We start from the raw sequence: 57,427 nt of genomic DNA, 5'->3' as shown, positions 1-57,427 counted from the left end.
CCGTTGCAAGGCAGAGTCTTGTCGTTGTTGCCGGAAATCGGTGCTTGGCCGGTCGTCCGGGGGATCGGCAAGGGCGCGGCCGCTTGCCGACGTATCCGATGGCGGCCGGGCTTACTTCTTGATGTCGGCCTCGACCACCACTTCATGGCCGGACTCGCGTAGATGATCCTGGAGCGCCTGCAGGGCGGCCAGACCGGCCTGGGTATCCTGCTCGCCGTTGCCGCCGCTCAGGCCCACACCGCCGATCACCTCGCCATCGACGACGATGGGAAAGCCGCCGACGAATACCGCGAACTTGCCCTCGAAGCTCCACTGGATGCCGAAGGCCTCGTTGCCAGGCAGTGCCGGGCCGTTGGGAGCGGTGTTGAACAGGTGGGTCGAGCGCTTGTGGCCGGCAGCAGTGAATGCCTTGTTCCAGGCGATCTGCGGGCCAGTGACACGGGCGCCGTTCATACGCTCGAGTGCCAGCGGGTAGCCGCCGTCATCCACCACGCAGATGGTTTCCAGCACGCCGATCTCCTCGGAGCGCTTCTTGGCGGCCTCCACCATCAGCTTGGCTTCTTCCAGTTCCAGTCGGAAAACCTGTTTCATGGGTGTCACCTTGTCGTCAGGGTTGTCGTTGTAAATGCCGCGCTCAGCGGCCGAGGTAGACGGTCTTGGTCTGGGTGAAGAAATCCAGCCCGGCGCGTCCCGATTCACGGAACGTGGAAGTGCTCGACTGCTTCAGTCCGCCGAAGGGGGCGTTGACCAGATTCCCGGTGGTGGTGCGGTTGACCTTCACCGTGCCGGCCTGAATATCGAGCGGGAAGCGCTGGATATAGCCGATGTCGTTGGTCACCAGGGCGGCAGCGAGGCCGTAGGGCGTGTCGTTGGCCTTGGCGATGGCGTCCTCGTAGCCGTCCACGTCGATCACTGCGACCACCGGGCCGAAGATCTCCTCGCGGGCGATGCGCATTTCCTGGGTCACATCGCTGAAGATCGCCGGGGCCACATAGAAGCCCTTGGCGTAGTCGCCCTCTGTCAGGTGTTCGCCGCCATGAACGTGGGTGGCTTCCTGCTTGCCCGCCTCGACGTAGCCGAGCACGGTGTCGAGCTGCTGGCGGGTGGCCAGCGGGCCGATCTGAGTGCCTTCGCTCATGCCGTTGCCGATCTTCAGCGTCTTGACCTTCTCCACCAGCCGCGTGAGGTACTCTTCTTTCAGGCTGCGTGCGATCAGCACCCGGCTGGTGCCGGTGCAGGCCTGGCCGGTCAGTGAAAAACCGCCCTTCACGGTCAAATCCACTGCGGTGTCGATGTCGGCGTCTGCCAGCACGATTAGCGGATTCTTGCCGCCGAGCTCCATCTGGGTACGGGTGGCCATGGCCGCTGCGCGGTGAATGCGCTCGCCCGCTGCGGTGGAGCCGGTGAAGGAGATCGCCTTGACGATCGGGTTGGCGGTGATCTCCTCGCCGATGGACGAGGCGGCGCCGGTGATGAAATTGAACACCCCGGCCGGTACGCCGGCGTGATGCAGGGCTTCGGCCAGGCGGTAGCCGATCAGCGGGGCGTCCGACGAGGGCTTGAATACCACGGTATTGCCGGTGATCAGCGCCGGGGCGATCTTGCGCGCCGGAATCGAGATCGGGAAATTCCAGGGGGTGATGATGGTCGCCACGCCCAGCGGCTCGCGCTGGGTGTAGACCATCATCTTGGCGTCGTCCTGAGGAAAGGTTTCGCCGGTGATGGTCTGGCCTTCTACGGCATAAAAGCGCAGGGTCTGGGCCGAACGGGTCACTTCGTCGCGGCTGTTGGCGAGCAGCTTGCCCTCTTCGCGGGTCAGCTCCTCGGCGAACTGCTCGACGTTCTCCATCAAGTAGTCGGCTGCGCGATTGAGGATCTTGGCGCGCTGCGAGATGGGGGTCTCGCGCCAGGTAGCGAAGGCACGATCCGCCGCGCTGATGGCCTGGCGGGCATCTTCCACCGTGGAGGCCTGGAACCGTCCGAGCAGGTCGTCCTGGTCGGCCGGGTTGCGGTTTTCGAAGGTCTCCCCCGAAGCGCCCGCGATCCACTGACCGTCAATGTAGTTGAGAAACTGGATTGCGTTATCCAAGACGCTTACCTCTTTGTCGTCGCTGGCTGTCGTCGCTGAACTGTCACTGCTGGACTGCGTCCACTCGCTGGTGTCGTGTCATCTGCCGACCAGGGTCGGCAGATGACGTGGTGCGACGGGCTCAGGCGGCCATGTCGAGTTCGGTAATGGGCAGGTCGCTGGCGACGTAGTCGTAGTACAGCGCGGTGGTATAAAGCAGGCGCATCTGGGCGCCGATCTCGCAGATCTTGAGGCAGCGCTGCTGCAGCTCTACGGTGTCGGCATGCTCCAGCACGATCTGGTAGCCACGCTCGCCGTGAATCTCGTCGGAGACGATGTGCAGGTCGAAGAACTCGACCTCCTCGTCGGTGAAGCCGTACTTCTCGCGCAGGGTCGGGGTCTGCTTGCGGTAGATGGACGGCACCTGGGACTCCAGGCCGACGACCAGCGCCGCTACCGCGACGACCGGGTGTTCACGCATGGCCACGGCGTAGCACCAGCTCTGCAGGCCGCGAGTCGTGGGCGACATGTTGTCCGGATCCTCGACGCGCTCACGGGTGGTGCCGCAGGCCTCGGCGAAGCGGATCAGCAGGTCGGTGTGACGATCGCCACCCAGCTCTTCCTCATACATGTTCTGCAGCAGGAAGTCCTTGGCCTCTTTGAACTGCTCCGGGGTGTTTGCATAGATGTAGGCCAGGTAGTCGGCGAACGGGCCGACATAGTGGTAATGGTTCTCGGCCCACTTGGCCAGGTGCTCGCGAGACAGCTTGCCGCTGGCCCAGGCCACGCTGAACGGTGCCTTGTTGGCGCTCTTGCCTTTGATGGCGTCTTCCAGAGCGGTACGGAATTCGTCGCGGTTCATCAACTGTGCCATGGGGAGGACTCCTGTTTCGTTGCCGGTACGCCGCCTAGCCAGGCCGCGCTCTTGTTGTTTGCCATCGTGGGCCCGGAGATTGGCCGGGCTTTTTCTGGATGGCTCATGGTATACCAAAAGCCATGTAGGCAGCCTAATTTCCACTCACTCACCCTGTCAAGGCTTTTTATGACCTAGGTCAATTTCTCGTGCTCGAGTCGTGAGCATCGCTTCGGACAGACCTGATATCCAAACAAGCAAATGAATTAAAAGAAATTTTCTATATTTTGGTGACGTCTGGGTCCGGCGATGGCAGGTCGGCTGATGGAAGTTTTCGGTATACCAAACAGGATGGTATACCAAAGTTTCATGCTGAATGGTGACCGTGTTGCCACTGGAGAAGAGCAAAGGGGCAGTTGGGAAAGGCGCGCGCGAGGGGGGATGAGAGAAGGGCGATGCGAGAGGGCGGCGGTGCGAGAGAGAACCGGTGCCGAGAGAGCGGGCCTGCTCGATGCAGGCCCGCTCTCTTACCAGGGCAGGACGGCGCTGTCGGTACGCGGCTCGGTGCCGCCGCAAAGGGTGCCGCTAGCAGGGTCGCGCAAGATGATCTGGCCGCGACCGAAGGGCAGTGAATCGACGGCCTTGACGATACGGTGGCCACGCCGCGCCAGCGCCTGGGCCAGATGGTCGGGGAAGTGCGGTTCCACCTGAACGGTGGTGTCGTGAGTCCACATCCAGCGCGGCAGGTCCAGCGCGGCCTGGGGGTTGAGCTGATCATCGAGCATGGCAGTCACCACCTGCACGTGACCCTGAGGCTGCATGAAGCCGCCCATTACGCCAAACGGCCCCACGGGCTCACCGTGACGCGAGATGAAGCCGGGAATGATGGTGTGGTAAGGGCGCTTGCCCGGAGCCAGGGCGTTGACATGGTCGGCTGCCAGCGAGAACGAGCGCCCTCTGTTCTGCAGGCTGATCCCCGTGCCCGGCACCACCATGCCCGAGCCGAAGCCCTCATAGTTGCTCTGGATGAACGACACCATGTTGCCGTCACTGTCCGCGGCGGCAAGGTAAACGGTGCCGCCCTTGTGGGGGTTGCCGTGGGTCGGTTTCAGGGCGTCGCGATCGATGAGGCCGGCGCGGGCTCGCAGATACGCCGTGTCCAGCAGCTCTGCGGGGCCGGTCTTCATGGCGCTGCGCTCGCTGATGTGGTGCAGACCATCGGCATAGGCCAGTTTGGTGGCTTCGATGCGTTGGTGGAGGAGCTCGACCGGGTCGCGCGGAGGCGCACCGAGGGTCTCGAGCATGCCCAGCGCCTGCAGCGCGATCAGTCCGCTGCCGTTGGGCGGAATTTCCCAGATCTCATGGTCGCGGTAGCCCACGCTGACCGGCTCGACCCACTCAGGCCTATAGGCGGCAAGATCGCTTGAGCGCAGGAAGCCCCCGTGGCGCTGCATGAAGGTGTCCATCTGCTCGGCAAGCTCGCCGCGATAGAAGGCTTCGGCCCGGCTCTCGGCAATAGCGCTCAGGGTGGCGGCCATGGCAGCGGAGCGCCAGACCTCTCCTGGTCTTGGCGCCCTTCCCTGGGGGGCGAAATGCTCGAACCAGGGGGTGAAGGCCTCCCCCCGGCAGGCGCTGAAGCGCTGCCAGGCCTGATGCCAGGCCAACCCGGCGACCGGCGATACCGCATACCCCTGTTCGGCGTAGGCGATGGCCGGCGCCATCAGGGCGGCGAAGGGCAGGCGGCCGAAACGCTCTGAAAGCGTCGCCCAGGCGGCAGGTGCTCCGGGCACGGTGACCGGTAACGGCCCCAACTGCGGCATTTCATCGTGCCCCATGCCGATCACGGCCTCGCGGGAGATCGACTGCGGCGAGGGGCCGCTGGCGTTGAGCCCGTGAAGGCGGTTTTCGCTCCATACCAAGGCGAAGGCATCGCCGCCGATACCGTTGGCGGTGGGCTCGACCACCGTGAGCGCGGCGGCCATGGCAATGGCGGCATCTATGGCGTTGCCGCCCTGCTTGAGGACCTCCATACCCGCTTGAGCTGCCATGGGCTGGGAGGTGGCGACCATGCCCCGGTGGCCGTAGGTGGCCATGCGGCGCGAGGGGGAAGGGTAGTAATGGGGGTCGAAAGTCATGCGAAGCCTCGTGTGATCCGCTTCATGGAGTGTCGGGCATTCACGGCGCGTCGAGCAGGACCAGGCGGCCGCGTAGCCGGGATTCCAGTGCCCTCAGGTCCACGTCGACATCGCTCGGCCAGCCCACGCTGAGTCGCACGCCTTCGCTGTCGTAATCGGCGGCCTCGACCGGGGCGCCCTGGCTCTCCAGCCAGGCGCGGGCATCGGCTTCGCCGGCAAAGTCGACCTGGAGCATCAGCACGGTGCGCTCGACCACTTCTCTGCGCGGTAGCGCATCGAGCCCTCGGGCCACCGCCTGGGAATAGGCGCGGGCCAGGCCGCCGGTGCCGAGCTTGGTGCCGCCGAAATAGCGCGTCACCACGCAGCCTACCTGGCCCAGCCCGGCGCCTTCCAGCACCTGAAACATGGGGCGACCGGCCGTACCGCCGGGTTCGCCGTCGTCGGAGAAGCCGATGGCGTTCTGCTCGCCGGGCGGGCCGGCAATGTAGGCGCTGCAGTGATGGCTGGCATTGGGGTGTGCGCGCCGCGCTGCGGCCAGCAGGGCATCGAAGGCGGCAATGTCGGGCGCATGGCAGAGCCAGGCGATGAAGCGGCTCTTTTCCACTTCGGTCACATGTTCCCGCCAGGTGCCTGCCGGCAGGTCGGGTACCGGGTAGCGCATCAGTGGGTCAGCTCGGTGCCGCCCTGCTGACGCACCACGCCCATCACCATGCCCAATACCTGGATGTCGCTGTTCTTCAGGTAGATCGGCGCCATGTTCTCGTTTGCCGGCTGCAGGCGTACGCCGTTCTTCTCGATATAGAGCTTCTTCAGCGTCACTTCCTGCTGGTTGATCAACACCACGGCGGTTTCGCCGTTCTCGGCGCTTTCCTGGCGCTCGATGATGATCACGTCGCCATCGAAGATGTTGCAGTCGATCATCGAATCGCCGCGCACGCGCAGGGCGTAGGTGTTACGGCGCACCATGCAGGCGGGCGCGTGAATGGCCCCACCGCTGGGGCAGGCTTCGATGGGCAGGCCTGCCGAGACGTCTCCCAGAAGGGGCACCTCGACGAGGTCGGTGGCGTCGACGCTCGCCCAGGAGTTTTCGATGGGCAGGTTGGGAAGACGGTACAGGTAGTGCATGGAAGGTGTTGGCATTGGCATTTCCCCCCTCTTTGCGACCCTGTTGAAATGTACAGGTACTTGGCATCATATCAGGCGTCGCGTGACTGGCAAGTTCCATGCGCATGAAGCTGCCTTGACCTGGGGCAAGGGTGGCGCCGTGACGCACCTGGATCGGTAGCAGCTAAAAGCCATTCAGTGTAGCATTTCTTACGAATTTACCATTCCTGGAGAGTGCCGTTGAGCCTGCGTCTACAAGCGCAAAGCCTGGCCTGCGAACGTGACGACCGCTGGCTGTTCCGGGATCTGGACCTGGATATCCGAGCGGGCGAAATCGTGCGCGTCGAGGGGCCGAACGGCAGTGGCAAGACCACGTTGCTGAAGATTCTCTCCGGTCAATTGGCCGACTATGAAGGCGAGCTGTTCTGGGATGATCTGCCCATGCGTGAGTCCCGTGAATCCTTTCTGTCGAATCTGCTCTATCTGGGCCATGCGCCCGGGGTCAAGGCGGCGTTGACGCCGCTGGAGAACCTCGCCTGGTACCAGGCCCTGGCAGGGCACGAGCTGAGCGAGGCAGCACGCCTGGAAGCGCTGGAGGAGGTCGGCCTGGCCGGCTTCGAGGACGTGCCGGCCGGCCAGCTCTCCGCCGGGCAGCAGCGCCGCGTGGCCCTTGCTCGCTTGATCCTCACGCCGCGTCCGCTGTGGGTGCTCGATGAACCTTTCACCGCCATCGACCGTGACGGCGTGGCGGCACTCGAGCAGCGTCTGGTAGAGCACGCCCGCCGTGGTGGCTGCGTACTGGTCACCACCCACCACGAGCTGACGCCCTGCGCCGAGCTGCGCCGTATTCGTCTGGGCGGGGGAGGGGCCGATGAATTTATCTGAAAGCTCCCTGCCCAAGCGGGTCGAGATGGTTCGCGAGGAACCTCGCAGCGGGCTCGCTGTCGCAGTGTGGGCAACGTTGAAGCGGGACCTGGTACTGCTGCTGCGGCGGCGTAGCGAAGTGCTCAATCCACTGGTTTTCTTCGCCCTCGTGATCACCCTGTTCCCGATCGGAATTTCCCCCGATCCGGCGTTGCTGGCCGCCATCGCGCCAGGCCTGCTGTGGGTGGCGGCGTTGCTGGCAGCCCTGCTGTCTCTCGATAGCCTGTTCCGAGCCGATTACGACGACGGCTCGCTCGAACAACTTTTACTGACACCGCACCCGCTGGCGCTGCTCGCCCTGGCCAAGGTGGCCGTGCACTGGTTGCTTACCGGTTTGCCCCTGGCGCTGATGGCGCCGGTACTCGGGGTCATGCTGGCACTGCCTGCGGGCAGTTATGCGGTATTGGCCATTTCGCTGGCGCTGGGAAGCGCCAGTCTCAGCCTGATCGGTGCCATCGGAGCGGCGCTGACGGTGGGGCTCTCCCGCGGCGGCGTACTGCTCTCGCTGCTGGTGCTGCCTCTTTACATCCCGGTGCTGATCTTCGGTGCCGGGGCCGTCCAGGCCGCCATCTTCGGTGATGGTGTTCTGGCGCATCTGGCGATTCTCGGCGCGCTGCTGGCGCTGGCCTTGAGTCTTGCGCCGCTGGCGATCGCGGCGTCGCTGCGCATCAGTATCAACGGTTGAGAGGTTGACGAGCCATGTGGGCCTTCATAAATAAATTGCGTTCCCCCAAGTGGTTCTACGCCATCAGCGCCCGGCTGCAGCCGTGGTTCTGGGCCGCGGCGCTGATCCTCATCGGCACCGGTACGATCTGGGGGCTGGCCTACGCGCCTGCCGATTACCAGCAGGGCAACAGCTTCCGCATCATCTACGTGCACGTGCCGGCCGCCTTCTTGGCCCAGTCGATTTTCGTCTCCATGGCGATGACGGGGCTGGTGTTCATGGTTTGGAAGATCAAGATCGCCGACATGGCGGCCACCGTGATGGCCCCGCTGGGCGCCGCGATGACGTTCGTTGCGCTGTTCTCCGGGGCGGTATGGGGAGTGCCGACCTGGGGCACCTGGTGGATGTGGGATGCCCGCCTCACCTCGATGCTGATCCTGCTGTTCCTCTACCTTGGCGTCATCGCCCTGCGCGGTGCCTTCTCCAGCCGCGACAGCGCCTCGCGCGCCGCCTCGGTGCTGGCCATGGTGGGTGTCATCAACATTCCCATCATCAAGTACTCGGTGGACTGGTGGTACACCCTGCACCAGCCGGCCACCTTCACCATTACCGGGCGTGCCGCCATGCCGATGGAGATGTGGCTGCCGCTGTTGATCATGGTGCTGGGTTTCTACAGCTTCTTCATCGCCCTGGTGCTGACCCGCACGCGCAGCGAGATTCTGCGCCGTGAGTCCAACAAGCACTGGGTGCGTGAGCTGGCCGAGGAGGTGAACTGATGGCTTTCGACACCTTTCAGGAGCTGCTCGCCATGGGCGGGCATGCGCCCTACGTCTGGTCGGCCTGGGGGCTGACCCTGGCCCTGCTGCTGGGCATCGTCTTTCATGCTCGCGCCGAGCGCCGCCAGCTGTTGCGTCAGCTGCAGCGTCGGGTTCGCCGCGAAGCGCGCCAGGGCGGACGCTCCGCCGCGCCACAACCGATTCAAACTAGCAAGGGTGGGTGCACCAATGACGCCTAAACGTAAGCAAAAGCTGTTCATGTTCCTCGGCCTGGTGTCACTCGCGGCGATTGCCGTGGGGCTGACGCTCTACGCGCTGCGGGCCAATATCAACCTGTTCTTCAGTCCGATCCAGATCGCCGCCGGCGACGCGCCTTACGAACGTCAGATCCGCGCCGGCGGCATGGTCAGGGAGGGCAGTGTGCATCGCAACCCGGACAGTCTGGACGTCGAATTCACCGTCACCGACTATGTCGAGGACGTGCGCGTCCACTACAGTGGTATCCTTCCCGACCTGTTCCGTGAAGGGCAGGGTGTGGTGGTGGTGGGTCAGCTTCAGCAGGGCGGCTATATCAAGGCCGATCAGGTGCTGGCGCGTCACGACGAAAACTACATGCCGCCCGAGGTAGCCGATGCGCTCGAGGCGGCCGGCTATTCACCCGCCGACTTCCAGGCCAAGGCTGCCAAGGTGGCCAAACGCATCGAAGAGGGCGAGGCGCAAGAAGGCGCAAGCCAGTACTGAGCCGGAGTTTCCATGCAGATTGAGATGATCCCTGAAATCGGCCACTTCGCCCTCGTGATTGCACTGCTGTTCGCCGTGGTGCAATCGGTGGTGCCGCTGGCCGGTGCCACCCTGCGGCGACCGCTGTGGATGGCCTATGCCCGACCCATGGCGGCCGGACAGTTCCTGTTCGTTGCCATTGCCTATGCGGCGCTGACGACCAGCTACATGCTGGACGACTTCAGCGTGGTCAACGTGGCCAACAACTCCAACTCCATGCTGCCCTGGTACTACAAGTTCAGCGCCGTATGGGGCAACCATGAAGGCTCGGTACTGCTTTGGAGCCTGATGCTGGCCGGCTGGGGTTACTTTGCCGTGCGCTATTCCCGCGAGCTGCCACGGGACATGGTGGCCCGGGTCATCAGCGTGCTGGGCATGGTCTGCGTCGGTTTCCTGCTGTTCATCCTGGTCACATCCAACCCGTTCGACCGTCTGCTGCCGCAGATGCCCCAGGACGGCGCCGACCTCAACCCGCTGCTGCAGGACATCGGCTTGATCCTGCATCCGCCCATGCTCTACATGGGCTACGTCGGGTTTTCGGTGGTGTTCGCCTTTGCCATCGCCGCGTTGATCGGCGGTCGCCTGGATGCCGCCTGGGCGCGCTGGGCGCGTCCCTGGACGAATCTGGCCTGGGCCTTCCTCACCGTCGGCATTGCGCTGGGAAGCTGGTGGGCCTACTACGAACTGGGCTGGGGCGGCTGGTGGTTCTGGGATCCGGTCGAGAACGCCTCACTGCTGCCCTGGCTGACCGGGACCGCGCTGATGCACTCACTGGCGGTGACCGAAAAACGCGGCTCGTTCAAGAGCTGGACCCTGCTGCTGGCGATTACCACCTTCTCGCTGTCGCTGCTGGGCACCTTCCTGGTGCGCTCCGGTGTCCTGACCTCGGTGCACGCCTTTGCCAACGATCCCTCACGCGGCTTCTTCATCCTGATGCTGCTTGGCATCACCGTGGGCCTGTCGCTGTTGATCTTCGCTCTGCGTGCCCCACGCGTCAGTCACAAGGTGAGCTTCGGCTGGCTGTCCCGCGACGCGCTGTTGATGATCAACAACATCATGCTGGTGATCATCACCGTTACCGTGCTGATGGGTACCGTCTATCCGCTGCTGCTGGATGCGCTCGACCTCGGCAAGATCAGTGTGGGCCCTCCCTACTTCAACGCCCTGTTCGTGCCGCTGACGCTGATCATGTGCGTTTTCATGGGCATGGGCCCGGTGGCGCGCTGGAAAGACACCAGCAGCAAGCTGCTGATCCAGCGCCTGTGGATTGCCGCTGCCGTGGCATTGGTTCTGGGCATGGCATTGCCGCTGATCTTTGCCGAGCGCTGGAGCGCGCCGGTGGCGATCGGCCTGATCGCTGCGCTGTGGATCGTGCTGCCGATGTTCCGCGACCTGTTCGACAAGACGCGTCACGCCAGCTCGTTTGGCGCCGGGCTCAAGAAGCTCTCGTTGGCCTACTGGGGCATGCAGCTCGGTCATCTGGGCGTGGCGGTGACTATCGTCGGTGTGGCGATCGTGTCGAACTACAACATCGAGCGCAACGTGCGCATGGGCGTCGGCGACAGCGTCAGCGTGGCAGGTTATACCTTCACCATGACCGAGCTGACCAGTCGTCGCGGCCCGAACTTCCTGGCCGATCGCGCAGTGCTTGAAGTACAGCGCGACGGTAGCCGGCGCACCTTCACCATGAATCCCGAAAAGCGTCTCTATCTCGCCCGCGGCATGCCCATGACCCAGGTGGCCTTGCGCCCGGGCTTCTTCCGCGACCTCTACGTGGCCATGGGTGAAGACCTCGGTGACAACAGCTGGGCCATGCGGGTGCAGTACAAGCCCTTCGTGCGCTGGCTGTGGCTGGGGGGACTGTTGATGGCCGCCGGTGGTGTGCTGGCCGTGGCCGACAAGCGCTACCGGCGCCTGGCCACCGCCCAGGACCCGGAAGATGCCGCCGCCGCCCGCGGCGCCAAGGCGGAAGACGATCGGCAGGAGGCGACCGCATGACCCGGCGCTTGCTACTGCTACTACCGCTGATCGGGTTTCTGGGGCTCTCCCTGTTTCTCTACCAGGGGCTCTCGCTGAATCCGTTTCATCGCGACTCGGCACTGATGGCACGCGAATTCCCGGCGTTCGACATGGTGACGCTGGAGGACCCCGAGCGTCGCGTCGATCGCTCGTTGCTGGCCAACGGCGAAGTCACGCTGGTCAACGTATGGGGTGAATGGTGTCCCGAGTGCAAGCGCGAAATGCCGCAACTGCTCGACCTGGCGTCCCGTGGCATTCGCATGGTGGGCATCAGCTACAAGGACACCCGCGAGAAGGGGCTCGGTTTCCTGCAGGACTTCGGTAACCCCTTCGAGGTGAATATCTTCGATCCCGACGGCGAGCTGGCCTTCGAGCTGGGCGTATACGGTGCGCCGGAGACCTTCCTGGTCGACCGCGAAGGCATCATCCGCTATCACCACACCGGCTATATCTCGGCCAGTGACGTTCGTGAACACATCCTGCCGGAGGTGCAGAAATGGCAGTGATTCGATTGGCCCTGGTCGGCATCCTGATGATGCTGATGGCGGGCACCCTACAGGCCGGCGCCATCGAGGTGCGTGAATTCGACGACCCGGTGATGGAGCAGCGCTACCGAAGCCTGACTGCCTCGCTGCGTTGTCCCACCTGCGAGAACCAGGCCATCAACGACTCCGACGCTCCGGTTTCCGGCGACATGCGCGAGCGCGTATATCAAATGCTCATGGATGGCCGCGCCGATATGGAAATCCGTGATCACATGGTCGATAGGTTCGGCAACTACGTGCTCTACAACCCGCGTCTCGAAGGTCGAACCTTCCTGCTCTGGGGGCTGCCGGCGGGTCTGGTACTGGCCGGCGGCATTCTGGTCGCGCTGGTAGTCCGCGCGCGACGCAACGCCTCGGCCCGTGAGCTGAGTGCCGAAGAGCGTGCCCGTCTCGACGCTTTGATCAATCGCGGGAGAACAGAATGATTCAGCTATGGCTCGCCTTTGCGCTCCTGCTGCTACCCGCCCTGTGGCTCCTGGTGGCACCGCTGCGCCGGGCACGGTTGGTGCACGATGCCCAGCTCGACTTCGAGACTCACGACAAGTCCGCCGAGCAGAACGTAGCGATCTATCAGCGCCGCCTGGCGTCGCTGCAAGCCGCCTTCGAGCGCGGCGACATCGACCAGGCGCGCTTCGAAGAGGACCGCCTCGATCTCGACCGCAGCCTGCTCGAGGATACCGAGGGGCTGGAGCGTCGGCCGCTCCATTCGCCTGCCGCCGGGCGTTTTCTCGTCCCGGTGGTGGCTCTGGCCGTGGCCGTCGGCAGCGTGCTCTGGTATCAGCAGAACGGCGCCGAGGGCGATCTCGCCCTGTTCAACGCCTTTCAGGAGAGCGACTCCTTGCCCACACTGCTGGCGCGCCTCGAGCAGCAGGCCGAAAGCCAGCCGAGCAACCCCAACGTCTGGGCCACGCTCTATCCGATCTATCGCGACTCGGGGCAGGGCGAGGCGGCACTGCATGCACTGGAGAACCTGATAGCCATCGAAGGGCGTGCCAGTTCGCTACTGGCGCAGAAGGCGCAGCTCAAGTTCTTCATGGCCGACCGCACCCTGACGGAAGAGGTCCAGGCACTGGTCGACGAAACGCTGCAGCGCAACCCCAGCGAGCCGACCATCTTCGGTATGCTGGGTGTGCACGCCTTCGATCGCAGCGACTACGAGCAGGCGGTCGAGCACTGGCGCCGCGCCGTCGCCGGCATGTCCGATTCCAGCTCCGCCCAGGCGCTGCGTGAAGGCATCCAGATCGCCCAGCAGCGCATGGGCGTGGTGCCTGACGAGCAGGCAGCGGTGTCCCAGGGCCCCGGTATCCACCTCAGCGTGAGTCTCGACGAGCGTCTGCAAGGACTGCTCGACGACGATACCCGCGTGTTCATCGTCGCCCGCGACATGGAGGGCGAGCTGCCCCCGCTGGCGGTGGCCCGGGTTACCCTTGGCGATCTGCCGACGACCCTGATCATCGACGACCGCCACGCTATGTCCAGTGAAGCGATGCTGTCGCAGGTCAACGAGGTGCGCCTGCTGGTGCGTGTTACCAAGAGCGGCGGTACCACGCCCGAAACAGGCGACATGTATGGCGATCTGGAAGGCGTGCCGGTGGGCGACGTCGAGGGCGACCCCGTGGAGGTCGTGATCGACCGCGTCATCGAGTAGCCGGGATGCGCCTCACCTCGATTCGCCTGAGCGGGTTCAAGTCCTTCGTCGACCCGGTCACGGTGCCCTTCGATGGCAATATGACTGCCATCGTCGGGCCCAATGGCTGCGGCAAGTCGAACATCATCGATGCCGTGCGCTGGGTCATGGGCGAATCCTCGGCCAAGACCCTGCGCGGCGAATCGATGACCGACGTCATCTTCAACGGCTCCACCGCGCGCAAGCCGGTGGGGCAGGCCGCCATCGAGCTGCGCTTCGACAACAGCGACGGCACCATGGGCGGCGTTTACGCCCAGTACGCCGAAATCGCGGTGAAGCGTCAGGTTTCCCGCGACGGCCAGTCCAGCTATTTCTTCAACGGCCAGAAGTGTCGCCGCCGCGACATCGCCGACCTCTTCCTCGGTACCGGCCTCGGTCCGCGCTCCTACGCCATCATCGGCCAGGGGATGATCTCGCGGTTGATCGAGGCGCGCCCGGAGGAACTGCGCGCCACCCTCGAGGAGGCCGCGGGTATCTCCAAGTACAAGGAGCGGCGCCGCGAGACCGAGAGCCGCATGCGGCGTACCCGGGAGAACCTGGAGCGCCTCGAGGACATCCGTGACGAGCTCGACAAGCAGCTCGAGCGACTGCGCCGCCAGGCCGAAGCGGCACGCCGCTACCAGACCCTCAAGACTGAAGAGCACCGACTCAAGGGCGAACTGGCGCTCTTGCGCGGTCGCGCTCTGCGCGCACGTCAGAACGAAGAAGAGCACCGTGTCCGCGAACTGGAAACCGCCGTGGAGCGAGAGATCCTCGGTCTGCGCCAGTGCGAGACTCGCCTGGAAGAGGCTCGGGCCGGCCACGACGCCCTGGCAGAAACCCTGGAAGCGCGCCAGGCGCGTTTCTTCGAGACCAGCAGTGCCATCGCTCGCCTCGAACAGAGCCTCGAGCACGCGCGCAGCCGTGAGGGCCAGCTGGCCCGCGACCTGGAGAGCGCGCGCCAGGAGCTGACCGAGCTCGATCGTCTGGGCGAACACGACCGCGAGCGGTTGCTACGGCTCGACGAGAGACTCGAAACCCTGCTGCCCGAACAGGAGGAGGTGGCCGAACGACTGGCCGAGCTCGACGCCATGCTGGAAGAAGCCGAGCCCGGCGCTGAAGCCGCGGAGCAGGCCTTCGAAACCTTCAGCGAAGGCTGGCGTGAGGCCAGCCGCGAGGCCGAGCGCAGTCAGGACCGCCTGCGCGAGCTGGAGAGTCGCCTGACACGGCTCGAAGCCGACGCCCAGCGTCGGCGCCAGCAGCAGCTCGAGCTTCCCGATCTGGCCGAACTGATGGCCAGACGCGACGAACTCAAGGAGCAGCTGGCAGAGTTCGGCCTGGCCCAGGAAGAGGTCGAAGTGCGCCGCCAGCAGCTTCAGGCCGTGCGCGACGAGGCCCGTGAGGTGGCCGCGGAGCTGGAGCGCGAGCGCGAGGCCGAGCGAGGCAGGCGCAGCAGCCTGCAGGGCGAAATGGCCTCGCTGGAGGCGCTGATCCAGGCCGCCTTGAATGACTCCGACGACGCCTTGGCCAAGCACTTGGCAAACCATGAGCTTGGCGAGCTGCCGCGTCTGGGCGAGTCCCTTGAGGTCGAGCCAGGCTGGGAGGCCAGCGTCTCCTGGGTACTGGCTCCCTGGCTCAAGGCGCGCCTTGCCAGCCCCGATGCTTTCCGCACGGCCAGCGCCGAGCCGCCTGCCGAGCTGGGTGCGCTTGCATCCCACAGCGGCGTGGAATTCGCCTCGCACAGCCTTGCCGCCAGGGTGCAGGGTGCCGGTGCCGCCACGGCCTGGCTGGCAGCGATCCGCTGCGTGGACAGCAGCGAACAGGCCTGGAGCGAACGCGAGAACCTGGCGGCGGGTGAAAGCCTGCTCACACCACAGGGGCTATGGCTGGGACGCGATTGGGTGCGGCATCGCGGGCAGGGGGAAGGCCCCGATGCGCTGCTGGTCAGCCGCCGACGCCTGGGCGAGGTGACGGCCGAACTGGACGAGGTGGAAGCCCGGTTGGCAACCCGGGATCAGGACATCGAGACCCATCGGGAACGTGCCGCACAGGCCGAGCGCGATCTCGAAGCGACACGTCACGAAGAGCGCCGCCTGACCGTCGAGCAGCAGCAGCTGGCGGTGCAGGACAGCGGCCTGGCCAGCCGGCTGGAGCATCTACAGGGGCGTGCCGGGGAGCTGGCCGAGGAGCTGGCCGGTCTCGACGAGGCCTGCGCCGAGGCACGGCTCGACATCGAGGAAGCCCGAGAGCGCTGGCAGCAGGCCATGGTCAAGCTTGAAGAGGGCGCGGAGCAGCGCGAGTGGCTTGAGCGGGCGCGCAGCGATGCACGGGAGCGGCTGGCAGCGCTACGCACCCGCCAGCGCCCGCTGCAGGAGCGCGTTCAACAGTTGGCCCTGGAGCACCAGCGGCTCGCCACCGAGCGAGCCGGCCTGGCCGAGCAGCAAGGCCGTAGCGGCGATACCCGCGAACGGTTGCTGGCACGCTGCGAGGAGTTGACCGAGACACTCGAAATGCTGCGTGAGCCCGACGAGGAGCAGCGCGAGAAGCTCGACGAACTGCTGCATCGGCGCGAGGGCGACGAACGCTCGCTCAATGAAGCCAAGGCGCAGGCTGCCGAGCTGGTGGAACGCCTGCGCGAGGACGAGTTGGCGCGGCAGAGCCATGAGCGCAATCTGGAGGGCATCCGCGAGCGCTTGCAGGAGGCGCGCATGCAGGTTCAGGCGCTGGTGCTGAAGGCCGAAACCCAAGACGAGCAGCTCGCCGAGCTGGGCCATCAGGGCGCGGATCTCGAAAAGGACCTCGACCCCAATGCCACCGAGTCGGCGTGGCAGACCCGCCTCGAGGAGGTCGGCGAGCGCGTGCGGCGCCTGGGGGCGATCAACCTGGCCGCCATCGAAGAGTACGACCAGCAGGCCGAGCGGCGCGACTATCTGGAAGCCCAACAGGCCGAACTCAACGAGGCGCTGGACACCCTCGAGCGCGCGATTCGCCGCATCGATCAGGAGACGCGGACGCGTTTTCGCGACACCTTCGAGCGAGTCAACCAGGGTCTACAAGCGCTTTTCCCGCGAGTCTTCGGGGGCGGAACCGCATGGTTGACGCTGACCGGCGAGGATTTGCTGGATACCGGGGTGGCGATCATGGCGCGGCCACCGGGAAAGAAGAACAGCACCATTCATCTTCTCTCGGGTGGGGAAAAGGCACTGACTGCTTTATCGCTTGTCTTTGCCATCTTCCAACTCAATCCGGCTCCTTTCTGTATGCTCGACGAAGTCGATGCACCACTCGATGATGCCAACGTAGGGCGCTATGCAAAACTGGTGAAAGACATGTCCGAGTCGGTACAGTTCATTTATATCACCCACAACAAGATCGCCATGGAAGCGGCCGAAAGATTGATGGGGGTTACCATGCAGGAACCCGGTGTCTCACGCCTTGTGGCCGTCGGGGTGGAAGAGGCCGCTGCGTTGGCCGAAGCCTGAAAGGACTTGAAAGAGCGCGGCAAACGCGATATCAGAAGACACATCACGGTCATAACGCAGAATAGAAAAGCGAATTGACAGGGAAAGGCGCAGGGTCGAAATGACTCCAGAGCGATAATGCCAGGGCTTGACAAACAAAAAAGTGGCCTTTTTTTCGGCAATCGCGCTATGCTGTTTACGAACATCCATCTGGCATGGCGCCCTAGTGATAGGCAAGACGACCCATGGAACTTAGAGAATGGCTGATCATTCTGGGGCTGGCCCTGGTGACGCTCATCGTTATCGATGGAGTTCGTCGCCTCAAGCGCCAGCGCCGAGTGCCTCGCCTGGACCAGGCAGGGGAGAACAACAACCACGTCGTAGGCCAGGCGGAAACTGATGACGATCCCAATTGGGAGCTACCTAACGGTGGCGCTCGGGTCGTCAAGCCGGCGAGCTATTCGCAGGTACAGTCGAAGCCCAAGCTCGAACGTCAGGAACATCCCGGGCCCTCACGGGTGCTGGCCGGATTCAGAGAAACGCATGTCGACGACAGCGTCGCCGAGTCGCGCCCTGTCGCTGCCTCGTCCTCTGTAGCCGCATCGCCTGCTGTCGCTGCGTCGCGAGCCGATGCCGGCGCCGGTGATGTTGCGCGCTCGGCCGCTCCTGCCAAGGCGGAAGGGGCAATTGGCGTGGAAGGGGCAATTGGCGTGGAAGGGGCGACTGGCGTGGAAGGGTTGGCTGCCGAGCCGGTTGTGGAAGCGGTCAGCAAGGAACGCCGCGAGCCCGAGGTAGCCCCGGCGGCTGCCGAAGTCACTCGGGACGAGCCGGTTCAGACCAAGCCTGCGGTGGCCGAACCGACCGCCGCAGTGGCTCCGCCCCAGGTCGATGTCGAACGCGAGCAGGCGCCCGTCGAGCCAACGCTATCCGCTGAGCCGAGCGACGTCGAAGAGCGCCGCGAACCGACGCTCACCGCTCTTGATGAGTCCGACCTCGAACCGGTGCGGGCCGCTGCCGAGCCCTTGGCTGCCGACCCAGAAGACCACGACGTCCATCACGACGAAGACGAGCGCTATCGTCTGGTCGACCTCGAAGGCATGGGGGATTCGCTCAAGAGCGGCTCGCGTCGCGTAGGCGAATCGGTGCAGCGCTTCGGTGTCTCCATGCAGCAGCGTCTTGCCAAGCGTCGCGAACTGAAGCGCGAGGAGCGAGCACGCCGTGAGCAGGAGCGTGCCGAAAGGGCCGCCCGGGAAGCTCAGCAGCGCCGCGAAGCTGCCGAGGCCCAGGCCGCCAGGGAGGCCGAGCGCCGCCGCCTGGAAGCCGAGACCATCGAGCTTGCCGACGACGACGACCCGCTGTTCGCGCCTTCTCGGCCGCGTGCCGCCCAGCACGAAGAGATTGAGTACACCGATCTCGAGTATGCCGAGCCAAGCCTCGGCACGCCGCCGCCCGCGACGGCCGTCAACGACGATGATGACGTAGTGCGCGCCCACCCGACGCTGGCCAGGGCGCTACGCCATAACGTCAACGCCGAGCGCGCTCGCGAGACCCTGAGCCACGCCGATGAAATCATCGTGATCAGTGTGCTGTCCCGTGAGGAAGAGGGTTTCTGCGGCGAGGCGCTACTCGAACTGATGCTGGCCTGCGGCCTGCGCTACAGCAGCGACATGGGTATCTTCCACCGCTTCGAGACCGAAGATCCCGAAAGCGAGCTGCAGTTCTCGATGGTCAACGTGCTCAAGCCGGGTACTTTCCCGATCGAGGCGATGGACGAGTTCCGTACGCCGGGGATCACCCTGCTGATGCCGTTGCCCGGTGCGGTGGATACCGCAGCGGCCTTCGAGGCGATGGTCGAGACCGCCATGGTCATCGTGCGCAATCTGGGTGGCGAGCTGAAGGACGAGAACCATAGCGTGATGACAGCGCAGACCGTGGGGTTTGCGCGCCAGCGCGTGCAGGAGTTCGAGCGCCGCAACCGCCTAAACCGCTACCAGGTGAACTGACGCCTGATCGTGTGCCATGCCGCACCCGCCGACAACCCCGTGAGCGATCACGGGGTTGTCGTGTTCAGGGGCGGTGAGACCCCTTGAGATTCAAGAGACGCATGAGCCAGCCCGACCGGAAAACCCTCGATGAAGTCGCCAAGCTGCGCGCCGACCTCGACGACGCCAACTACCGCTATTACGTGCTCGACGAGCCGCGCCTCACGGACGCCGAATACGACCGCAAGCTGAGGCGTCTCCAGGAGCTGGAGAAAGCGTATCCGGAGCTGGTGACGCCCGATTCACCGACTCAGCGAGTCGGGGCGCCGCCCGATGCCGGCTTCCCTGAGGTGCAGCATGCCGTGCCCATGCTGTCGTTGGACAACGCCCTGAACGAAGAGGAGCTCGAAGCCTTCGTCAAGCGCGTGGCCGACCGACTGGAAACCGACGGCGAGTCGATCCGCTTCTGCTGCGAGCCCAAACTGGACGGCGCTGCCGTGTCGCTGGTCTACGAACGCGGGGTATTGATCAGCGGCGCGACCCGAGGCGACGGACGTACCGGCGAGGGCATTACCTCCAATCTGCGCACGCTGCGTTCGATCCCGCTCAAGCTGCGTGGAGACGTGCCCGCGCTGCTAGAGGTTCGCGGTGAGGTAATCATGAGTCATGCCGGGTTCGAGCGGCTCAACGAGCGTGCCCGCGAAGAGGACAGCAAGGTCTTCGCCAATCCCCGCAATGCCGCGGCAGGTAGCCTGCGTCAGCTCGACCCGAGCATCACCGCACAGCGCCCGCTGGAGTTCAGTGCCTACCAGGTAGCGCGAATCGAGCCGGATCAGGGCGATGCCAGTCATAGCGAGCTGATGCATCACCTGAAGACCTTCGGCTTTCGCACCAGCACCCTGCTCGAGGTCGTTACCGGCAGCCAAGGTGTCGTCGACTACTGTCGCCGCCTGGGCGAACAGCGCGACGGCCTCGGTTACGACATCGACGGCGCGGTAATCAAGGTCGACGACCTGCGCCTGCAGCGCGAGCTGGGCTTCGTCGCCCGTGCACCGCGCTGGGCCACGGCCTTCAAATTTCCGGCACAGGAAGAGACCACACGGCTCAACGACGTCGAATTTCAGGTCGGCCGTACCGGGGCGATCACTCCGGTGGCGCGACTGGAGCCGGTGACGGTGGCCGGCGTCATCGTGTCCAACGCCAGTCTGCACAATGCCGACGAGATTGCCCGCCTTGGCGTGAAGATCGGCGACAGCGTGGTGATTCGCCGGGCTGGCGACGTCATCCCCCAGGTGGTTAGGGTTCTGCACGAGCTGCGCCCCGACGATGCCCGTGAGATCGTCTTTCCCGACCGCTGCCCTGTGTGCGATTCCGAAGTCGAGCGCCTGGAGGGCGAGGTGGTGGCACGCTGCTCCGGCGGACTCTTCTGCGCCGCACAGCGCAAGGAGGCGCTCAGGTACTTCGCCTCGCGAAGGGCCATGGACATCGACGGCCTGGGGGAAAAATTGATCGACCAGCTGGTCGAGCTGGATTGGATCAAGACCCCGGCCGACCTGTTCCGCCTCGATGCCGAGCGTCTGGCCACGCTGCCGCGCATGGCGCAGAAGTCGTCGGAGAAGCTGGTGGCGGCGCTGGAAAAGGCCAAGCAGACCACGCTGCCACGCTTCCTTTTCGCCCTGGGCATTCGCGAGGTGGGCGAAGCCACGGCAGCCAACCTGGCGCGCCACTTCGGCACCCTGGATGCACTGATGGATGCCGAGCAGGCCGAGCTGGAAGCGGTAGCGGATGTGGGGCCGGTGGTCGCTGCCCACGTGCACACCTTCTTCCGCCAGCAGCACAACCGCGACACCATCGAGGCGCTGCGGCAGCAAGGCGTGACCTGGGCCGAGGAGAGCGTGGGCGAGCGCCCCCAACCCTTGACCGGCCAGACCTGGGTGCTCACCGGTTCACTGGAGAGCATGACCCGCGACGAAGGCAAGGAGCGGCTGCAGGCCCTGGGGGCCAAGGTGGCCGGCAGCGTTTCCAAGAAGACCACTGCCGTAGTGGCGGGCGAAGCTGCCGGCAGCAAGCTGACCAAGGCTCAGGAGCTCGGCATCGAGGTTCTCGACGAGGCCGTCTTCGTCGAGCGGCTGGAAGCCTGGGAGCGTGGCGAAGGTGTCGCGGAAGAGGAGCCAAGCGCATGAGCGGACGTTTTATCGAGGTGCCTTACCGCATGCTGCCGGGCGAGACGCTGGACGCTCTGCTCGAAACGTTCGTTACCCGCCAGGGCTACGACACCACCGATACAGGCGAGGGCATGCGCGGCTGGGTCGCTCAGCTCAAGCAGCAGCTCGAGCGCGGCGAGCTGCTCATCGCCCACGACCTGCAAACCGAAACCACAGAGGTGATGACCCTGGCCCAGTGGCGCGCCTTCGGCCGCGATCTGGCCGACGATGAAGAGGACTAGCCGGCAGGCACGACCAAGGTGCAAGAGAGCCGGCAGATGAATGTAACGAAAAATTGATCCAGGTCAGTGGCTGAAAAAGATCATACGGCAAGAATGAATTTTCTGATTCTTCATTGACGGCAGCTCCTCTATGGACGGGCGGGTGCCTGACGTCTTGCCTACCGAGTAGCCTGATGCCGACCTACGCCCGCTCCCTGTTTGCCTGCCTAAAAACCCTGCAGGGGTTTGTCCTGGTGGCGATCCTCTCCGCTTCGCTGACGGTTTTCATCAGCGTCGCCCTTGTCTCCTCGCTGCTCTACGAAAACATCCTGGTGCGTCAGGCCGAACAGACCTCCGAGACCCTGGCCAGGCAGAGCTACAATGCAATGCTGCAGGTCATGCGCCAAGGATGGAGCCGGGAGCAAATGGAGGACTTCATCGAGGAGACCAAGCGCGCCCATGAAGGCTCCGGCTATCGCTTCGAGTTCTATCGCGGCGAGCGGGTATCGGAGCGCTACGGCTCCATTGATCAGCCACCCCTGGACATCGTCATTCGCTCCGCCCTGGCGTCGGGTGGCGAGCGGGTGTGGCGTGAAGACGGCATGGTACGGCGTATCATGCCGCTAGTGGCACGTTCGGAATGTCTCACCTGCCACCAGAACGCGGCGAGCGGCGACGTGCTCGGCATCATCGCTATTCAACATGACATGGCGCCGATCAGCCGCGAGGTGAGGCTCAACTACCTGGCGATGTTCCTGGTGGCCGGCCTGCTCATCTTATTGCTGGCGCTGGGCATGTCGAAGCTATTTGCCGACCGCATACAGGTCACGCTGCAGCAGTTCCGTCAGCGCCTGTCGGCGGTGAACTCCGTAGCCGATTTCCGTAAGCTCGACCTCAGTGATACCAGGGTGCGTTTTCACGAGCTGAGCGATGCCCTGGAGCAAATCAATGCGCTGGTGAGCAGGCTGCGCAACGTGGCGGTAGACAAGGACATCCTCGAGTTCGAAATCCGCCTGCTGAGCAAGTTCATCATTACTTCGGAAGTCGTGCGCGACTGGCGGGAGTTCATCAAGGAACTGCTGGCCGATATCAATACCATCATTCAGGCTCACACCCTGGTGACGATCTTCCAAGTGGAGGAAGAGGGTTACGAGCTGGAAATATTCTGGTATCGCGAAGTGGCACCCGAAACCAAGGCGACCTTCGAGGCGCTGCTGTCCCAGATGCTCGAGCGCAAGCACGAGGGGCAGCCCGGGGCCGCGATCATCAAGGTGTTCCACCATACCGTAATGTGCAGCGGCGAGGGCGAGCCAATGGCCGACCTCACGTCGGAGGATATCCGCCTGCAGACCAAGTCGCTTCTGCTGGAGGCGCCCAAGATCGGCGGTATAGTCGGCATCGGCGTGCAGTCCGACCTGGCGCAGGATCCGATCCGGCACATCGTTATCGACGGTATCCTGTCCACGCTGCTCAACCTGGTAGGCTCGGTCAAGGCAATCTACAAGTACACCCAGGATCTGGAGTTCTACGCCACCCGTGACCCGCTCACTAACCTGCACAATCAGCGTATCTTCAAGGACATGCTGGCCTACGAGGTGGGCCGGGCGACGCGTCATGAGGATCACTTCAGCCTGCTGATGCTCGACCTGGACAATTTCAAGACCGTCAACGACCGTCATGGTCACGCCTTTGGCGATCAGTTCCTGCATGCCGTGGCCGACACGCTCGCTCAGTCGGTACGCCCCGGCGACTTCCTGGCCCGTTACGGCGGCGACGAATTCACCGTGATCCTGCCCCAGACCGAGGAGCAGCAGGCCTACTCGGTGGCGCTGCGCATTGCCAGCAATCTCAGTAGTCAGGTGCTCACCGCTCCCGACGGCAGCAGCGTACGGGCGACGACTTCGATCGGCATTGCTAGCTATCCCAACCATGCCGGCAACCCTCACGACCTATTCCTGATGGCCGATAACATGATGTACAAGGCCAAGCGCAAGGGGAAGAACTGCGTCGCCTTGCCGGAGCAGGAAGAGGTGGCGGCGGTATTCAAGGAGATGGGCGAGAAGAACCAGATGGTGCTCAGCGCGCTGGAAGAGCAGCGCATTGTGCCTTACTTCCAGCCCATCGCCGACGTACGCACCGGTGAGGTGAATATCCATGAGCTGTTGATGCGCATTCAGCTCGACGACCGTCTGGTACCGGCCGGGGAATTCATCGATATCGCCGAAAGCATCGGCGTGATCCACAAGATGGACTATCAGCTGATCGAGAAGGCCTTCGCCCAGGTTCGCGAGCAAGGCTACGAAGGGATGTTGTTCGTCAACCTGTCACCCAAGTCGCTGATCATCGGAGAGTTCATTGGTCGTATTCATCAGCTGGCCATCGATTACGGCATCCTACCTGAGCGCATCGTCTTCGAGCTGACCGAGCGCGAGACGGTAAGCAATCTCAAACTGCTGGAAAAATTCGTGCTCGATCTCAAGCTCGAGGGCTTCAATTTCGCCATCGACGACTTCGGCTCGGGCTACTCTTCGTTCCGCTATCTCAAGCAGTTCCCCATCGACGTGATCAAGATCGAAGGCGAGTTCATTCGCAACATGCTCAGTGACGAGCAGTACATGGCCTTCGTCAAGAGTATCGTGACTCTGGCCCAGAGCCTGGGGGTGAGCACCATCGCCGAGTTCATCGAGAATGAAGACGTGCTGGCTGCCGTCGAGGCGCTCGGCATCGATTTCGGTCAGGGCTACCACCTGGGTCGGCCGGGGCCGAACTTCGTCAGCCGTCGGCAGGCGTTGCTCGAACAGGAGTGCTAGGGCTTCACGACTTTCCCTGGATCAGGTCACGGATGATGCGGCGGCCCGGATGCAAATGATCCACCAGCGGCCTCTCCAGTGGCAGCGGTTCGTCGCACAGGCGTGAGGCGATCAGCTCGGCGCACAGCGGGGCGCTGGCCAGGCCGCGTGAGCCGTGTGCGGCGCTTAGCCATAGCCCGGGGTGGTGGCGCCCGGGCACGTCCGCCACGCGAGTGGCGTCCTTGGCCAGGGCGGCATAGTCCTCGCGCCAGGCCCTGGCATCGGGCACCGGACCGCAGTAGGGCGATTTGTCGGGGCTCGCTGCACGTACGCCCATGCGGCCGGTGAGCCGTTCGGGCGACAGCTCGGCGCCGGCGTCGCGCAGTGCCGCGACGAAGTGCGGCAGTCCCCGCTCCAGCTCCGCCAGGTTGGCGGCGTGGTCGGCCTCGCGCTCGCTCATGTCGGTTTCGCCCGGAGCGAAGGTGGCACCGAAGTTGAGCACTCCATCCGCTGCTGGCGGCACGTAGCCCCCGGCGCACACCACCCGCCCCAAGGCAGGAGCGCCAGCGGGCAGCTTCAATTGGCTGACCTGGCCGCGTACCGGCTGCAAGGGCAGCGCCGAGGTCTGAGCGAATCTTGCGGCCTCGCTGGCGGTGGCGATCACCACCTGGTCGGCCACGATGCGCTCGCCGTCGGCCAGGGTCAGCGTCCAACCCGCTTCGCTTTCCACCAGAGCCACCACCTCACCGCGGCGGAAGCTGACGCCGGGCGTTGCGGCAAGCTTCACGCACAGCTCGAGCGGCCTGACCCAGGCGGCATGGGGATAGTCCAGCGCCGAGGTGTCGATGCGGATGCCGGCAGCAGCGCTTGCCGCTTCGGCGTCGAGCCCGCGCACCACGCTCTCCGGCAGCGGATGATTCTCCAGGAAGCGAGCCTGACGCATCTGCTCCTTCTCGCTCAGGGCCAACTGCAGCACGCCGCATGGGCGCCACACTGCTTGCTCGGGGTCGAGTTGGGCCAGCCAGCGTCGGCTGTGAAGCAGGCCGGCCAGATAGGCGCGGCTCTGCAGGTTGGTTTCCACGGCGAGCTTGACGTAGAGCGCCCCTTGCAGATGCGTCCTGCCCAGCTCGGCGCGGTCGAAGCGGTCGATCAGGGTGACGGCAACGCCGCGCCGCGCCAGGGCGGCGGCGGTACTGGCCCCGGCGATACCGGCACCGATCACCGCCACGTGACACGGCGGTGGCGCTGTCGGTGGACGGAACCACGGCGTGTGCGCGCGGCTCGCATCAGTGGGCGGCGAGGCGATCTCGCCGGCGAGCATCTCGCGCTTGCGCCCGAACCCCGGCACCTTGCGCCAGGCGAATCCGGCCGCCGCCAGCCCGCGCTTGACCACTCCGGCGCAGGTGAAGGTGGCAAAGGTCGCTCCCGGTCGCGAACAGGCGGCCATGGCGGTGAACAGCTCGGGGCGCCACATCTCCGGGTTCTTCGAGGGGGCGAAACCATCCAGAAACCAGGCATCCACTCCGCCTTCGAGCAGCGCCAGACGCTCGGCGGCATCGCCGAAGTGCAAATCGAGCGTCACCCTTTCGTCGAGCCACAGCCGATGGATGCCGGCTACGGGTTCGGGCCACTGGTGCACCAGCCGCTTGGCTTTTTCCGCCAGGTCCGGCCAGGCGACAAGCGCACGGGCCAGCTCGTCCTGAGTCAGCGGGTAGCGTTCGGTGGAGACCAGATGCAAGCGGGCTGCGGCCGGGGCGTGGGTCTCGAAGCAGGCCCAGGCGCAGAGCATGTTGAGTCCGGTACCGAAGCCTGTCTCGCCGATCACGAAGGGGCGCCGCGACTGCCAGGCTGCCAGACGTCGCGGCAGGTCGTTGCCCTGTACGAAGACATGCTCGGTTTCCGCCCGGCCGTCATGGCGCGTGAAATAGACGTCATCGAAGCGCGTCGAAAGCGGGGCGCTTTCGCCGGTATCGTCGCGCTGCCAGTCGAGGCAGGCACTCTCGAGGCCGGCCAACGGCGGCAGGGGGGCGTGGGGCAGGGACACGGATTACTCCAGCACGAGCTTTCCAGCACGAACAGGGCTGCTCAAAAAATGATCGAAGTTGCCGCGGCGGCACGGGGTGGCGCATCGCGCAAGCCATCCGCGGCGTTTCAACAGTGTTATCCACAGAAGCTGTGAGCAACATCCATGTGGATAACCGTCCCTCGGAGAGGGGCTTGCTGCTAGGGAAGCACCTTCTTGAACGGCTTGACGGTCACTTTGGCATAGACCCCGGCGATCATGTAGGGGTCGGCGTCGGCCCATGACTGAGCGGCCTCGAGACCATCGAACTCGGCCACCACCAGGCTGCCGCTGAAGCCGGCCTCGCCAGGGTTCTCGGCATCCACGGCGGGATGCGGGCCAGCCAGCACCAGGCGGCCTTCGTCGCGCAGCTTCTCCAGCCGGGCCAGATGGTCGGGGCGGGCAGCCAGGCGGCGCTCAAGGCTATTATTCACGTCTTCACTGATGATTGCGTACAGCATCGCAGCGTTTCCTCGGGCAAGGGCGGTATCACCGCGGACTCCAGCGTGCGTTGACCGGCTCTCGTCGGACGCGCACCATGGGCCATCATTCTGACAAAGTTGCCTGCCTGCGTCATGCCAATGCCCCGCCTGCCCGAGCGTTTCGACGGCGACCCCGGCCCCTTTGGGGTAGATCTGCACATGCACTCCACCGCGTCGGATGGTGCCCTGGCACCCAGCGACGTCGTCGCCCTGTGCGTCGAGCGCGGTATCTCGCTGATGGCGCTGACCGATCACGACACCGTGGCCGGGGTGGAGGAAGCCGCCGAGGCGGCTCGCCGACACGGTATGTGCCTGCTGCCGGCGTCGGAGTTTTCGACCCGCTGGCAGGGTATCTCCATACATGTGGTCGGCCTGCTGCCGAATGGCGTGCATGGGGCGCTCGCGGAAGCGCTGGAAGGCCAGGCCCAGGCGCGCGAGGCTCGCGCCGCCGTGATAGCCCAGCGCATGGAAAAGCTGGGGCTCGACAATGCGCTGGCCCGTGCCCGAGAGCAGGCCGGCCCCCACCGCCCGCTGGGACGGCCCGACTTTGCCCGGGCCCTGGTGGCGGCAGGCCTGGTGCCCGACATCGCCACGGCGTTTCGCAAGCACCTGGGCAGCGGCAAGGCGGGGGACGTCAAGGCCCACTGGCCGGCGCTGACCGAGGTGGTGGGCTGGATCGTTGCGGCGGGTGGCGTGGCGGTGTTGGCACACCCTCTGCGTTACGGCCTGACCCGGCGCAAGCGAGGGCTGCTGCTGGACGACCTGGTAGCTGCGGGGGGACAGGCCGCCGAGCTGGTCAACGGCTTTCAGAATCCCGATGTCACCCGCGACCTGGCGCGGCAGCTCGACGAGCGGGGCTTGTACGCCTCGCTGGGCAGCGACTTCCACTTTCCCGGCGGCTATCTGGCCCCGGGCAGCATGAGCCCCGTGCCGCGCACCGCGGTGCCGCCGGTGTGGACACACCCGCGGCTGACCGGCTTCGTTGCGATGGGCTGCGACGCGCCTGCCGCCGGCGCGCTATAGTGGCCAGCAAGAAACGTTAATGTCAGGAACACGAACATGAGTCTCTATCTTCAGATCCACCCGGAAAACCCGCAAAAGCGCCTGATCGATCAGGCAGTCCAGATCGTTCGTCAGGGCGGGGTGATCGCCTATCCCACCGACTCCGGCTATGCCCTGGGCTGCCATCTGGGCGACAAGAAAGCGATCGAGAAGATCAAGTGGCTGCGTTCACTGGACGACAAGCACAACTTCACCCTGATGTGCTCCGATCTCTCCGACATCGGCACCTACGCCAAGGTCGACAACAGCGTGTTTCGCCTGCTCAAGGCCAACACCCCGGGCGCCTACACCTTCATTCTGAATGCCACCTCCGAAGTGCCGCGCCTGCTGCTGCATCCCAAGCGTCGCTCCATCGGCGTGCGCGTTCCCGACCATCGCATCACCCATGCGCTGCTGGACGCGCTGGGCGAACCGCTGATGAGCGTGACGCTGATCCCGGTGGGCGAAGCGCTGCCGATGACCGATCCGGAAGAGATCCGCGACCGCTACGACGCCCACCTGGACCTGATCATCGACGGCGGCGCCTGCCACCTGGAACCCACCAGCGTTATCGATTTGCGCGAGCTGCCGCCGACCATCGTGCGCGAAGGGCGTGGCGATCTGGCGCCGTTCGGCGTCTGAGCGTCACCACTCCCGGCGTCAGCGAGCCTGCCCGTGCTTTTTCTTGGAAGCGCCGGGGTCGGGGGTTTCCTCATCCAGCCAGGTGCCACACTTGAGGCAGTAGAGCGCGCGCTTCTCATGGCGGTCGTGACCGCAGCCGGGACAGGCCTGGTCGGAGTAACGGTCGGAGCGAATCGAGCGGATCACCTCGGCCGAGAACACCCCGGTGGGTACGGCGATGATCGAGTAGCCGATCAGCATGACCAGCGTCGAGATCGCCTGGCCCAGCGGCGTGATGGGCACGATATCGCCGTACCCCACCGTGGTCAGGGTCACGATGGCCCAGTACACCGCGATGGGAATGCTGGTGAAGCCGGCTTCGGCAGGCTCGATCATGTAGACCAGCGCGGCGAATAGCGTGACCAGCAGGAAGACCGTGAACAGAAACAGAAAGATCTGATGCCAGCTGTTCTTGAGAGCCTCCACCAGCAGCCGCCCCTCACCGACGAATTGCATCAGGCGCAGTACGCGGAAGATGCGCAGCACGCGCAGCAAGCGCACGATCACCAGGGTCTGGGTGCCGGGTATCAGCAGCATCAGCCAGGTGGGCAGAATGGCCACGATGTCGATGATGCCGTAGAAGCTGCGCAGATAGCGCATCGGCTTGTCGAGGATGTAGATGCGTATCGCAAGTTCGAGGGTGAAGGCGAGAGTAAAGCCCCATTCGATCCAGTAGAACCACTCACCATAGGCCGTGCCGAAGCGTTCGACGGTAGCCAGCATCACTACCAGCACGCTGGCAAGGATCATCAGGATCAGAACGATATCGAAGCCCTTGGCCAGCGGCGTATCCGATTCGAAGATGATCTGGAACAGGCGCGTGCGTACGCCCTCGTCGGCTGGCCCGAATGGCTCGGTCATTTCGTCTCTCCCTGTACTATCGGCCGACTTCCTCATGCTGCCAGGCGGTGCGCCAGGCGCAGCGCCGTACGCCCGAAGTTCACGCTAAGCCAGTCGGGCCGTTCCAGCATGGCGGCCAAGCTGCCGGCTTCACCATGGCTCTGGGCGTCGAGTTCGAGCAGCGTCTCCCTCGCCGTTGCCCGCCAGTCATCCTCGCCGGTATCGGTCAAGGCGTCCAATGCCAGCAAGGCGCGGTGCAGTCGTTGCGTGTCACGCTGGCCTTGCGGCAACGTCCAGCCTTGGGTGAGTAGAGCGCTGCCGCGCGCGGCCTTGCTCGCCTCGGCGGGACGCAGCGGAACGGTTTCGGCCAGGGCAAGCGCCAAGCGCCAAAGTGCCTGCGGGTCGCCGTCCTTGAGCTCCAGCTCCAGCTCGCGAATAGGCACCCGCCGACCGGCAGCACGTATTTCGCCCTGATCCAGCGCCACCTCGATGGTGGCGTCGGCCAGCTCCAGACACCACAGGCGGCGCTCGAAGTCGGTGGTGAAGCGTGGCTCGAGCCGTTGCAGCACCCCAGCGCCAAGCTCGGCGCAGGGCGGCAGTTCGGCCAGGCCGGCCAGATCGAGTGCATCACCCGCCACCGGCCATTCCCACTCATGCCTGCGGCTGAATCCGCCGCTACCCTCGCCGCTGGTCTTCAGCGTCTGTACCCAGCTGTCGTTGCAGCGTCGCAGGCGCAGCGCCATGCGTGCGGCCTCGAGCTCGCCCTGGCGGGTATCGTAGTAGGTATTGGCCAGGCGCTGGGCGGCGTCCACCCCATTGCGCAGCAGCGGGTGCTGCAACAGCAGCTGCGGCCCGGTTTCGCCCAGCGCCAATTTCATCTCGATCTCGTGGCTCATGCGAGTCCTGTCTATAACGTTGCGCGAATATTTCCATGACGTGACAGGGTGCCATTCTTTATACTGGCGCCGCCATTTCACAAGCGCATCTTACGCCATGGTCAAACCCAACCCGTTTTCGGCCATGTTCGGCCGCTCGCCGTTTCAGCCACTGCTGGCCCATATCGCCAAGGCCAACGAGTGTGCCGACCAGCTGCTGCCCTTCTTCGAAGCCACCCTCACGGGGGACTGGGAAGAGGCCGCCAAGGTCCGCGAGATCATCACGCAGCTGGAGCACGAGGCCGACAACCTCAAGACCGAGCTTCGCCTCAACCTGCCCAACACCATGTTCCTGCCCGTTTCCCGCACCGATCTGCTCGATCTGATCACGGTACAGGACAAGATAGCCAACAAGGTGCGTGACATTACCGGCATCATGCTGGGGCGTCGCATGCAGGTTCCCACCGAGCTGGCTCAGCCGATGCGCGACTACATGGGCACCGCCGTGGCCTGTGTCGCCCAGGCGCGCCAGGCGCTCGAAGAACTTCAGGATCTTCTCGAGTCGGGCTTCGGCCGCCATGCATCCGACGTCATGCTCAACATGATTCGCGAGCTGCACATCCTCGAGCAGCAGGCCGATCACCAGCAGATCGCCATCCGTCGCCTGCTCTTCGATCTCGAAGATCGGCTCAAGCCGGTGGATGTGGTCTTCCTCTACAAGATCATCGATTGGGTCGGAGAGCTTTCCGACCGTGCCGAGCGCGTCGGCAGCCGCCTGCAGATACTCACTGCCCGCTAGGATACCGCCGGCGATCCCGGCACGGTGTTCCACTCTTCCGACAGCCACATAGGAACCAACCCCTATGTCGATCATTGCGCAGCATGGTGAAATCTTCATCATCCTGGCCTGCCTTTTCGGCTTTTTCATGGCCTGGGGCGTCGGCGCCAACGATGTCGCCAACGCCATGGGCACCTCGGTGGGCTCCAAGGCCATCACCATCAAGCAGGCGATCATCATCGCCGTGATCTTCGAATTCCTCGGCGCCTGGCTGGCCGGTGGCGAGGTCACCGCGACCATACGCGGTGGCATCGTCGACCCGGTACTGCTTCAGGCCAACCCGGAACTGCTCGTCTACGGCATGCTCTCGGCGCTGCTGGCCGCCGCCCTGTGGTTGATGATCGCCTCGGCCAAGGGCTGGCCGGTTTCCACCACCCACTCCATCGTCGGGGCCATCGTCGGCTTCGGTGCGGTGGGGCTGGGCATGGAAGCGGTGGCATGGAATCGCGTCGGCACCATCGCCTCGAGCTGGGTCGTTTCGCCGCTGCTGGCGGGCGCCATCGCCTTTTTACTGTTCAAATCGGTGCAGTACCTGATCTTCGAGGCCAAGGACCCCTTCGCCGCGGCCAAGCGTACCGTGCCGTTCTACATCTTCCTGGTCGGCTTCATCGTCTCCATGGTGACCCTGACCAAGGGGCTGACCCATGTCGGGCTCGACTTCACCTTCGGCCAGAGTCTCCTGCTCTCCGTGCTGCTGGGCATCGGCATCATGGGCATCGGCATCGTCATGGAGAACCGCGTCAAGCACGAGCAGCGTATCGGCGACAGCTTCGGCTACGGCAACGTCGAGCGCGTCTTCGGCGTACTGATGATCTTCACCGCTTGCGCCATGGCCTTTGCCCATGGCTCCAACGACGTGGCCAACGCCGTCGGCCCCCTGGCAGCGGTAATCAGCGTGGTACGCAGCGAAGGCATGATCGATACCGCAGCCCTGGTGCCCTGGTGGGTGCTGGTGCTGGGTGGCGGCGGCATCGTGGTGGGCCTGGTCACCTATGGCCACAAGGTGATTGCCACCGTGGGCACCGGCATCACCGAGCTGACCCCCAGCCGCGGCTTCGCCGCCACGCTGGCGGCCGCCACCACCGTGGTGCTGGCCTCGGGTACGGGGCTGCCGATCTCGACCACCCACACCCTGGTGGGGGCGGTGCTCGGCGTGGGCCTGGCCCGCGGCATGGCGGCGCTAAACCTGCGTGTCATCGGCACCATCGTGATGTCGTGGCTGATCACCCTGCCGGCCGGTGCGGGGCTGGCGATCATGTTCTTCTTCACCTTCAAGTGGATCTTCGGTTGAAGCGCTGACTTGGCAGAGCCTGCCACGAGTTGGGCCGACAGCGGCGACACCCAAGTGGTGCCGCCGTTTTCGTCGCTCTGATATAGTCGAAACCGATAGTCTCCCCTTCCACCTGCTGCCGGAGAGCGGCCTTGGATACTCGTTTCCCCTTCGTCGACTGGTTCCGTAACTCTTCCCCCTATATCAATGCGCATCGGGGCCGAACCTTCGTGATCCTGATCGAGGGTGAAGCCATGGCGCGAGGCCGAGGCGAGCAGCTGATCCAGGATCTGGCGCTGCTGCATACCCTCGGGGTGCGGCTGGTGGTGGTATTCGGCATTCGTCCCCAGGTGGAGCAGGCGCTGAACGAGGCCGGCATCGAGCCTCAGCGCCACGAAGGGCGCTGGGTCGCCGACGAGGCGATCATGGCCTGCGTCGAACGGGTCGCCGCCGAGCAGCGCCTGTGGCTGGAGGCGCGGCTGTCGCTGGGCCTGCCCAACACGCCGCTGCACGGCGTGGAGCTCACCGCGGTGTCGGGCAACCTGGTAATGGCCAAGCCGTTGGGCGTGCGCAATGGGGTCGATTACGATCACAGCGGCGAGGTGCGCCGGCTGCGTGTCTCGGCGGTACAGGGGCTGCTCGATCGCGGCTCACTGGTACTGCTGCCGCCGCTGGGCTTTTCCAGCACCGGCGAGGTGTTCGACCTGGATGCCTCCGAGGTGGCCCAGCATGCGGCCATGGCGCTGGCCGCCGACAAGCTGATCCTGATGGGCGAGGCGCCCGGGCTCTACGACGAGAACGGCGCCATGCAGCGTCAGCTGAGCCCCGACGAGGCCGAGCCGTTGCTGAGCCACGCCGAGCCGGGCAGCGAGCAGGCGCGCCATATCGCTGCCGCCTGCGCCGCCGCTCGCCACGGCGTGGCCCGTACGCACCTGCTCTCCTGGCAGGATCACGATGCCCTGCTCGGTGAACTCTTCACCCGGGACGGTGTGGGTACCATGATCACCCGGCACCGCTACGAGCAGCTGCGCCCGGCCGAACTCGGCGATATCGGCGGCCTATTGGAGCTGCTCGAACCGCTGGAGCGTCGTGGCATGCTGGTCCCGCGTTCGCGGGAGCGCCTGGAGTACGAGATCGACGACTACCTGGTGATCGAACGCGACGGCATGATCATCGGCTGCGCCGCGCTGCACCGCTTTGCCGACGCCGACATGGGAGAGCTGGCATGCCTGGCCATCCATGTGGGCTACCGCGGCGGGGCTCGCGGCTCGCTGCTGCTGTCGGGGATCGAACGGCGAGCCAAGCGGCTAGGGCTGGCGTCGCTGTTCGTGCTGACCACCCATACCGCACACTGGTTCGTCGAGCATGGCTTTCGGCCCTCGGACATCGAGTCGCTGCCCACGCTCAAGCGCGATACCTACAACCACGCCCGCAAGTCGAAGATACTCGTGAAGTCGCTGGCATGACCCCCCACCAGCCGCCGCCGGGAGTGCTCTCTCGGCGGCGGCTGTCGCTTTGAGGCAACGGGTTCTTACTTCTTGTCTCAAAAAGGCAACATCGTATCCATATGTTTTTTAATGAAAAACGAGCCGGCTCAATATTGGTGTCTCCGAATGGTGACGAAATATGGGTTCAAGAGAGCCGTTTCGCCTGCCGTCTTCTGCATAAAGTCACCGTGCCAGCTTTGTGTTAAATTTAAGCTATTGATATATATATAAAATATCGATTATTGGCACGCTACTGGCAATACATAGGGTGAGCAACGAAGAAGTGATTCAAACGGCTCGAATCACTTCGGATCGTCGAGAGGCTCGGGGAAACACCACCCCCCCATGCCCTGTGCTACCCGGGCATTCACGACGATCGGCGTTCGCTCCGCGATGTGTAACTTAGGTTGCGATGAGACGGGTACCGCCGATAGGCATGGAAGGGTACCAAAAGGGCAAGGATGCCCAGGCAAGGATGCCTCATCCCCCTCGGGGGATCGAATTACGGGTCAGCGCTGACGGTACTTCGTCGCGGTGGCGCCACAGATCGAAGCAGAGCGGTTCGCCGCTCGCCTGTATCGATGCCCCTGGTGGCGATGAGTCGGTATTAGGGCTTCGGGACCTTCGGGTCCGTCGAAAGTATGGACATGGTTCGACCAGGCGATCGATGCCTATATTTTCACCCCTTCAGTTCCCTGCGTACTTGGGCCGGCACTTGCCGGCCTCTTTTTTTCCGCAGCGATAACGATTGGAAGCATTAGTCAGGCGCGTAACTCTGTTATCCTTCAGGAACGTACCATGCTGGTTCCATACCCTCTCCTGAATAGAACATTGGTCATGACCAAACGGGTCTCGCGCCGCTGGCGTCCACGCTCATTGCTGCAGCTCGTACTATTGGCGTTCCTGGTGGTAATGCTGCCGCTGGGAGTGCTCATGTACCAGGCCGGTCAAGCCTTGTCTGAACTTTCTCATCTGGCGGACATGAGTGCGCGTCAGGCGGTCGAAGAGAGCCGGCGCTCCCGGGTACTCAGCAATCTGGCCGTCGAGATGGAGCGCAGTGCCCGTCAGTATGCCGTGCTGGAGCAGGAGAGCCTGCTCGAACTCTACGCCGAACGCCATTCCGAATTCCGCGAACTGCTGGCCCAGCAGCGGCGCTTCCTGCCCGGCGACCCGGACGTGCTGGCGCTGGAGGAGCAGCTTCTCTTGCTCTCGCAGCTCCCCGAGCTGGAAGCCGAGTCGATGGAGGTCTGGCTCTCGCTGTTCGTTCCCTTCGCAGAACATACCGAAGCCATGCGCCGTGCCACCAACCGCCAGATCGATGCCAGCATCGAGCTGATCAGCGCTCGTGCCGAGGCGGTACAGTCGCGCCTGTGGCTGCAGACCACGGCGCTGGTATCGGCCAGTTTGCTGCTCATTCTGCTGTTCAGCTGGCTGATCATCCGTCCGGTACGCCAGCTGGAGCGGCGTATTCTCAGTATCGGCAGTGGGGTGGAGACCAACGACCGCGACACCATTCAGGGCCCCGCCGAGCTGGTCCAACTGGGCGACCGGCTCGACTGGCTGTCGACCCGGCTCAGCGATCTCGAGGCGCAGAAGCAGCAGTTCCTACGCCACATGTCCCATGAGCTGAAGACGCCCCTGGCCAGCGTGCGTGAAGGCTCGGCGCTGCTGGCCGACGGCGTGGCCGGTGAGATGACTCCTCGTCAGCGCGAGATCCTGACCCTGATCGATGCCAGCGGCAGCGAGCTGCAGCGGCTGATCGAACAGCTGCTGGACTACAACCTGTTGCAGCACAACCAGCGCATCACCCTCGAGCGGGTGGACCTTGCTACGCTGGTCAAGACCACCCTGTCCAAGCATCGGCTGGCGCTGGAGCACAAGGGCATGCGGGTTACCGCCTTCGACGGCCCGCTGGAGTGGGTGGTGGACCACACTGCGGTAGGCCGCATTCTCGACAACCTGGTCTCCAATGCCATCGCCTACGGAGAGGATGGCGGCGACCTGCTGATCCGTGCCCATGCCGGACGCGACCATCTGATTCTCGACGTGGCCAACACCGGCGAGCCGATTGCCGAGAACGACCGGCCACTGCTGTTCGAACCCTTCTACCAGGGCCGCTCGCGGCGCAAGGGGCCGCTCAAGGGGTCGGGTATCGGGCTTTCGGTGGCATCCGATTGCGCACGCATTCAGAGCGGCGCCCTGGCGCTGGTCGAGGACAGGGAGTTTGACGTATGTTTCCGCCTAACCCTGCCGCGACAGGTGGTCCCTTTGACAGAACAGCAAGCACAACAAAAAACGGAGCCCGTAGCAGTGGGCATAAGCGCAAGGAGCGAGGAACGATGAAGGTGAAGTTGACACTCTGTGTCGGTGGCTTGGCACTGGCGCTCAGCGGCTGCCAGTACCTGCCCGAACATGGCCTTGCCGAGCCGGAGGAAGAGATACCGACCACGGTTGGCTGTGAAGAGGGAGAGCCCACGTTCGACGATGAAGCCTGCCTGCTGCCCAACTGGGTGGCGTTCGGGCTGGCCTCGCAGCGTGGCGATGGCGAGTGGCGTCGCCAGGCCCTGGCCGAGATCGAGGCGGCCCATGGCCGCAGCGAGGCCGAGCGGGAGCTGGCGCGGGCCGTGGCCCTGGCCTGGGGCAGCGAGCGCGAATGGCGCGAGGCGACGGAGCTCTACCAGACGCATACCCAAGCCGCGCCGGAAGACCTCCAGCCGCTGCTGCGCTACTGGCGCAACGAGCTGGAAGGGCGGCGCTCATTGTCGGGCCAGGCAGGCAATGCACGTGCCCAGGTGGCCAACCTGCAGCGCGAGAACAGCGAACTTGCCGAGAAGCTCGAGGCGCTGACCGCCATCGAGCAGAACATGAACTTGAGACAGCAGTCGCCCTGAGCGATAGCAGAGCGATAGGGAGAACAGACGTGATGGAAGCGGCCCGATTGTCCGATACACGCAAGAGTGAGGCGCGCAGGTCGACGACACGTTCGTCGGCCAAGTCAGCCAACGCCCACGTTTTGCTGGTGGATGACGACGTCAGCCTGTTGCGTTTGCTGGGCATGCGCCTGGAAAGCCGTGGCTATCGAGTGACCACCGCAGAAAGCGGCGCCGAGGCACTGCGCAAGCTGGACGCGGAGCGCCCCGACATCGTGCTCTCCGACCTGCGCATGGACGAAATGGATGGCATGGCGCTGTTCCAGGCGATCCAGCGTGAAGTGCCCGGGCTGCCGGTCATCATCCTGACCGCCCACGGCTCCATTCCCGACGCCGTGAACGCCACCCAGCAGGGCGTGTTCAGCTTCCTGACCAAGCCGGTGGACCGCGACGAGTTGTTCAGCGCTCTCGACGAAGCGCTGGCGCACATGCCCACCGGCGGCAACGCCGAGAGCGACGCCTGGCGGGCCAGCATCATCACGCGTAGTCCGGAAATGGAGCGGGTGCTGGAGCAGGCGCGCATGGTGGCCTCTTCCGATGTCAGCGTACTGATCACCGGCCCCTCCGGCTCGGGCAAGGAGCTGCTGTCACGGGCGATACACGATGCCAGCCCGCGGGCCAACAAGCCGTTCGTGGCGATCAACTGCGGTGCGCTGCCCGAACAGCTGCTGGAAAGCGAACTGTTCGGCCACGCCAAGGGTGCCTTCACCGGGGCGGTGAGCGACCATAAAGGGCTATTCCAGGCCGCCGAGGGCGGCACGCTGTTTCTCGACGAGATCGGCGACATGCCGTTGCCGCTGCAGGTAAAGCTGCTGCGCGCCCTGCAGGAGCGTCAGATCCGCCCGTTGGGCTCGACCCAGTCGCTGCCGGTCAACGTGCGCATTCTCTCCGCCACGCACCGTGACCTTAGCCAGGCCATGCACCAGGGCGAGTTCCGTGAGGATTTCTTCTACCGCCTCAACGTGGTCAACCTGAAGCTGCCGGCACTCAAGGACCGCGCCGAAGACGTGCCGCTGCTGGCGCGCCATCTGGTGGCTCAAGCGGCAGAGCGGCATAAGCCGTTCGTGAAAGGGTTCTCCCCGGAAGCGCTCAACCTGCTGGCCACCTGCGCCTGGCCGGGCAACGTGCGTCAGCTGGTCAACGTGGTGGAGCAGTGCGTGGCGCTGACGCGCTCGCCGATGATTCCCGAAGCGCTGGTGGCCCAGGCGCTGGCGGCAGAGGACAGCGCGCTGCCGACCTTCAACGACGCTCGCGCCTGCTTCGAGCGCAGCTATCTGGTCAAGGTACTCAAGATTACCGAAGGCAACGTGACCCAGGCGTCGCGTATCGCCGGGCGCAACCGCACCGACTTCTACAAGCTGCTGGCCCGCCACGAGCTGGAGCCGAGCACCTTCAAGGCCGACTGACGGAAGCTCACTTCCGTCATTTCAGCCGTCGCTTCACTTCTACCTTCAAACGCCCTTCGCCCAGCCGTGCGGTCAATACCTGGCCGGGCTGGGTGTCGGCCGCTCGCCGTATCACCTGGCCCTGCTCGTCCTGCACAATGGCGTAGCCTCTCCCCAGTACCGCCAGCGGGCTCACTGCCTGCAGCTGGCGCGCCAGGCCGGCCAGGCGGTCGTGCTGGCGCGACATCTCGCGCTGCATGGCTTGTTCGAGCCGAGCGCTGGCCCGGCTCAGGCGCTGGTCGGCACGGCTCAATTCGCGCTGCGGGTGGCAGGCGGTAAAGCGCCGTTGCAGGTGAACCAGCTGGCGGCGCTCGGCAGCCAGCCGCATGGACAGGGCGCGCTGCAGGCGCGCATCCAACTCGTTCAGGGTGCGCCGGTTGCCGGCCAAAACCTCTCCGGGGTGGCGCAACCGGGCCCGCAGGTGGTCGAGGCGCTGGCCTTCCCGCTCTAGCCGGGCCTGGGTGCTGCGCATGAGTTGGCGTTCCAGCCCGACCAGGCGACGCTCCAGCTCGCGCCTGTCGGGCACCAGCATCTCCGCCGCCGCCGACGGGGTAGGCGCGCGTACGTCGGCAGCCAGATCCGACAGCGTGATGTCCACCTCGTGGCCCACCGCCGACATGACCGGCAGCCGCGAATGGAAGATCGCCCGCGCCAGATGCTCGTCGTTGAACGCCCACAGATCCTCCAGGCTGCCCCCGCCGCGGGTAAGCAGCACCACGTCCTGGCTCGGGTCGAGCGCCTGCTGGCGGTTGAGCAGCCCCAGGGCGGCGATCAGCGCCGGTGCCGCCTCACGCCCCTGCACCGGCACCCCGATCAGCGTGACCCTGGCCTGCGGCCAGCGCGCCTTGAGAACCGCCAGCACGTCGCGAATGGCCGCGCCGCTGGGTGAGGTCAGCACCAGCAGGTGTCGGGGCGGGCAGGGCAGGGGGCGGGCATTGGCGAAGACGCCTTCGGCGGAAAGGCGCTGCTTGAGCCGTTCCAGCGCCAGCAGCAGTTCGCCCTCTCCGGCCAGCTGAACGGCGTCGGCGATCAGCTGATAGTCGCCGCGAGGCTCGAACAGCGATACCCGTCCGCGTACCCGCACGCGGTCGCCGTCGCGCATGGGGGCTGCCACGAAGCGGGCGCGGTTGCGAAACAGCGCACAGCGCAGCTGCGCCGAGGCATCCTTGAGGGTGAAATAGAGATGCCCCGATGCCGGCCGCGACACGCCGGAAAGCTCCCCTTCCACCCACACCTCGCCGATACCCTGTTCGAGCAGGGCGCGGGCGCGTCGGTTCACTTCGCTGACGGAAAGGGCGCTATCGTTGGCTTGGGGCATGAGCCGGAATTCCTGAGCCATTGGGTAAGGCACCAAGGCTAGCATGACAAATGCCGGAGCTGGGCATGCGCCTGGCAACCGGCATAGAAAACGCCGGGCATGGAGCCCGGCGCAATTCACGTCATGGGAGGGATAGTTCTCTTCCGACGTTTATCAATCGAAATCGTCGACGATGTCCTCATCGGTGTATTCAGCGTCATTGTCGGCGTTGTCGCGGGTAGTGCGCTCGCGGTCGGCGCCGTCGGTAGCACCCACGGTGTCGCCATCGGCTTCGCCGTCACGGAAGGCGGTGTCGCCATCGTCGCCTACCTGACCGGTACCGGTGGTGCCGGTGGTCTGCCAGACGCCTTCCTGATCGCCACGCTCCTGGGCACGACGGTCACGCTCGTCGTTGAACCACTGCTCGTCGTACTCGGGGAAGTTCTGCAGCTCATCTTCTGTGGCGTCGACCAGAATCCGGTGAGTCACACCGTCCTGACCGAAGATGCCGTCGTCATCGCGCTCGGTTTCCATCGAGAAATGCTCGATGCCGACCACTACGTCGTCACCACCCATGCCCCACAGGCCACCGGCGTTCACGATCAGCGCGCTGACCTTACCTTCGTCATCCAGCAGGATGTTCTCGACGGTGCCGACTTCCTCGTCGGTGTCGCCGGCGTGATAGACGTCAGCACCAATGATGTCGTTGGCAGAATAGAGCCCCTGTGCTGACCGCGTTTCGTCTGCAATCGCCTGAGTACCGAAGGCGAGGCTACCGGCAATGGCCGCTACGGCGATAGTCAGTGTGCGCTTCTGCATTTTAACTCTCCTTGACCTGTCCTTAGACCTTGGATTTGCTTTACTTCCACTGGGCGTGCTCGGAGCGGGGCTCAGAGCTTGTTGGCCCAGTCATCGACCTGGCGTTCCGCTTCCTCGCGCTCCAGGCCATAACGCTTTTGAATCTTACCTACCAGCTCATCCTTTCTTCCGCCGACCTGATCCAGCTCATCGTCGGTAAGCTCACCCCAGCTGGTGCGGGCCTTGCCTTTCATCTCTTTCCATTTACCTTCGATCTGATCCCAGTTCATCTCTGTCACTCCTATCCGTGAGTGGACCCGTCGTGCACTTCTTAAGTTAGTTCACGCTGTTGCCGTTGTAAGTCAAAGTATGTTTCGGAATGTTTCCCAAGGTGACTGGCGCCCGGTCGCCGATGGGGGAGATCGCATTGCCCGTGCCTTCCGCCGGGCGTTATAATGGTCGATTAACTTTTCCCTCCCCCCACCAGCACTGGGTGTTGCCGACTATGCTACGTATGGCCCAAGAAGCTCTTACGTTCGATGATGTATTACTCGTACCCGGCTACTCGGAAGTCCTGCCCAAGGACGTCAGCCTACGCACGCGTCTGACCCGTGACCTCTACCTCAATATCCCCCTCGTTTCCGCCGCCATGGATACCGTGACCGAAGCCCGCCTGGCCATCGCCATGGCTCAGGAAGGCGGCATCGGCATCATCCACAAGAACATGAGCATCACCGCCCAGGCGGCCGAGGTGCGCAAGGTCAAGAAGCACGAGAGCGTGATCGTCAAGGACCCGGTAACCGTCGGGCCCAAGGCCAAGCTCGAAGACCTGCTCTCCATGGCTCAGGAGTACGGCTTCTCCGGCTTCCCGGTGGTAGAGGGCGAGACCCTGGTGGGGATCGTGACCGAGCGCGACATGCGCTTCCAGCCAAACCACGGCGACAGCGTTTCCGACATCATGACCCCCCGCGAGCGGCTGGTGACGGTGGCCGAAGGCACCGGGCTCGACGTGATCAAGGCCAAGATGCAGGAGCACCGGGTCGAGAAGATGCTGGTGGTGGACAACCAGTTCCACCTGCGTGGCCTGGTCACCTTCCAGGACATCGAGAAGGCGCGCACCTTCCCCAGCGCTGCCAAGGATGCCGACGGCCGCCTGCTGGTGGGCGCTGCCGTGGGCACCGGCCCGGAAACCCCTGACCGCGTCGCGGCGCTGGCCGAAGCCGGCGTCGACGTGATCATCGTCGACACCGCTCATGGCCACTCCAAGGGCGTGATCGACCGCGTGGCCTGGGTAAAAGAACACTTCCCGCAGATCCAGGTGGTGGGCGGCAACATCGCCACCGCCGCTGCCGCCCGGGCGCTTGCCGAAGCCGGCGCCGACGGAGTGAAGGTGGGCATCGGCCCCGGCTCCATCTGTACCACCCGCGTGGTGGCAGGGGTGGGCGTGCCACAGATCACCGCCGTTTCCAACGTTGCCGATGCGCTCAAGGAGTACGACATCCCGCTGATCGCCGATGGCGGCGTGCGCTATTCCGGCGACCTGGCCAAGGCCATTGCCGCCGGCGCCAGTGCAGTGATGGTGGGCGGCCTGCTGGCCGGTACCGAAGAAGCGCCGGGCGAGGTCGAGCTGTTCCAGGGCCGTACCTACAAGGCCTACCGCGGCATGGGTTCCATGGGTGCCATGGCCCAGAGCCAGGGCAGCGCCGACCGCTACTTCCAGGACAAGGACGCCGGCGCCGAGAAGCTTGTGCCGGAAGGCATCGAAGGCCGCGTGCCCTATAAAGGTGTGATGAGTGCCATCGTGCACCAGCTGATGGGCGGCCTGCGTGCCTCCATGGGCTACACCGGCTGCAGCAACATCCAGGAGATGCGCACCAAGCCGGAGTTCGTGCAGATCACCGGTGCCGGCTTTGCCGAATCGCATGTTCACGATGTGCAGATTACGAAAGAGGCGCCTAACTATAGAGCAGGGTAAGCCACTGCTCTGATCGTCTACGCGGCGGGGCTTTCCCGCCGCTCGTTTTTGCCACGCCTTGTCCCGCCGCCATACGTTGCCAGTAGAGACGCCCAGATGACCGACATTCACGCCCACAAGATCCTCATCCTCGACTTCGGCTCCCAGTACACCCAGCTGATCGCGCGCCGCGTGCGCGAGATCGGTGTGTACTCCGAAGTGCGCGCCTTCGACATCACCGAGGAAGAGATCCGCGAGTACGCGCCCAACGGCATCATTCTTTCCGGCGGCCCGGAATCCACCGTCGCCTCCGGCTCGCCCCGTGCGCCTGAGTGCGTGTTCGAGATGGGCTTGCCGGTACTGGGCATCTGCTACGGCATGCAGACCATGGCTGCACAGCTCGGCGGCGCCGTGGAAGGCTCCGACAAGCAGGAGTTCGGCTACGCCCAGGTCAAGATCGACAGCGACGACGAGCTGTTCCGCGACATCAAGGACCACGTGGACCACGACGGCAAGGCACTGCTCGACGTGTGGATGAGCCACGGCGATAAGGTGGCCCGCGCCCCGGAAGCCTTTACCGTCACCGCATCCACCCCCAGCTGCCCCATCGCCGCCATGAGCTGGCCGGAGAAGCGCTTCTACGCCGTGCAGTTTCACCCCGAGGTGACTCACACCCTGCAAGGCCAGCGTATTCTCGAGCACTTCGTGGTGGGCGTGTGCGGCTCCGAAAAGCTGTGGACCCCGGCACGCATCATCGAAGACCAGATCGCCCGCGTGCGCGACCAGGTGGGCGACCGCCACGTGCTGCTCGGCCTCTCCGGCGGCGTGGATTCCTCGGTAGTCGCGGCGCTGCTGCACAAGGCCATCGGCGACCAGCTCACCTGCGTATTCGTCGACAACGGCCTGCTGCGCAAGAACGAAGGCGACCAGGTCATGGAAACCTTCGCCCGCCACATGGGCGTGAAGGTGATCCGCGTGGACGCCGAAGACCTGTTCCTCGGCAAGCTGGAAGGCGAGAACGACCCGGAAGCCAAGCGCAAGATCATCGGCAATACCTTCATCGACGTGTTCGATGAGGAAGCCAGCAAGATCGAAGGCGTCGACTTCCTGGCCCAGGGCACCATCTACCCCGACGTGATCGAATCCGCCGCCAGCAAGACCGGCAAGGCCCACGTGATCAAATCGCACCACAACGTCGGCGGCCTGCCCGAGACCATGAAGCTGCAGCTGGTCGAACCGCTGCGCGAACTGTTCAAGGACGAAGTGCGCAAGCTCGGCCTGGAACTCGGCCTGCCCTACGACATGGTGTACCGCCACCCCTTCCCGGGGCCGGGCCTGGGCGTGCGCATTCTCGGCGAAGTGAAGAAGGAGTACGCCGACATCCTGCGCGAAGCCGACGCCATCTTCATCGAGGAACTGCACAACGCCGACTGGTACCACAAGACCAGCCAAGCCTTCGCCGTGTTCCTGCCGGTCAAATCCGTCGGCGTGGTCGGCGACGGTCGCCGCTACGAATGGGTCATTGCCCTGCGCGCCGTGGAAACCATCGACTTCATGACCGCTAGATGGGCCCACCTGCCGTATGAGCTGCTGGAGAAAGTCTCCAACCGCATCATCAACGAGATCCGTGGCGTTTCCCGCGTGACCTACGACGTCAGCAGCAAGCCCCCCGCGACGATCGAGTGGGAGTGAGACGCGCCTAGGCGGAACGCCTGACACAGCTAAGCTGACCAAGATCAAGGGTCTACCAAAAGGTAGGCCCTTTTTCTTTGCAATTCGTTACAAGGTTGGGTTAACTCAGGTTAAGGTCGCCGAGACGACTGCCGATAGAACAGGTAGGTACAACGCAGACAGGGCTGTCGCAGGGAAAGGATGTTATCCCCGGGCGGTAGCGTGTTCGGCAATCTGCCAAAAGGTGAAGTGTGCACAGTGCGACAATGGAACTATCGTTTCCGTTGGAGCACACAACCGGACCGTTACACTGGCATTATGTATCACAAAAATCTCATCGTATGACTGAATTTCTAAACGCGTTCTGGCCGAATCTCACTTCCACCGTGATTGGGGTTGCGCTCGGCCTTCCCGTTGCGCTCTATCTCAATCGCCAGCTTACGAATCAGGCACGATCGCACGAGGCAGCGGAAAGTAGGAAGCTGCTTTCGGACTCAATTTTCGCCCTCATCGAATCATTTGACTACAATATTCACGTGCTCAACAGCATCAGCGATCTCTCACGTGTCGGAGAGGTCATGAGAAACCCAGATTTACGCACTACAACTTGGGATACCCTTTCCGGGATACTGGTTACGCACCTCAACGACCCAGATCTTCTACAGGTCATCTCGCATCATTGGCTTAGACTTAAACGTCTAGAAGATTTAAACAATCAGGTTTTTTCAATGCAGACCGGGCAAGTGCCTCCGCCTCAGCAGCCAGTCACACTCCAAAGCTACCTTATTGAGTTGCACAGTTCATCTTCTGACCTTGCGATTCACGCATCTGAAATTTCGGAACGTTTGCAGCAGGTACAAGGAAATTTATTAAAGCCGACTCAATTTCGCCGCGCGGTTTAACTCAGGCCTGGAAAAAATACCATCAGCGAGGGTGGGTTTTTATCACTCAAGGTTGGGTAATTTATGAATAGTACAAGCAGCATGCAGGAAACAAAGGCAAGCTTTCGTCCCAGGGCCAGAATTATGGAGCTGCTGGGTGAACAGCTAATAAAAAGCCATACCTTGGCTCTTTTTGAGCTGATCAAAAATTCCTATGATGCCGATGCAAGTAAAGTCTCGCTGCTGCTATTAAACGTCGAAGATGAGAACGGCGCTATTGAAGTTCAGGATGATGGCATTGGGATGGACTTTGCTACGGTTACCGATATTTGGATGGAGCCGGCTCATGGCCATAAAGGTGAAAGTAGAAAGAGAGGAATAAGAACAGACAAGGGGCGACTTCCGGTTGGTGAGAAGGGGGTGGGAAGATTCGCCGTCCACCGCCTGGGAACAGGAATTGAGTTGGTTACAAAAGCTAAAAACACACCTGAGGTATTTGTAAAAATAAACTGGTTAGACTTAGAAAAGCATAATTATCTTGATGAGGCAGAAATAGAAATTAAGGAAAGGGAAGCTCAGGTTTTCAAGAGGGGCGAGCAAGGTACAAGAATTACAATATCTGGGTTGAAGCAAAAATGGCGCCGAGGAGATGTTAGGAAGCTGTACCGTTCAGTACTGGGAATGACAAGCGGAAAAATCAATGACGATTCGGAAAGCGGATTTTCTGTTGACTTTATCCTTGAGCCAAAAAATAGCTGGCTTGAAGGTTTTTTTGATCCTGAAACTGCCCGCGATCAGGCAATGTTCCGGTTTGCATTCGAATTAACTGATAAGGGATTAAAATACCAATACTCCTTTCATCCGCTTGAAGCTATTAGGTCGGATTACCCTGGCCTTATAGAAGGGCGTGAGATTGATGTTGCACGACAATATACAGAGTTTTTTACCAAATCTCCACCTGGAGATGAAGGTTGGAAAAGGCGGGGGAAGAGGAACGCCAGACCAATCTTGGGAAATTCAGAAGAGAACAATGGCCTGGGTATTGGTCCACTGAAAGGGGAAATTATAGGTTTCGACCTGGATAGAGAAGTAAAAGACCGTTATCTGAAAGACGAAATGTCGGGCCTGTCTGAATTTTTACGGGATCAGGGGGGGGTCCGGATTTATCGGGACGGGCTGAGGGTTTATAACTATGGTGAACCTGGTGATGACTGGTTAGGGCTAGATCATCGTCGCATACAGAGACCAACAGGAAAGCTCAGTAATCAGCTAATGCTTGGTGAAGTACATCTTGATCTTGAAGAAAGCTTCAATTTGCAGGAAAAAACCAATAGAGAAGGGTTTATAGAGAATTCAGCATACTATGAGTTGCAGTATGCCATGATTTGTATACTCACGGAGTTTGAGGCTGAAAGGAATAAGGATAAGAAGATTCTTCGTTCTGTACTCAGTATTCCACCAGGAACATCAGGAGCAGAACCAAGAAAGCGCAAGACTACAGATGAGCTCTTGGACGATTTAAGGACCGCTGTTTACGAGAAAAAATTGGAAAGCCAAATTGGCGGACTTGTTGAAAAAGTTACCCAGTCTTATAAAGAAACAAGAGATGTGCTGTTGAGTTCGGCAGGGGCAGGGCTTGGACTTGTTACAGTTTTTCATGAATTGGAAAGAGGTGTTAGAAATCTTCATGGTGCAATATCTTCTGGGCAGGATATCGATCAACTTAAGGAGCAGTCTAAAGGGTTGGTTTCTCTTCTGCAAGGCGCCATGTATATGGTCAGTAAAGGAAGAATGGAAAAAATCCATGCCTCCCGCATAGTATCGTATGCCTGTATAACACAAGAATTACGGTTTAAGCATCATGGGATAAAATTTGTCAATGGGTTTGATAATCTGCCTGATAAGGATTTCGAGATTTCAGGTGTTAGGAGAATGCTTACTGCCACTCTTGTAAATCTGATTGATAACGCAATATACTGGGCAGGCCAAACGGAAAGCGTAGAACCAATTATTTGGGTTGGTCCAAGTCATGACTTGGAGGGTCCTTCAATTATTATGGCTGACAATGGACCAGGGTTTCTTGACAGCGCAGAAGATGTAGTACAACCGTTTTTTTCCCGGAAAACGGATGGAATGGGTATTGGGCTTTACTATAGTGATATGATAATGAAGACTCATGGTGGGAGGCTCGCCTTTCCTGAAAAATTTGCAGTTGATCTTCCAAAAGCCTGTGATGGAGCTATTGTGGCCATGGTGTTTAAGGGGGCGAAAGATGCCACATAGAAATAGGGTTATTGTTGTTGACGATAAAGCTGAGGACGGGCAGACGATTGTAAAGTGCCTATGGAAGCTGCAAATACCCAGTTTTTTTCTTCATTTTGACGAAGAATTGCTTGTGAGCTTGGATGCTGGCAAGAAATTTGAGGGTATTAGGTTTGTTTTTCAGGATATTGCTTTAGTATCGCCAGATTTTCCTGGCAAGGATGACTATGCAGCTGCTGCAACCGGTATAAATAGAATACTAGATGAGGAAAATGGGCCATGGCTTTTGATTGCTTGGTCTACTTGGGGGGATGATCCCGATAATGGGGATAAGTATGCAAAAGAATTGTTTGATTACCTTGTGCTTCATCTTCCCTTGGGAAAACGTCCATATCATTATGTGGTGATAGATAAGCGCCCGTATTCTACTGATGGTGAGCACGCTGTTGTAAAATCTGAGCTAGGCATCGCTGAAAAAGATCGGTTAATTTCCAGTGTTGAACGTTCAATTGAATCAGTCAAGGCATTGGAGGCACTGGGGCATTGGGAGGCAAACGTCAGAAGTAGTGCTTCGAAGGTTCTTCATAACTTATGGAATATGATTGAGATCGGAACCCTTGATGAAACTGATAAAGCACTCGGGGGGTTGCTGTTTCAGCTTGCAATTGCTCAAGAAGGGGTGCGTCTTAAAAAGACTGACGACCTAGCTGCACCGCTTTACCAGATTCTGTCGAATTTGCTTTATGACAGGTTGAGCCATATAAACGCTGGTGTGATTAACATCTCAGAAGATGTGAGGCAGGATGTAAGAGTGGGTCTTATAAATACAATGTTACATTGGGAGGAGGGTCGTGTCGACTCAAAGTACTCTCCAGGATGTATATACAAGTGGCCATCAGATGAGGTGGTCAATCTCGGCGGTCTTTGCATATCACCGGCCAATATAAAAGAATTTATTATAGATGCGTTTGTTTCAGAAGATCAAAATAAGAGGCGTGAAGCTAACAGTGATGTTAACTTAACTAGCCATGTTGATTTGGTCTTGCTCGATATAACGCCAGCCTGTGATCATGCTAACGATAAGGCCTTTTGGAGGCGTTTCTTGGTTGGCATCAGGGTTGATAGTGAAGGGAAGAAATTTTTTTATACAGGCGGGAAAAAAGGAAAGCTCTCTGGGGATTGGCTTAGAGAGACCCCCGAATTCCAAAATGAAAAAGAAAACTGGAGGTTTATCTTTAACTCCAAGCTGGTAATATCGCTTTCTGATAAAAAGGAGTATATAAATGAAAGAGAAGTCGATGAACAACTTCGGGTAGGTGATGGTTATGTGCCAGAAGTTACTAAGCTTATCCAAATAGGACGAATCCGTGAGCAGTTGCTTCAGGAAATTATAACTTGGTTCGGGGGCGTTGCAACCAGACCTGGCATAGTTAGCCTAAGGTAATGGACGTTTTAACCAAGGAGCAACGCTCCTACTGCATGTCGCAGATCAAAGGTAAGAACACCAAACCGGAAGTGGCTATGCGGAAAGCCCTGTGGGTGCTTGGCTACAGATACCGAATCAAGAACCGTTTGCCGGGCAAGCCAGATCTCGTTTTCGCTTCACTGAGTACTGTGGTTTTTATCGACGGTTGCTTCTGGCACAAATGTCCTGATCATTTTGTGCAGCCAAAAACCCGGGCTCAAGTTTGGTTGGAAAAAATCAATGCTAACGTTGCACGAGACCAGCGGAACAATGAGATCCTGAAATCAGCAGGGTGGGAGGTTGTCCGTATTTGGGAGCATGAAATAAAAGAGTCATTGGAAAATGCCGTCGCTCGCGTTGTTGAGGCTCTGAGAAAGCAAAGGAGCGATCTTTGATTTTAAATACTGTCGAGCCATTTGGTGATAAATGCTAGTGACCCAATGCGCGTTTTTAGAGTGCTGACGATATCTGTCCCGGAAATAATCACTACTGGGTGCTTGTCTTCCTTTAGCTCAGTATAAGCCTGAGTTGCCAAGTATGAAGTGGTGACAAGTATTCCGAACTGTCTGTGTCGCAATCGTGACAGAAGTCTTGAAAGCTCTTTTACACCAACTCCCTTTCCTCTGGGTTCGTAACATTTAGCTTCCAGTGCAAATTCAACTTCGATAGAGCTTCGGCCAGTCCCGATCCGGTATGCACCGACAGCATCCCGGCCGCCGTCACGCCACGGTCGGGTGATCTCACACGTACCAATGTCAGGCATGAACAGTCGGGCGATTTCTACCGCTACCACTTCGAATCCAAACGGATTCTCTCTGTACTTGTTGTGGACTAAAGATAGAATTTTTTGATCTTCTTCGGTTTGGGGAAGTTGCTGTTCTTTGCTGCGTGTGTCGATGCTGTGTGGTGCATACAGCGGTGAGTATTTGCGTCCAGACAGCCATTCCAGCCAGGGCTTGGGGGCATGGGCTGAGGACGCTGCATCTCCGACCTTTACGTCATTGAGCCACTCTCTTGTTATCACAGGCACATCGAGTATGGTGAAGACCGACTTGTAGTTCTGGAATCTGGCATTGTCGGGGCCTTTTGCCCTCCAAATGGCAACCAAATCATCGTCTGGCCCCAGGTTTTGGGCGCCGGGTACGGCCAGCCCCAGAAAGCGTACATCGCGATACTGTCCTGTTCCACCAAAAAGAAGAATAACGGGGAAATGGTTAAATGAGTTGGAGGAGTGGCGGGCATCGAATAGGTTTCGGAGTATCTGATTGCCTTGTCTGGGTGTATCATGAATTCCCCGGACGGTCTTATTGTCGCCATAGTATGTGAAGAGACCGCTTTCGGTATCCAGATGATCCGGCCAGTCAGGGTCGTTGAAATTGGATTTCAAGGCCAGTAGTTTTATTGTATCTATTCCGGGTCGTTTTCCCAAATGTCGGAAGCCGGCGCCGTTGTCCACTCCAATTAACTTGGGTAGGGGGTCATCTGATGCATTCCCTTTTCGTGAGCCACCGTATATGTGATCCACCAGCAGGTCCATATTGGTCAAATCCATTTAGGAGGCTAACTCCATTTCTTCACTTTCAATCATAATGATTTTTTTAAAGATCATTTCCATAACTGATGAGCATACACCATTGCCACATAGCTTGATTTTGTCTCTTCGGCTTCCGTAAGGAAGCTGATGTTGAGTGCCAGCCCCCATTGCATTAAGTAGTTCTGGTGGTTGTAGCATGCGCAAGTATGGTACATCATCCAGCCATGTCACGAGACCGAACCGGTCAAGTGTGGTCACTGTACGTAACGGGGTGTCGAGTGTCTGCCACCCGCCACCGTAGTCTGAGCCATAGTATACAATAATAAAGTCTTTCCCGCGGCCGAGGGCCTCGATAGCTCTTTCTGCACGCGCGATAGTCGCCTTGGCTCTGGTCTCAGAGTAAAGAGGACGGCTTTTGTACATGCCGGACCAGTCAATGACTGAGCGTGCGGCCTTGGGTTTTCTCTTGTGTAATGCGATTAAATCTTCCCGGGAAATTTTCGATCCCTGTCGGTCGCAAACCAGAAACATACGTTTTCTGGATTGAGCCACTCCAAAGTCTGCAGCATTTAGGAATAGATCATTTACTTTGTAGCCATACGACTCTATATTTTCCACGAGTTCATTGTGGCGTCCCCATTTTTTCATGCGATTGACATTCTCGACAATTAACCAGCGGGGTTCCATTGCCTCAATCCATGGAATGATTCCAATGGCTGTTTCCTTACTCTGCTCGCAACCCGGCTTGGCTCCACGTGCGATGGAATGAGAAGTGCACTCAGGAGAAGTCAATAGCACATCAGGCCGGTGTTTTTTGGCTAGTGCTCGCGGATCAAGCTCCTCTATAGGAGCGCATAGCACTTCTGCACAGGAAAAATTGCTCTTGTATGTGGCAGCAGCAATATTCCAGGCATCCACTGCCAAAATGGGCTTGGCCCCAGCTGTAACTGCGCCCCGGCCACCTAGCCCTCCCCCACAGAATAGGTCTGCAAAAGTGATCATCCTGTTGCTATGCTCCCCGACGACATAACCGTTGACTGTATCAGGTTTTTGAGCTTTGGTCTCATTCGACCATGCACCTGTGCTGCCACACATCACTGTCAAGCAATGGTACGCTCAAGCGAACGCCGCTCTTCTCGCAGGTCTTGACATACTGTGCCATTAATGTAATACCTAAAAGCGCAGAAATGCGGGCGGTTATACGGTGAGCTTGCTGGATTAAAAGACCATCTTTACTCGTGGTCGGCTTGCTGCTCTGTCTCATTCAGACTGGAGCTCAATGCCTTAAGCATCAAACCAAGCCCACCGACTACCTTACCGGCAGCTTGCAGCAATTGGTCAGCAGGCCTTGCTGGAACCTCTCCAGCAGCATTTGCTGATGACTTTATGGGCCTCGGCGCTGTGAGTGGCGAGGGAGCTATCAATGACCGTCAGATTCGTCGGCGAGTTCGTGCCGTTGACGTAGGATGTTGCGTGGCAACCGCTGTTTATTTCAGAACTCTCCGAATCTTCGCCTCGCCTTCCATCAATACGCTCCATGCCTTGCACCTCAGCGCTTGGTCTCCATCTTCCATCACTTCCAGGAGTTGGCGCTTCTCGGCCAGATAGACCCGGGCGAAGCCACGGTCCCGCGCGACGATGCTACCGGTGTTGTCGATCAGGTCGGCGTACTTGATGGTCTGCGCTTCTGGGGAGATCTCGGCCAGCCTGTCACGCTCCAGCGCCTTGCGGTGGGCACGGTTGCCGATTTCCGGATCGATGAATTGATCCGTCAGCTCCAGAACCAGGAAGGCGACCCGCTGGCCAAAGCACTCCTCGATGTCCATCGGCGTAACGCTGGTATCCTCGAGCACGTCATGCAGTAGGGCGGCGGCGATCATCTCCGGTGTCGCCGTCTCGACGGCTGACACCATCTCTGCGACGGCCACCGGGTGGTGCCAGTAGGGCTCGCCGCTGTACTTGCGCCGCTGCCCAACGGCTTGATGTGCGGCCCTGCTGAACAGCGCAGCCCGTTCGGCTATGTCGTCCATTCAGGTAACTCCTTAAGCTTCACCTTTTCCCTCATGATGCCAGATAACCCCCGGTCTCGGATGCCTCGCGCGCCCGGTGGGGTCGATTTGCAATAGCCCCTGCTCGGACTTACCAGTTTGCCGAGCACTTCGCTTTGGCGTATGGGTGTGGCGAGGTGGGCAGGGGAGCCGTTGGTAGGCATTGGAAACCGGTTCATCGGCCTCGGGCGAGCCGGCCTGGCGGGCTGCTAGGATGTGGTTCAGTTGAGGGGGGGCGTCTGGCTCGCTAGCCACGACATAGGCGACCTCCACCTCCGCATAGCACGCCAAGGCATCATGCGTGGCTCCTCCCAGGTGCTCATGTACCATGCAGCACAGCAGCATCACCTCTTGTGTAATCCTTCTTCATGCCGTAGCGCAGGTACTTCGATATCCTTCGGCTCGGTATCGGTGTTCAGCGTGAGAGAAAGTCGCCGAGGAGCAGGAGCCCGTAGCCGTCAGTACAGGGCGGGTGTCATGTCGGCTGGCTCACCTTAAGTAGACCTGGAGGTTCTCGGGCGTGTCATTGTCGGCACCAGGGGTGTCAGGCTTGGGTGTCGCTTACGCCGCAGATCTGTTCCCCATTCTGCCGCATGATGAGATACGCTATGGGCCACAGGTGCATCTAAGGCGTCAACGACGTGAAAGCGGCCGTTGTAGCGCTTGGGCACCACGGTGAGCAGTACTGGTGGAGGGGACGCTTGAGCTTGCCGAGGTCGCTGGCCTCCTTGCCGGTGGTGGCGCTAGTAATTACCGACTTGGCGCGCGTTGACTCTGCTCGGTTCGCTTGCGTGCACGGAGGTGGCTGGGCTGGCCTACTGGTAAAATATGTGAGACATTTAACAAAGCCGAAGCGATCCAAGGCTCAGCAAAGGCGCCGTGAAGTAATCTTAATCCTACGGGAATCGACAAGAACGATTTGTTGGGAAATATAATGATTAGGCGCTCATCAAGTGAGAGAGGGATTTGAATGCTACAACCTCTAGCTAGAGCAGAGGTGGCAGTCAATGCTACGAATGCCTTAATAAGACTCGATGACAGCCGTGGCTCATGGAATGAGCTCGACAAGTTACGCTTCGAGAAATCAATCGAAAGGTTCGATGAGAGTAACGAACTCAGCTTAGCCAAGTTAGGGTTCGAAGCTTTCCTCAAGCGCGATCTTGAAAAGTTTGATTCCGTATTGGATGAGATTATTTTTTTCGAGGAAATGGGTGCAAAATCCTTTCTCTCTTATAATTTTTCGATCCTTGCTCAAAGAGCTTTTCTTTTTGAAAAGACAAGGCTGCTAGTCAAGGATGCTCTTCAGAATCCTTTGCTTCCCAAGGAATTGCTTCCATATTTTCACAAAATATCTTGGGATACTGGAGATATTGGTCTTTCAGAGTATATTAAAGAGTATATGTCTTCATTTGGTTTTAGGATTGAAGGAGAAGCCCAGTTTTATGATCGTGCTGTCAAGAAAGTGTTGGATCGGCACGGCGCAAAGCCAGAAGAATATACTGAGCACTTAGTGATAATTTCAAAAGTTCTGGCCAAAGCAATTGATAATAAACCAGATGTTCTATGGGCGTCTGGTTTTTCGGATCATTTCCCTGATAACGAAGAGCCAGAAGATATAGTTCTTGACTATTATTTTAATTTGAGTGAAGAGTTCTTGGATGCTATGGAGGATGAGATACTGAGCATAAGATCTAACCCAACTCTGTGTAGTTTGGAAATAACAAATGCCGTAGGCATTTTGGTGAGAGATATTCCGGCGGGCATGAGGGTTGTCTGATGCACGAAATGCTCCTTGAGGTGGCAGAAAAGTTAAAAGATGAGTGCGAGGGTCAACCCTATATGAGAAGTAGCATTAATCGCGCCTATTATGCAGCTTTCCTCGCGGCTAGGGAGTACTGTGCTTCTAAAGGATGTGATTTTGGTTATGGTGCAAGCCATGAGAAAGTTATAGATGCTCTTAAACGCTTGCCTGAGTCTCGGCGAGAAGGTAACCAGTTGCATGATATTAAACGACTTAGAGGGTTCGCCGATTATGAGTGGCGAAGAGACGTAACAGCTAGGGATGTGAGTCGCGTGCTTAAAACGAGTATTGAGCTTGTTGAGTCGTTCAAAACAAAAATTTAATGGTGGTGTTGGGTTGCTTGCGCTGCCTTTTTATTGCCCATTTTATCTGTACACTTACTCTCCTTACGCCCTCAAATTCAACCTCATGCTACTTGGAGAAAAGATCGATTTTTGTCTTGGTCATACCATAGACAATGTGGGTAAGGTTTCGGTGTCAATACCAATGAGGGCCGCATTTGACAGTTTAGATTGCCTTTTTTGTTAGTATACGATCTATCAGAATGGCTTCAGTTTCGTATCAGGCTTCGCTCTCTTCAGAGTGTTCTGATAACTGCTCAGGGAAAAAACTCCTGAATCAACGCTTACCGTTCCAATTCCAGCATTTCCCCAGCACCGAGTCCTTCATCGGTTCGTCGCCATCCTGCATTCCTGCAATAGCGCACCGGCCTCGGGCGAATCGGCCAGGCGAGCCGCCAGAATATGGTTGGCGTTGGGATAGCCACCTGGCTCGCTAGCCATGACATAGGCGGCCTCCACCTCCGCATAGCACGCCAAGGCATCGTCCGTGGCTCCTTCCTGGCGCTCGTGCAAGATGCAGCGGAGCAGCATTCCCACCTTGCGTAATCCTTCTTCGTGCAGTTCATCCAGGTCGCGTTTGGCTTCCTCATACCGGCTGAGGCTGGCGAGAAGCTGTGCGCGGCTGTTGAGCAATTCGGCGTTGTCGGGATGTCGTTCCAGCCCTTCATCGTATATCGCAAGAACGTTTTCGAGCTGCTCCGTATCGCCCATGACTTCCATAAGAGCGGTGCCGGCGCGTTCCAGGTAGTGTGCCGGTGGCTCGCCGCTGGCCGGTGAGCAGGCGGGTAGGAGTAGGGAGGTAAGCAGGGCGGTCATCGAGAAGAGAAGGGTTTTATTCACTGTGGTTCTACCGCGATCTCGAAGGTGATAATTGCCGTGCGGAAAGCCAAGCTACCTGAAACGCTCAAAAAGAAGTAGCCAGATAAGCTTCGATGGGCCACTCAGGGAGTCGGGTGTTCGCGCCACCCGCCATTCGATGGCTGTCCCCATGTGCTAGCTTGAAGCGTAACGAAGCCAAGGATGGGGTTCAGCCTATGGCCGAGCCGGTGAGTTATCAGGACGCTGGAGCGTGCGTGGATCAGGTCATCGATCGCGTGGGCAAGAACATCGTGTTGGCGCTGCCGCTGGGGTTGGGTAAACCCCTGCGTTTCGTGAATGCCCTGTATAGCCGTGCCCAGCACGACCCGACGATTAAGCTGCATATCGTCACCGCTCTCTCCTTGCTGGCACCGGCGGGCGGCTCCTCCCTGGAGCGGCGTTTTCTGGGGCCTTTCGTCGAGCGCCTGTACGGCGATATCCCCGAGCTGGCCTATGCCCGGGATGCCCAGGCCAACCGCCTGCCGGACAATGTCACGGTGTCGGAATTCTTTTTCCAGGCGGGCAACCTGAAGAACAATACCGACCAGCAGCGCCGCTATATCTGCACCAACTACACCCATGCACTGCGCGATTTAATGGCCCAGGGCGTCAATGTGATCGGTCAGTTGGTAGCGCCCGATGAGCGGGGCGAGACGGTGAGCCTGAGCTGCAACCCGGACCTGACCCTGGATCTATTGCCCCGGCTGCGCGAGCAGCCCTATGCCACCGTTTGTATCGCGGAAACCAATCGGCACCTGCCGTATATGGGTAATGAGGCGGCGGTGGCGCGTACCGAGTTTGACCTGCTGTTGGAAAAACCGGCTACCGACTACCCGCTATTCAGCGCGCCCCAGACGCCCATCTCGGCGGAAGATCACCTGATCGGCTTCTATGCCAGTTGCTTGCTGAAGGATGCCGGCACGCTGCAAATCGGCATCGGTTCCCTGGGGGCGGCACTGGTGCACAGCACGCTGCTGCGCCAGCGGGACAATACTCGATGGCAAGCGATTTACCGGGACCTGCAGGTGGCCGAGCGGTTTCCGGTGGCCGAGCAGTGGGGCGACGCCCAGCCCTTCAGCCAGGGGCTTTATGGCTGCAGCGAGATGATGGTGGATGGCTTTATCTACCTGATGGAAGGCGGGGTGCTCAAGCGCCGGGTCTTTGCGGACGCCGGGTTTCAGGAAGCGATCAACCGGGGCGAGATCGACCCCGAGAGCAGCGACCACCCCAGTGCGGCCAAGGGTGTGGTGATGCACGGCGGCTTCTATCTGGGGCCACGGCGTTTCTACGACAAGCTGCACGCGCTGTCCGATGCCGAGCGCGCGCGCATCAATATGACCAGCGTCAACTACATCAATGATCTCTACGATCACCGCTTCGGAGATCAGCGGCTCAAGGTGGCCCAGCGCCAGCATGCGCGGTTTATCAACTCTGCCATGCTGTGCACGCTCGATGGGGCGGTGGTCTCCGATGGCCTGGAAGATGGCCGGGTGATCAGTGGCGTGGGCGGGCAGTACAATTTTGTCGCCATGGCCCACGAGCTGAGCGGGGCGCGCTCGATCATTACCTTGCGCAGTACCCGCGAGAGCGGCGGCGAAACCCGCTCCAACATTCTGTTCAGCTACGGCCACTGCACCATACCCCGCCATCTGCGCGATATCGTGGTGACCGAATACGGTATTGCCGATTTGCGCGGCCGGACTGATGAGGAGGTGTGCCTGGCGTTGATCGCCATTGCCGATGCGCGTTTTCAGTCCGAGCTGCTGGCGAAGGCCAAGGACGCCGGTAAAGTGGCCGCCAACTTCGAGATTCCCGCGCACTGGCGGGACAATACCCCGCAGCGATTGGCGCAGCAGTTTGAGCGGATGGGGAGCGAGCAGGCCTTCCCCCGTTTTCCGTTCGGCACCGACTTCACCGACGACGAGCTGGCTCTGGGCAAGGCTCTCAAACAGCTCAAGGCGCGCACTGCCACACGTCGCGGCAAGTTGAAGGCCCTGCTCGGTGCACTGAGCGCGGGCCGGGCCAACGACGCTGAACGGTCGTTGCTGGCCCGGCTCGAGCTGGATAGGCCCACCGGCTGGAGCGAGCACCTGGAGCGGCGGCTGGTGCTGCAGGCGCTGCGATCGGGCTAGTGGGTCAAGCGAGGTAGCGTTTCATCGGCTCTGATAAGCCATTAAGGTAAGAGCATCTGAATAAGCTCTTCCCGTTCCATTACTAGTATCTCTTCTACCATTGAGTTCTTCATCGGATCGTCGCTCGCCTGCCACTGCTCTAGCTGGTGGGCAGCCGCGGGCGATTCGGCCAGGCGAGCCGCCAGGACGTGGTTAGCGTCCGGGTGGTCACTGATTTCGCTGGCGTAATCACTCTCCACTTCT

General features: G+C 61.3%; 50 protein-coding genes. 31 read left to right on the top strand and 19 right to left on the bottom strand.

The window, feature by feature from the left end; translation table 11 throughout:
* Window positions 1-111: 111 nt before the first annotated feature.
* The 6 genes from AC2VNO_RS07105 to AC2VNO_RS07080 form a co-directional block, all read right to left on the bottom strand.
* Window positions 112-591, bottom strand: a complete 480-nt coding sequence (locus AC2VNO_RS07105; RefSeq protein ID WP_010630074.1) for a GlcG/HbpS family heme-binding protein — start codon at window positions 589-591, stop codon at window positions 112-114.
* A gap of 43 nt (window positions 592-634) precedes the next feature.
* Entirely contained in the window at window positions 635-2,089 is a 1,455-nt protein-coding gene (locus AC2VNO_RS07100) for an aldehyde dehydrogenase family protein (RefSeq protein ID WP_486933483.1), read from the bottom strand.
* 121 nt (window positions 2,090-2,210) lie between these two features.
* Window positions 2,211-2,942 carry an iron-containing redox enzyme family protein gene (locus AC2VNO_RS07095; RefSeq protein ID WP_486933482.1) on the bottom strand — a complete coding sequence of 244 codons (732 nt, stop codon included), beginning with the start codon at window positions 2,940-2,942 and terminating at the stop codon, window positions 2,211-2,213.
* Between the two features lie 506 nt (window positions 2,943-3,448).
* Window positions 3,449-5,056: a gamma-glutamyltransferase family protein gene (locus tag AC2VNO_RS07090; protein WP_486933481.1), complete on the bottom strand. Its 1,608-nt coding sequence runs from the start codon at window positions 5,054-5,056 to the stop codon at window positions 3,449-3,451.
* Between the two features lie 40 nt (window positions 5,057-5,096).
* On the bottom strand, window positions 5,097-5,717 hold the full coding sequence (locus AC2VNO_RS07085) for an IMPACT family protein (RefSeq protein ID WP_486933480.1): 621 nt from the start codon (window positions 5,715-5,717) through the stop codon (window positions 5,097-5,099).
* Window positions 5,717-6,202, bottom strand: a complete 486-nt coding sequence (locus AC2VNO_RS07080) for a LexA family protein (protein ID WP_486933479.1) — start codon at window positions 6,200-6,202, stop codon at window positions 5,717-5,719. The genes AC2VNO_RS07085 and AC2VNO_RS07080 overlap by 1 nt, the downstream gene beginning before the upstream one ends.
* A 198-nt stretch (window positions 6,203-6,400) precedes the next feature.
* Here AC2VNO_RS07080 and ccmA point away from each other — a divergent pair, with 198 nt between their 5' ends.
* Genes ccmA through smc form a run of 10 tightly spaced genes read left to right on the top strand, consistent with a single transcriptional unit; the run spans window position 6,401 to window position 17,016 of the window.
* Complete coding sequence (gene ccmA / locus AC2VNO_RS07075; RefSeq protein WP_486933478.1) at window positions 6,401-7,045, top strand: cytochrome c biogenesis heme-transporting ATPase CcmA; 645 nt, start codon at window positions 6,401-6,403, stop codon at window positions 7,043-7,045.
* Window positions 7,032-7,769 (top strand): heme exporter protein CcmB, encoded by a 738-nt coding sequence (ccmB, locus tag AC2VNO_RS07070; RefSeq protein WP_486933477.1) that lies wholly within the window; start codon window positions 7,032-7,034, stop codon window positions 7,767-7,769. Before ccmA ends, ccmB begins: the two co-directional genes overlap by 14 nt.
* 14 nt (window positions 7,770-7,783) lie before the next feature.
* Window positions 7,784-8,524, top strand: coding sequence for a heme ABC transporter permease (locus AC2VNO_RS07065; protein ID WP_228578856.1), 741 nt, complete (start codon window positions 7,784-7,786; stop codon window positions 8,522-8,524).
* Window positions 8,524-8,763 (top strand): heme exporter protein CcmD, encoded by a 240-nt coding sequence (ccmD, locus tag AC2VNO_RS07060; protein WP_228578857.1) that lies wholly within the window; start codon window positions 8,524-8,526, stop codon window positions 8,761-8,763. The genes AC2VNO_RS07065 and ccmD overlap by 1 nt, the downstream gene beginning before the upstream one ends.
* Entirely contained in the window at window positions 8,753-9,265 is a 513-nt protein-coding gene (gene ccmE / locus AC2VNO_RS07055; protein WP_228578858.1) for a cytochrome c maturation protein CcmE, read from the top strand. Before ccmD ends, ccmE begins: the two co-directional genes overlap by 11 nt.
* A 12-nt stretch (window positions 9,266-9,277) precedes the next feature.
* Window positions 9,278-11,302, top strand: a complete 2,025-nt coding sequence (locus tag AC2VNO_RS07050) for a heme lyase CcmF/NrfE family subunit (RefSeq protein WP_486933476.1) — start codon at window positions 9,278-9,280, stop codon at window positions 11,300-11,302.
* Window positions 11,299-11,829 (top strand): DsbE family thiol:disulfide interchange protein, encoded by a 531-nt coding sequence (locus tag AC2VNO_RS07045; RefSeq protein WP_486933475.1) that lies wholly within the window; start codon window positions 11,299-11,301, stop codon window positions 11,827-11,829. The genes AC2VNO_RS07050 and AC2VNO_RS07045 overlap by 4 nt, the downstream gene beginning before the upstream one ends.
* A complete protein-coding gene (locus tag AC2VNO_RS07040; protein ID WP_486933474.1) occupies window positions 11,820-12,293 on the top strand; it encodes a cytochrome c-type biogenesis protein in 474 nt (157 codons plus the stop codon). The genes AC2VNO_RS07045 and AC2VNO_RS07040 overlap by 10 nt, the downstream gene beginning before the upstream one ends.
* Window positions 12,290-13,516 (top strand): c-type cytochrome biogenesis protein CcmI, encoded by a 1,227-nt coding sequence (gene ccmI / locus AC2VNO_RS07035; protein WP_486933473.1) that lies wholly within the window; start codon window positions 12,290-12,292, stop codon window positions 13,514-13,516. The genes AC2VNO_RS07040 and ccmI overlap by 4 nt, the downstream gene beginning before the upstream one ends.
* A 5-nt stretch (window positions 13,517-13,521) precedes the next feature.
* Window positions 13,522-17,016: a chromosome segregation protein SMC gene (smc, locus tag AC2VNO_RS07030; RefSeq protein ID WP_486933472.1), complete on the top strand. Its 3,495-nt coding sequence runs from the start codon at window positions 13,522-13,524 to the stop codon at window positions 17,014-17,016.
* Here smc and AC2VNO_RS07025 read toward each other — a convergent pair.
* Window positions 16,963-17,205, bottom strand: coding sequence for a hypothetical protein (locus AC2VNO_RS07025; protein WP_486933471.1), 243 nt, complete (start codon window positions 17,203-17,205; stop codon window positions 16,963-16,965). The two genes, smc and AC2VNO_RS07025, sit on opposite strands and share 54 nt — an antisense overlap.
* Before the next feature lie 35 nt (window positions 17,206-17,240).
* Here AC2VNO_RS07025 and zipA point away from each other — a divergent pair, with 35 nt between their 5' ends.
* The 4 genes from zipA (at window position 17,241) to AC2VNO_RS07005 (ending at window position 24,212) form a co-directional block, all read left to right on the top strand.
* Window positions 17,241-18,998 carry a cell division protein ZipA gene (zipA, locus tag AC2VNO_RS07020; protein WP_486933470.1) on the top strand — a complete coding sequence of 586 codons (1,758 nt, stop codon included), beginning with the start codon at window positions 17,241-17,243 and terminating at the stop codon, window positions 18,996-18,998.
* A gap of 101 nt (window positions 18,999-19,099) precedes the next feature.
* The gene (ligA, locus tag AC2VNO_RS07015; protein ID WP_486933469.1) at window positions 19,100-21,160 is read left to right on the top strand and encodes an NAD-dependent DNA ligase LigA; all 2,061 of its coding nucleotides are present in this window, start codon (window positions 19,100-19,102) and stop codon (window positions 21,158-21,160) included.
* A complete protein-coding gene (locus AC2VNO_RS07010; protein WP_486933468.1) occupies window positions 21,157-21,423 on the top strand; it encodes a YheU family protein in 267 nt (88 codons plus the stop codon). The genes ligA and AC2VNO_RS07010 overlap by 4 nt, the downstream gene beginning before the upstream one ends.
* 173 nt (window positions 21,424-21,596) lie before the next feature.
* The gene (locus AC2VNO_RS07005; RefSeq protein ID WP_486933467.1) at window positions 21,597-24,212 is read left to right on the top strand and encodes a putative bifunctional diguanylate cyclase/phosphodiesterase; all 2,616 of its coding nucleotides are present in this window, start codon (window positions 21,597-21,599) and stop codon (window positions 24,210-24,212) included.
* A 4-nt stretch (window positions 24,213-24,216) separates the two neighbouring features.
* Here AC2VNO_RS07005 and mnmC read toward each other — a convergent pair whose 3' ends face one another.
* Together mnmC and AC2VNO_RS06995 are read right to left on the bottom strand one after the other, a co-directional pair.
* Window positions 24,217-26,235, bottom strand: coding sequence for a bifunctional tRNA (5-methylaminomethyl-2-thiouridine)(34)-methyltransferase MnmC2/FAD-dependent 5-carboxymethylaminomethyl-2-thiouridine(34) oxidoreductase MnmC1 (gene mnmC / locus AC2VNO_RS07000; protein WP_486933466.1), 2,019 nt, complete (start codon window positions 26,233-26,235; stop codon window positions 24,217-24,219).
* Between the two features lie 179 nt (window positions 26,236-26,414).
* Window positions 26,415-26,714 carry a YciI family protein gene (locus AC2VNO_RS06995; protein ID WP_486933465.1) on the bottom strand — a complete coding sequence of 100 codons (300 nt, stop codon included), beginning with the start codon at window positions 26,712-26,714 and terminating at the stop codon, window positions 26,415-26,417.
* Between the two features lie 114 nt (window positions 26,715-26,828).
* On the opposite strand from AC2VNO_RS06995, the gene AC2VNO_RS06990 reads away from it, so the two are divergent.
* Both AC2VNO_RS06990 and AC2VNO_RS06985 read left to right on the top strand, forming a co-directional pair.
* A complete protein-coding gene (locus AC2VNO_RS06990; protein ID WP_486933464.1) occupies window positions 26,829-27,758 on the top strand; it encodes a PHP domain-containing protein in 930 nt (309 codons plus the stop codon).
* Window positions 27,759-27,794: 36 nt separating this feature from the next.
* Window positions 27,795-28,418 carry an L-threonylcarbamoyladenylate synthase gene (locus AC2VNO_RS06985; protein ID WP_486933463.1) on the top strand — a complete coding sequence of 208 codons (624 nt, stop codon included), beginning with the start codon at window positions 27,795-27,797 and terminating at the stop codon, window positions 28,416-28,418.
* An 18-nt stretch (window positions 28,419-28,436) separates the two neighbouring features.
* On the opposite strand, the gene AC2VNO_RS06980 is transcribed toward AC2VNO_RS06985, so the two are convergent.
* Window positions 28,437-29,318 carry an ion transporter gene (locus AC2VNO_RS06980; protein WP_486933462.1) on the bottom strand — a complete coding sequence of 294 codons (882 nt, stop codon included), beginning with the start codon at window positions 29,316-29,318 and terminating at the stop codon, window positions 28,437-28,439.
* Between the two features lie 32 nt (window positions 29,319-29,350).
* A complete protein-coding gene (locus AC2VNO_RS06975; RefSeq protein WP_486933461.1) occupies window positions 29,351-30,193 on the bottom strand; it encodes a CYTH domain-containing protein in 843 nt (280 codons plus the stop codon).
* A gap of 97 nt (window positions 30,194-30,290) precedes the next feature.
* On the opposite strand from AC2VNO_RS06975, the gene AC2VNO_RS06970 reads away from it, so the two are divergent.
* The 6 genes from AC2VNO_RS06970 to glrR all read left to right on the top strand — a co-directional run bounded on the left by AC2VNO_RS06970 (window position 30,291) and on the right by glrR (window position 38,103).
* On the top strand, window positions 30,291-30,971 hold the full coding sequence (locus AC2VNO_RS06970; RefSeq protein ID WP_486933460.1) for a TIGR00153 family protein: 681 nt from the start codon (window positions 30,291-30,293) through the stop codon (window positions 30,969-30,971).
* Between the two features lie 64 nt (window positions 30,972-31,035).
* Window positions 31,036-32,301: an inorganic phosphate transporter gene (locus AC2VNO_RS06965; protein ID WP_486933459.1), complete on the top strand. Its 1,266-nt coding sequence runs from the start codon at window positions 31,036-31,038 to the stop codon at window positions 32,299-32,301.
* A gap of 131 nt (window positions 32,302-32,432) precedes the next feature.
* The gene (gene argA / locus AC2VNO_RS06960; protein WP_486933458.1) at window positions 32,433-33,746 is read left to right on the top strand and encodes an amino-acid N-acetyltransferase; all 1,314 of its coding nucleotides are present in this window, start codon (window positions 32,433-32,435) and stop codon (window positions 33,744-33,746) included.
* Window positions 33,747-34,604: 858 nt separating this feature from the next.
* Window positions 34,605-36,110: a sensor histidine kinase gene (locus tag AC2VNO_RS06955; RefSeq protein WP_486933457.1), complete on the top strand. Its 1,506-nt coding sequence runs from the start codon at window positions 34,605-34,607 to the stop codon at window positions 36,108-36,110.
* The gene (locus tag AC2VNO_RS06950) at window positions 36,107-36,658 is read left to right on the top strand and encodes a hypothetical protein (protein WP_486933456.1); all 552 of its coding nucleotides are present in this window, start codon (window positions 36,107-36,109) and stop codon (window positions 36,656-36,658) included. The genes AC2VNO_RS06955 and AC2VNO_RS06950 overlap by 4 nt, the downstream gene beginning before the upstream one ends.
* Before the next feature lie 32 nt (window positions 36,659-36,690).
* A complete protein-coding gene (gene glrR, locus AC2VNO_RS06945; RefSeq protein ID WP_486933507.1) occupies window positions 36,691-38,103 on the top strand; it encodes a two-component system response regulator GlrR in 1,413 nt (470 codons plus the stop codon).
* 16 nt (window positions 38,104-38,119) lie between these two features.
* Here glrR and xseA read toward each other — a convergent pair whose 3' ends face one another.
* The 3 genes from xseA to AC2VNO_RS06930 all read right to left on the bottom strand — a co-directional run bounded on the left by xseA (window position 38,120) and on the right by AC2VNO_RS06930 (window position 40,527).
* A complete protein-coding gene (gene xseA, locus AC2VNO_RS06940; RefSeq protein ID WP_486933455.1) occupies window positions 38,120-39,460 on the bottom strand; it encodes an exodeoxyribonuclease VII large subunit in 1,341 nt (446 codons plus the stop codon).
* A gap of 153 nt (window positions 39,461-39,613) precedes the next feature.
* Window positions 39,614-40,258, bottom strand: coding sequence for a PRC-barrel domain-containing protein (locus tag AC2VNO_RS06935; protein ID WP_486933454.1), 645 nt, complete (start codon window positions 40,256-40,258; stop codon window positions 39,614-39,616).
* Window positions 40,259-40,329: 71 nt separating this feature from the next.
* Window positions 40,330-40,527 (bottom strand): CsbD family protein, encoded by a 198-nt coding sequence (locus tag AC2VNO_RS06930; RefSeq protein WP_486933453.1) that lies wholly within the window; start codon window positions 40,525-40,527, stop codon window positions 40,330-40,332.
* A gap of 215 nt (window positions 40,528-40,742) precedes the next feature.
* On the opposite strand from AC2VNO_RS06930, the gene guaB reads away from it, so the two are divergent.
* The 6 genes from guaB to AC2VNO_RS06900 all read left to right on the top strand — a co-directional run bounded on the left by guaB (window position 40,743) and on the right by AC2VNO_RS06900 (window position 48,865).
* The gene (guaB, locus tag AC2VNO_RS06925) at window positions 40,743-42,212 is read left to right on the top strand and encodes an IMP dehydrogenase (RefSeq protein ID WP_486933452.1); all 1,470 of its coding nucleotides are present in this window, start codon (window positions 40,743-40,745) and stop codon (window positions 42,210-42,212) included.
* 96 nt (window positions 42,213-42,308) lie between these two features.
* Window positions 42,309-43,883, top strand: a complete 1,575-nt coding sequence (gene guaA / locus AC2VNO_RS06920) for a glutamine-hydrolyzing GMP synthase (protein ID WP_486933451.1) — start codon at window positions 42,309-42,311, stop codon at window positions 43,881-43,883.
* 320 nt (window positions 43,884-44,203) lie between these two features.
* Complete coding sequence (locus AC2VNO_RS06915; protein WP_486933450.1) at window positions 44,204-44,764, top strand: hypothetical protein; 561 nt, start codon at window positions 44,204-44,206, stop codon at window positions 44,762-44,764.
* Between the two features lie 123 nt (window positions 44,765-44,887).
* Window positions 44,888-47,026 carry an ATP-binding protein gene (locus AC2VNO_RS06910; RefSeq protein WP_486933449.1) on the top strand — a complete coding sequence of 713 codons (2,139 nt, stop codon included), beginning with the start codon at window positions 44,888-44,890 and terminating at the stop codon, window positions 47,024-47,026.
* Window positions 47,016-48,449 carry a hypothetical protein gene (locus AC2VNO_RS06905; RefSeq protein WP_486933448.1) on the top strand — a complete coding sequence of 478 codons (1,434 nt, stop codon included), beginning with the start codon at window positions 47,016-47,018 and terminating at the stop codon, window positions 48,447-48,449. The genes AC2VNO_RS06910 and AC2VNO_RS06905 overlap by 11 nt, the downstream gene beginning before the upstream one ends.
* Window positions 48,449-48,865, top strand: a complete 417-nt coding sequence (locus tag AC2VNO_RS06900) for a very short patch repair endonuclease (protein ID WP_486933447.1) — start codon at window positions 48,449-48,451, stop codon at window positions 48,863-48,865. The genes AC2VNO_RS06905 and AC2VNO_RS06900 overlap by 1 nt, the downstream gene beginning before the upstream one ends.
* Before the next feature lie 2 nt (window positions 48,866-48,867).
* Here the strand turns inward: AC2VNO_RS06900 and AC2VNO_RS06895 are convergent, their stop codons facing one another.
* The 3 genes from AC2VNO_RS06895 to AC2VNO_RS06885 all read right to left on the bottom strand — a co-directional run bounded on the left by AC2VNO_RS06895 (window position 48,868) and on the right by AC2VNO_RS06885 (window position 52,034).
* Window positions 48,868-50,022, bottom strand: coding sequence for a restriction endonuclease (locus tag AC2VNO_RS06895; protein ID WP_486933446.1), 1,155 nt, complete (start codon window positions 50,020-50,022; stop codon window positions 48,868-48,870).
* Window positions 50,023-51,006: a DNA cytosine methyltransferase gene (locus tag AC2VNO_RS06890; RefSeq protein WP_486933445.1), complete on the bottom strand. Its 984-nt coding sequence runs from the start codon at window positions 51,004-51,006 to the stop codon at window positions 50,023-50,025. It abuts the gene before it with no gap.
* A gap of 485 nt (window positions 51,007-51,491) precedes the next feature.
* Entirely contained in the window at window positions 51,492-52,034 is a 543-nt protein-coding gene (locus tag AC2VNO_RS06885) for an HD domain-containing protein (RefSeq protein WP_486933444.1), read from the bottom strand.
* Window positions 52,035-53,022: 988 nt separating this feature from the next.
* On the opposite strand from AC2VNO_RS06885, the gene AC2VNO_RS06880 reads away from it, so the two are divergent.
* Window positions 53,023-53,829, top strand: a complete 807-nt coding sequence (locus AC2VNO_RS06880) for a hypothetical protein (RefSeq protein WP_486933443.1) — start codon at window positions 53,023-53,025, stop codon at window positions 53,827-53,829.
* Window positions 53,829-54,176, top strand: a complete 348-nt coding sequence (locus AC2VNO_RS06875; RefSeq protein ID WP_486933442.1) for a HEPN domain-containing protein — start codon at window positions 53,829-53,831, stop codon at window positions 54,174-54,176. Before AC2VNO_RS06880 ends, AC2VNO_RS06875 begins: the two co-directional genes overlap by 1 nt.
* Before the next feature lie 342 nt (window positions 54,177-54,518).
* Here AC2VNO_RS06875 and AC2VNO_RS06870 read toward each other — a convergent pair whose 3' ends face one another.
* Window positions 54,519-55,034, bottom strand: coding sequence for a tetratricopeptide repeat protein (locus AC2VNO_RS06870; RefSeq protein WP_486933441.1), 516 nt, complete (start codon window positions 55,032-55,034; stop codon window positions 54,519-54,521).
* A 233-nt stretch (window positions 55,035-55,267) separates the two neighbouring features.
* Between AC2VNO_RS06870 and AC2VNO_RS06865 the strand changes: the two genes are divergently transcribed.
* A complete protein-coding gene (locus tag AC2VNO_RS06865) occupies window positions 55,268-57,184 on the top strand; it encodes an acetyl-CoA hydrolase/transferase C-terminal domain-containing protein (protein ID WP_486933440.1) in 1,917 nt (638 codons plus the stop codon).
* A 41-nt stretch (window positions 57,185-57,225) separates the two neighbouring features.
* Here the strand turns inward: AC2VNO_RS06865 and AC2VNO_RS06860 are convergent.
* The coding region (locus tag AC2VNO_RS06860; protein WP_486933439.1) for a hypothetical protein at window positions 57,226-57,427 on the bottom strand (202 nt) is incomplete at its 5' end.

It is taken from the genome of Halomonas sp. TH-94, from assembly GCF_057473365.1.
This window is presented reverse-complemented; position numbering and strand designations above follow the sequence as displayed.

Coding starts and splice junctions, on each gene's coding strand:
- AC2VNO_RS07105 (WP_010630074.1), bottom strand. CDS start 591: ATGAAACAGGTTTTCCGACTGGAACTGGAAGAAGCCAAGCTGATGGTG.
- AC2VNO_RS07095 (WP_486933482.1), bottom strand. CDS start 2,942: ATGGCACAGTTGATGAACCGCGACGAATTCCGTACCGCTCTGGAAGAC.
- AC2VNO_RS07090 (WP_486933481.1), bottom strand. CDS start 5,056: ATGACTTTCGACCCCCATTACTACCCTTCCCCCTCGCGCCGCATGGCC.
- AC2VNO_RS07085 (WP_486933480.1), bottom strand. CDS start 5,717: ATGCGCTACCCGGTACCCGACCTGCCGGCAGGCACCTGGCGGGAACAT.
- AC2VNO_RS07080 (WP_486933479.1), bottom strand. CDS start 6,202: ATGCCAATGCCAACACCTTCCATGCACTACCTGTACCGTCTTCCCAAC.
- ccmB (WP_486933477.1), top strand. CDS start 7,032: ATGAATTTATCTGAAAGCTCCCTGCCCAAGCGGGTCGAGATGGTTCGC.
- AC2VNO_RS07065 (WP_228578856.1), top strand. CDS start 7,784: ATGTGGGCCTTCATAAATAAATTGCGTTCCCCCAAGTGGTTCTACGCC.
- ccmD (WP_228578857.1), top strand. CDS start 8,524: ATGGCTTTCGACACCTTTCAGGAGCTGCTCGCCATGGGCGGGCATGCG.
- ccmE (WP_228578858.1), top strand. CDS start 8,753: ATGACGCCTAAACGTAAGCAAAAGCTGTTCATGTTCCTCGGCCTGGTG.
- AC2VNO_RS07050 (WP_486933476.1), top strand. CDS start 9,278: ATGCAGATTGAGATGATCCCTGAAATCGGCCACTTCGCCCTCGTGATT.
- AC2VNO_RS07045 (WP_486933475.1), top strand. CDS start 11,299: ATGACCCGGCGCTTGCTACTGCTACTACCGCTGATCGGGTTTCTGGGG.
- AC2VNO_RS07040 (WP_486933474.1), top strand. CDS start 11,820: ATGGCAGTGATTCGATTGGCCCTGGTCGGCATCCTGATGATGCTGATG.
- ccmI (WP_486933473.1), top strand. CDS start 12,290: ATGATTCAGCTATGGCTCGCCTTTGCGCTCCTGCTGCTACCCGCCCTG.
- smc (WP_486933472.1), top strand. CDS start 13,522: ATGCGCCTCACCTCGATTCGCCTGAGCGGGTTCAAGTCCTTCGTCGAC.
- AC2VNO_RS07025 (WP_486933471.1), bottom strand. CDS start 17,205: ATGGATGTTCGTAAACAGCATAGCGCGATTGCCGAAAAAAAGGCCACT.
- zipA (WP_486933470.1), top strand. CDS start 17,241: ATGGAACTTAGAGAATGGCTGATCATTCTGGGGCTGGCCCTGGTGACG.
- ligA (WP_486933469.1), top strand. CDS start 19,100: ATGAGCCAGCCCGACCGGAAAACCCTCGATGAAGTCGCCAAGCTGCGC.
- AC2VNO_RS07010 (WP_486933468.1), top strand. CDS start 21,157: ATGAGCGGACGTTTTATCGAGGTGCCTTACCGCATGCTGCCGGGCGAG.
- AC2VNO_RS07005 (WP_486933467.1), top strand. CDS start 21,597: ATGCCGACCTACGCCCGCTCCCTGTTTGCCTGCCTAAAAACCCTGCAG.
- AC2VNO_RS06995 (WP_486933465.1), bottom strand. CDS start 26,714: ATGCTGTACGCAATCATCAGTGAAGACGTGAATAATAGCCTTGAGCGC.
- AC2VNO_RS06990 (WP_486933464.1), top strand. CDS start 26,829: ATGCCAATGCCCCGCCTGCCCGAGCGTTTCGACGGCGACCCCGGCCCC.
- AC2VNO_RS06985 (WP_486933463.1), top strand. CDS start 27,795: ATGAGTCTCTATCTTCAGATCCACCCGGAAAACCCGCAAAAGCGCCTG.
- AC2VNO_RS06980 (WP_486933462.1), bottom strand. CDS start 29,318: ATGACCGAGCCATTCGGGCCAGCCGACGAGGGCGTACGCACGCGCCTG.
- AC2VNO_RS06975 (WP_486933461.1), bottom strand. CDS start 30,193: ATGAGCCACGAGATCGAGATGAAATTGGCGCTGGGCGAAACCGGGCCG.
- AC2VNO_RS06970 (WP_486933460.1), top strand. CDS start 30,291: ATGGTCAAACCCAACCCGTTTTCGGCCATGTTCGGCCGCTCGCCGTTT.
- AC2VNO_RS06965 (WP_486933459.1), top strand. CDS start 31,036: ATGTCGATCATTGCGCAGCATGGTGAAATCTTCATCATCCTGGCCTGC.
- AC2VNO_RS06955 (WP_486933457.1), top strand. CDS start 34,605: ATGACCAAACGGGTCTCGCGCCGCTGGCGTCCACGCTCATTGCTGCAG.
- AC2VNO_RS06950 (WP_486933456.1), top strand. CDS start 36,107: ATGAAGGTGAAGTTGACACTCTGTGTCGGTGGCTTGGCACTGGCGCTC.
- glrR (WP_486933507.1), top strand. CDS start 36,691: ATGGAAGCGGCCCGATTGTCCGATACACGCAAGAGTGAGGCGCGCAGG.
- xseA (WP_486933455.1), bottom strand. CDS start 39,460: ATGCCCCAAGCCAACGATAGCGCCCTTTCCGTCAGCGAAGTGAACCGA.
- AC2VNO_RS06935 (WP_486933454.1), bottom strand. CDS start 40,258: ATGCAGAAGCGCACACTGACTATCGCCGTAGCGGCCATTGCCGGTAGC.
- AC2VNO_RS06930 (WP_486933453.1), bottom strand. CDS start 40,527: ATGAACTGGGATCAGATCGAAGGTAAATGGAAAGAGATGAAAGGCAAG.
- guaB (WP_486933452.1), top strand. CDS start 40,743: ATGCTACGTATGGCCCAAGAAGCTCTTACGTTCGATGATGTATTACTC.
- guaA (WP_486933451.1), top strand. CDS start 42,309: ATGACCGACATTCACGCCCACAAGATCCTCATCCTCGACTTCGGCTCC.
- AC2VNO_RS06915 (WP_486933450.1), top strand. CDS start 44,204: ATGACTGAATTTCTAAACGCGTTCTGGCCGAATCTCACTTCCACCGTG.
- AC2VNO_RS06910 (WP_486933449.1), top strand. CDS start 44,888: ATGGAGCTGCTGGGTGAACAGCTAATAAAAAGCCATACCTTGGCTCTT.
- AC2VNO_RS06905 (WP_486933448.1), top strand. CDS start 47,016: ATGCCACATAGAAATAGGGTTATTGTTGTTGACGATAAAGCTGAGGAC.
- AC2VNO_RS06900 (WP_486933447.1), top strand. CDS start 48,449: ATGGACGTTTTAACCAAGGAGCAACGCTCCTACTGCATGTCGCAGATC.
- AC2VNO_RS06895 (WP_486933446.1), bottom strand. CDS start 50,022: ATGGATTTGACCAATATGGACCTGCTGGTGGATCACATATACGGTGGC.
- AC2VNO_RS06890 (WP_486933445.1), bottom strand. CDS start 51,006: ATGATCACTTTTGCAGACCTATTCTGTGGGGGAGGGCTAGGTGGCCGG.
- AC2VNO_RS06885 (WP_486933444.1), bottom strand. CDS start 52,034: ATGGACGACATAGCCGAACGGGCTGCGCTGTTCAGCAGGGCCGCACAT.
- AC2VNO_RS06880 (WP_486933443.1), top strand. CDS start 53,023: ATGCTACAACCTCTAGCTAGAGCAGAGGTGGCAGTCAATGCTACGAAT.
- AC2VNO_RS06875 (WP_486933442.1), top strand. CDS start 53,829: ATGCACGAAATGCTCCTTGAGGTGGCAGAAAAGTTAAAAGATGAGTGC.